Origin of the sequence: Collinsella sp. AF15-51 (genome assembly GCF_003462845.1) — a bacterium.
Classification (GTDB): Bacteria; Actinomycetota; Coriobacteriia; order Coriobacteriales; family Coriobacteriaceae; genus Collinsella.
The window spans coordinates 57,672-100,899 of sequence record NZ_QRYG01000007.1 but is presented as its reverse complement, the minus strand read 5'-3'; the positions used below and the strand labels follow the sequence as shown (position 1 = coordinate 100,899).

Here is a 43,228-nt window from a genome sequence, read left to right as displayed (position 1 = left end):
AGAGAGTCGGAATCGGACATCTCCTCCGACGAACCTGGCAATCGGGCGGTTGAAATATCTTTTTCACCCGCCCGATTGCCACAATAGATTTGAGCATCCGCCCACAAACGTCCGCGTTTTATACCCATCAAATCCTTTGCCTTTTGTCGTCTAGACTAGAAAAATCGCTCGAAATAACGCAACCGGCCTGTTCGCTTGAAGAAACCTAAGCCCGTAACGTAGATGTGCAAACTTCCGAAACGCCTTGCGCGGCATAGTGCGTATAAACTTCGTCAACCGCCTCAGAAATATCTGAGTATCGCGCCGGGTCAAAAGCATACGATGTCGCAGCTATACCCTGCACCCATTCGGAACGCGGATTAATTGAATAGCCACACAGCATCATCATACATGCATCTAGACCTGATTTCCCAAGTATCCGACGTATTGATGAGAGCATCGCGGGTCGCCCCTGCACCATCGTCGTCACCCCTATTAGCAGTATTTACCGTTTTTCTCTAAATGCGTATCGCCACCCTTAAGAATACGAAGTGTTTTATCCAGACCCGATTGTCCTCCATCTCAAACGAAGGGATAAGGAATCTCATCCGGAATCGGCAGTAACGGAGGATTCACAACGACAAGCGAAAAACATGAGTCATCTCTCAGAGGGGAGTAAAGGCTCCCCTCAAGCACCCTAGTTTCGTCATCCAAAGAGTTGATGGCAGTGTTTTTCTTACAAAGGTCGACAACAAAAGGGTTGATTTCTACAGATGTTACATCCATGCCACAGTTGGTAAGTATCAGGCCCTGTATTCTGGGGCCAGAACACAAATCGAGAGCCTTCCGTGCGCTCTGCGGTGTAAGGCGCCAATCTCAGCAAATCTGTCCCACAATACTGCGCTGAAGAACAAGACGGAACCCCTGAGCCAAACTCCCCTATACCTTATTAAGGCTAAGACAGGCAAGTTCACGCACCCGGCATATTCCAGAATAACATCCTATTGTTTTAGATGCTCTACAAGCATGAACAGCCGCGAATCGGAAAGATCTTCTAGTTTCGCCCCGACTGACCGCCAAGGGCCAAAATGGCCCCTCCATCCCCGGGCGACTGGCTCTGGCGCGCCGAGGAGTGTCCCCAAGTGCCGGCAGAAAAGAAACGTCCCTATCTGCCGGCTAGAGGGCACCGAAGAGGATGGCGTAGGTAGTGGATTCGCCGAGCTTGAGCTCGTCGCCGGGATTGAGTTGGGCGGAACGGCCGGGCTCGACCTGAATGCAGACGCGCGTGGCCCCGTTTACCACCACGGTTCCGTTGGTGGACGACAAGTCCTCGACGTGCCAGATATTTTGAGCATCGCACCAGATATGGGCATGGCGGGCCGAGACATCGTCGCCGACGTCGGTAATATCGCCCTCACCAGTGGCCAGCGCACCAATCTCAACACCCTGCTCACTCGGCTGAATCCAGCGCGGGGCGCTCACGACAAAACTGTTTTGTACGCGCAGCAAGCCCAAGGGGTGCGCCGGAGCGGGTTCGCGTTCGCCCGCGGTCATCGACATGCCAAGCGAACGCGGCGTGGAGGTGCCTCCGCCACAGGTCGCGTGCGCGTAGTCGATGGCATAGTTCACCGAGGACCGCACATCCGCCGAACAACCGACGGCGACAAACAGCACCAGCACGGCCTCGGCGCGCTCGGCGGGCATGAGTTCCGCCGCCTGGGACAGGCGATCGAGCGCGTTGCGATAGAGATTCGTGTCCTGATGGCACTCTTCGAGCGCGCGTACCATCGGTTCACCTGCAGGACCGCACACCATATTGATCACAGCCGTGGAATCCATGGGATTGCGCTGGCGCAGGGCCAGTTGCGACATAATACGCGCAGCCGAGGTACCGTATTCGGCAAAGTAGCGCTGCTGAAGCGTGCCGACCGGCGCGCGAACGATAAAGCGGGAAACCCAAGAGCGATCGGCGGCTCGGCTCTGCGGGCTGCGGCCGTCGGCGAGCGGACGGGACGAAAGCACCAAGCCGCACAGCTCGATATGGCTCAGATGCGCCGCGCGCTTAAAGATGTCAAACATGGCCCCGCATGGGGTGAGCTCAACTTGAGATGCCATGACCTAGGCCTCCTTGGTCGTAGAAATAGAATCGGACGATACTTCGACAGGTCCGCCAAAAGTACGGGCAGCTGCGGCTCCACCGGCAAGCGGAGTCGCCATCTGGGCTTTTGTGCGTCGCGGTGCCGAAACGGGAAGTTCAAAGGCAAAGCCCATCGCAAGCAAAAACCACGTAAGCGTATAGGTTGCAACCAAAGCGGCAACAAGGCCGCCCATCACGGCGCGTTGGGAAAATACGCTACATGCAGCCACAGCCAGTACCGGAACCTCGCAGGCAGAAAGCGCAAGCACACCCTGCAGGAACCCCGAGCGTCGATCGCGCGCAAGTGCCCCCGCGACAACGCCGGCCATGCCTGGCAGCGCCAGCGCCAGTGCGGCAATAACACCCGGTAGCGACCCAGGCCACACGAGCGATCCCAAAGTCGCCGTCACGCGAGCGCCCGACGCCAGCAGCGCGGCCGAAACCACGACCGCAGCCCAAACCACGCCACAGACGACCGCCGCGCCGACCATCAGCGCGCGACGAACCGCGCGGCCGGACGCATCCATGGGGCACGGCGTGAGCGGCTCGCCGCGGAGCGAACGACCGACATTTTGCGCATAGTGGTCACAAAACGCCGAGAGCGCCGCCTCGACCGCCGCCGGCTCGGGACGATCTTTTTGATGGCTGGACAGACAGGCCATCACCACGTTGAACAGCTGGGCATCGACAAACGCCAGCGCATCGCGTAGCTCCTCGGAATCCGGCTCAAGCCCCAGCTGCTGGGCCTGCTCGGCCGCGGCGAGCGCCACATCGGGCTCGCGATGAAGCAGCTGCGTCAAATCGCAACCGGGCGCATGGGCACCAATGGGATAGTCGGGCCGCGTGTCCATCTTGAGACGGTAGGGGCTCGCGATGTCGCGCGTCTTTTTGCGCGAACCCGAGGTGCCCGAAGTGCTCGGCGCGGCTTCGTATGGCGCGATGCCGGCAATGAGCTCGTAAACCGTGCTTGCCGCGGCATAGACGTCAATCGCCGGCGACATACGCAAAGCGCGCAGGTCGGGAATATCGTCGGTGAGCATCTCGGGCGGGGCATAGGCAACCGTCGCGCGACGCAGCGTGGCATAACGCTCCGTAAACGACGCCTTGCCGCCGGTACCGGCCACGGCCGACGCAGGCTCAAGCGCCAGCGACGAGCCAAAGTCGATCAGGCACAGGTCAAAGGTGCCCTCGGCAAGCTGCCGGTCAAGCGGTAGACGCGCCGTACGCACCATAATATTAGCGGGCGAGATATCGCGATGGACAAAGCCCTCGCCCACCAGGCTCATACGGCAGAGCAGATCGAACAGGTCGCGACCCAGACGCGCCGCCACAAGCGGCGACAGGCGTCCGGCATCGTCCACGGCAAGTCGCGAACGCAAGCGGGCAAGCGTCTCGCCCTCGACCCATTCCATGACAATTGCAGGCACACCGTCGACCTCGCCCCAGCCATAGAGGCGGGGAAAGCCCTTAAGGCCCGAAAGGGCGCGATGGCATTCGTATTCCTCGCGAAACGCCGCCTTGAACTTGGCGACCAGCGCCTCGTGAGCGGCATCGTCGTCAAACTCATCGCGCGTCGGCAAGATGAGCTGTTTGAGTGCCACGGCCTCGCCTTGGGCGTTGACGGCACGCGTCACGCGGCCGATACCGCCACGGCGCATGGTGGCATCGTCGGCAAACAGCATCGTAAAACGACGCAGATAGGCAGGCAGTTCGCCCTGACCGAGCGCAATGGCCGGCTCAAACCCGTCGACACGCGCCAGGCGCAGGCCGACCATGGGATCGCGACCGAGCGATTGTGGTGTGGTGGATGCAAGATCGGTCATCATAGGGCAAGCGCCGCCACGTTATTGTTGAAGTTACCGAGCGCGACGTCATCATCGCCGTAATGGCCGACCCATTGACATAGGTTGGTGTAACAGCCCCACAGATTGGCATACTGCTGATACCACTTTGACCGGGGCGAGAATGTCTGACGACCGAACTCGGCTCGAATGACAAACATCTCCCCGACCAGGCTGTCGCACGGCCTGGGATCTCCCGTAGAGTTATAGGTCGAGACCACGTCATTGGCACGAGAAACATAGCCGTCGAGCATGTTGTGCTTGGTCACAAGCCAGCTGTGAATGCTCTCTTCCTCAGCAGCGGAAAGGCCACCGGAGTTTGCATCGTTGTCAGTGTTGCCGCCCGTCGAGCCGCCGTTTCCAGACCCTCCGGCAGAGGAACCCGACCCAGAGCCACCGCCCGAACTCGACGAATCCGAGCCGGAGCCAGAAGTATCCGAGCTACCGGGCTTTCCGGACTGCTGGGCGTCCTGCTCCTTCTGCTGCTCGACCTTATTCACCGTTGCCGCCACGCTATTGTTGGACAACCGATCGATGATCTTGGTGTTGGTGAGCACGATGGTTTTGCCATTGGCAAGCGTGACTTCGTTGTCCGGGGCCTCGGCGCCGTCCGCGTCGCCGGTGCCAAACACAATATGCGCGACCACACTTGCCCAAGCATATCCAGTCGTGGTCCCCAGGTCACTTTTGACCTCATGCCCCACGCGCGGTTCGCGTGCGGCATGTGCCTGCATCATGGACGGCACGGTCATGCCATAGGCAGAAACGCCAGCTATGACCAGCACCAGCGAGCAAGACAGCAGTGCGTACGCCCGCGGCGCCAAGCCCAGTCGGCGTCGCATGCGCACCGCGGCGCCGCGCTTTGTCTGAGTGCCACCGGGCCGCATGCGTTCTCCTCCAACAAAAACACGCCGCTCGGGAGCGGCACATTCATTCGAATCCATATTTGAGTGTATCAGCGAACCCAAAAGGTTGCGCAACGAATGGGCAAATTAAGGATGCGAGTGGAAGCATCCATGCGATAAGCGGATACAAAGCATCTTTGTTGCACAACAAACTTACAGTCGCACGGGGAAATTATGGCTACCCCGTGCGTCGCGATGAAGACATACGGCAGGAGCAGGCTCGCCACCTAAATCGTGCGACGGGCCTCGATGGCGCGCCCAAGCGTAAGCTCGTCGGCATACTCCAGGTCGCCGCCCACGGGAAGGCCGCTCGCCAGACGCGATACCTCAACGCCCAGCGGCTTGATAGTGCGGGCCAGGTAGCTCGCCGTGGTCTCGCCCTCGATATTGGGGTTGGTGGCGATGATGACCTCGTGGATGTCCTCGTGGCCCAAGCGTGCCAGCAGCTCACGAATGTGCAACTGCTCGGGACCAATCTTGTCCATGGGACTGATCACGCCGCCCAATACGTGGTAGAGACCGTGGTAGCTGCCCGTGCGCTCAATCGCCTGGACATCGCGCGGCTCGCCCACCACGCAAATGCGAGTGGTATCGCGCATCGAATCCTGGCAGATGGAGCACTCGTCGGCCGTGGCGTAGTTAAAGCAGCGGCTGCAAAAGTGAACCTCCTGCTTAACCTCCAGGATAGCCTCGGCCAGGCGGCGCGCCTCCTCGGCATCGGCCTCGAGCAGGTAATAGGCGATGCGCTGGGCCGACTTGGGACCAATGCCCGGCAGACGGCCCAGCTCATCGAGCAATTTTTGCAGACTATGGTTGGCACTCATATATATGCGTGTCTTAGAACGGCATGCCCGGGATGTTGAGGCCGCCGGTGATGGCGCCCATCTGCTTGTTGGCGAGCTCGTTGACACCGCGGACGGCCTCGTTGACGGCAGCCATGATCATGTCCTGCAGCATATCGACGTCCTCGGGATCGAGGGCATCGGGGTCGATGGTGAGGTTGACGAGCTCCATCTCGCCGTTAACGGTCACCTTGACCATGCCGCCGCCGGCAGAGGCGTCGACGGTCTGGGACTTAAGGTTTTCCTGCGCGGCGGCAAGCTGCTCCTGCATCTTGCGAGCCTGCTTCATCATTTGCTGCATGTTCATACCGGCCATGATGGCTCCTTTACGTGCGGCCGCGCGACAAGCTGCAAGGGCAGCCGGAGCGCGACGGGACTTTCAAACTCAAAAATCGTACCACGGCGCGGGGCAAGCAAGCGGGGCGGACACGCTACCTCAGTCGATATACATGTCCTTGAGCGTGACGCACGCCCAAGATTATGCAAGGTCGAATTATGCAAGGTTGCATAATTATCTCAAGCTACATCTAGCAGAGCTGGAACCAGGCAGTTTATGCGTAGGGCTACAAGGCTACATGGCAAAATGCCGAGCCGCTGCTCGAGGCGGCACGCATGGCGGCTGGGTATAATTTGATTGTCATAGATGACGATTTGGAGGTGCCCTCGTGAATGTCCCAGCCGTACTCCAAAACATCCGCTCAAAACACCCCGTTGCATATGTGGTTCTCTATCTCTTTGTCGTCTGGGTATTACTGGTTATCATCACCCATGCCATAGCTTTTGGAGCAGAACTGCTGATAGCCAGCTCGGACCAGCCCGTCGTCAAATGGGAGACGACCGATGAATGCACCGACGGAACCCGAACCATTTACTACAACAGCCCGTCCCTCTACCAAGAGTTCAAGGTCAAGATAAAGGACTCCAAGATTGTCGATGCCGAACTGGGCTCTTTATTTACAATCGGAGCAACCGTCAACGCCGAGCAAGTCGAGTACACGGACAGCCATGCGACGTATCGTATCGACCTCAGCATCCTAGGCCGACCGTCACGCGCCTGTCTGCTCGAATGCGATATACGCGGCACCACGTTGCACATGTCCGAAATACAGATGCGCCCGGGCAAGGGGTTCTCTTCTTGAGCAGTATACCCGCCTGCGCAGCTACTCCACCGGCTTGAAGATGGTGGACTGGCCGAAGACGCTGCGGATGAGGGCTTTGGCCTCGTCCTCGGTCTGCGGGATGCTCGGGGCTGCACCCTGATGGCCGAAGGGGCCGCCCGCACCGGAGTTGGACTCCCAGGGAGCTGCAGGAGCGTCCTCCTCTTTGGGGGCAGTTGCAGCGGACTTGAGCGCGGACGCCGCACCCGGCACGTCGAACGGAGGCAGATCGTCCCCACCAGCATCGGCAACAAAACCGCCAACCATGGCATCGTCGTAGGGAACCTGCTCGGATTCCCATGGCGCAGACGGCGCGGCGGGCTGAGCCTTGGGAGCGGACGCGCGCTCGGGCGCTCGGGGCGCGGGCTCGGTCGGGAGCTTGCCCGTGGCAGGAGCGCCGGCGGGGTTGTCGGAGCGCAGCCAGGGGGCTTTGCCCAGGTCAGACGACTTGGGCGCGGGCGAGGCAGGCTTGGGCGCGGGTGTCGGAGCAGCCGGTTTGGCCATGACGGGCTTAGGCGCCGACGGGGTCGGCGCCGCTATCGGTGCTGCTTTTGGCTGCGTCGCGCTGGCGCTCGAGGATGCAGGGGCCGCCGAGGACACGGGTTGCGGGTCCGCAGATACCGCAGCCCGTGCAGATGGAGAATGCTCCTCATGTTGAGGAGCCGGCGTGCCACCCCCATCCAGGACATAGTCGACGGTACGACGACCGAAGACCGCACTGACTGTCGGCAGGACCACCGACTGCGTGTCGGCGCGTCCAAGCATCTTGATGGCAAAGGTCGAGCCCGCGGGGAACGAGACCGTGAGCCTGGAGCCGTCGTCAGCCGTGGCGCGGGCATTGAGCAAAAGCCCCGCGTAGGAAGCCTGACGCGCCTTGACACGCTCGACAACCTCGGCCCATTTGCGCTGCAGCTCTCCGGCATCCTCGACCGCGGGCGTCTCGGCAGTACCGGCGGCGGCAACCTGGGCGGCATTGTTGGACTGGGGCTTAGGTGCCGGAGCGGTGGCAGGCGCGGGAGCCGCAACGGGCTGAGGCGTCGGAGTCGGCGCAGGCTGAGGTGCAGGCGCTGCAGGCTTGGAAGCTGACACGGACGCAGAACGGGACGCAGGCTGGGCAGCCGGAACAGCAGCACCACGGTCCCAAGGCATACCGCCCTGGCGCGCGGACGTAGCAGCGGGGGCAGCGGATGCCGCCGGAGCGGCAGCACGAGCGCCCGAAATTAGCGTCGGCTGTTGGGCAGCAGCGGGTACGGATGCTGCAGGCGCGGCGGCCTGAGCAGCAGCCACGCTCGCCGGCACGGCGCCGTTGGCAACCATGGCCTCCAAGCGGGCCACGCGCTCGGCCAATGCCTCAATCGTTAAATCGGCCTCGGGACGTGCCAGGCGCGTGCAGGCGATCTCGAGCACCAGGCGCACGTCGCTCGCGCCCCTCATCTCCAGTGCGGCATCGTCGAGCACCGTCAGCACACGGGCCAGGCGGTCGGCAGGATGCTCGCCAAAGGCAGCGGCCTCGGCAGCAAGCGCCTCGGCCTGCTCGGAGCCGCCCTCAAACAGCTCGGCACGGGCACCGGCAACGCAGGCAACGTACACGTCACGCACATGCGCCACCAGGTCGCGCGTCAGCTCCAGCAGGTCGTTTCCTTCCTCGACCTGCGCACGGATCAGTCCATAGAGCTCGGCAACATCGCGATCGGCAATGGCGCGGGAAAACTCGCCCAGAATCTGGTCCGAAACCTCGCCTAAAAGCGAGCGGGCGTCGTCCGCATGCACAGAACCGTTGCCAAAGACGCTCAGCTGCTCCAGCGTGGACAGCGCGTCGCGCATACCGCCCTTGGCATGGCGCGCCACGATAGCCAGCGCCTCATCGTCGTAATCGAAGCCCTCCTGCTCGCACACGTATGCCAGGCGACGCTCGATATCCTCGTTGCCGATGCGATGGAAATCGAAACGCTGGCAGCGCGAGAGGATGGTCTCCAGAATCTTTTGCGGGTCGGTGGTGCACAGCACAAAGATCACGTGTGCCGGCGGCTCCTCGAGCGTCTTGAGCAGCGCGTTGAACGCCGCCGTCGTGAGCATGTGGACCTCGTCGATGATATAGATCTTGTACTTGCCGCGCACCGGGGCAAAGTTGACGGAGTTGATGATTTCCTCGCGCACATTGTCCACGCCCGTGCGGGAGGCGGCATCGAGCTCGTAGACATCGGGGTGGTTACCCTCGGCAATGAGCTCGCACTCCTCGCAAGTACCGTCGGGCATGCAGCCGCTTGCACCCTCGGCGCGCGCCGCCTCGGCATTGCGGCACAGCAGCGCCTTGGCCAGAATGCGCGCCATGGTGGTCTTGCCCGTGCCGCGCGGTCCGCAGAACAGGTAGGCGTGGGACAGGCGCCCCTCGGTGATGGCGTGCTCGAGCGTCGAGACGATATGCTGCTGGCCCACCACGGAGTCAAAGGTGAGCGGGCGATACTTTCGGTACAACGATTCCATGGGTGCTCCCCCGGGTATACTGAGTCTTGTTGCCGCGGCGGCCATGCGGTCGCACGGCATACTGCATTCCATAATAACCCGTACGGCGAGCCCGCCGCGATAGGAGTCCAAAGAGCATGGCAGACGCAGAGAGCAACCTCGTTCCCTCCGAAGCAGCCGACCAGGTCGAGGTCGCGCTCGAGGAGCAGGCCGCAGCCGACGACGGCATCCTGTACCTCAACGAGTACCAATACGAAAACGACCTCGTCACCGACTTCGCCCGCCTGGTCGCCTCGCCCAGGCGTCGCGGCTCGCTGTATGTCGCCGCGGCAATTGCCGCGCTCATCGGCATCGGCATGCTGGTGGCCGGCGGCAACTGGATCAAGTTTGGCGTCGTCTTGATCGTATTCGGCGCCTTTTTGGCCTGGTGGAGCAAAAACCTGCACCACACCCTCGCCCGCGACTTTATCGACGCCGTTGAGGCCGACGAGTCCATGGGTGGCCGCTATCGCCGCGTCGCCGCCAACGAGGACGGCCTGATGGTTTGGGGCACGAGCGGCAAGTCGCAGTTCTTCCCGTTTGAAAAGCTCGACCACGTGCTCGACGGCGAGCGCATCTTTGTGGCCATGTTCGCCGACCAGGGCGTGACGATCCCTAAGGACACCTTTGTCCGCGGCGATGCCGAGCAGTTCGGTCCCTTCCTTAAGGCGCGCATCAACAAAAAGCTCCGCATCGAGACCAAACGCAAGAAGATGAAGGCAGAAAAGGCCGCTGCCGAAGCAAAACAGGGCGACAAGCCCCAGGAGACCAAGGGCAAGCAGCGCAAGCAGAAGAAGAGCAAGAAGAAGCGGTAGGCCGGCCGACACCGAAGGCGCCTCGTCCCGCGCCCGATTCCGGGCCGGGGCGCCTGGAATCGGGCGCGCGTACCGCCAATGGACCCGTTTTGCCTTGCTCTCGAGCTATTTCACTTCAAACCTTAAGAGCCTCCGCTCCGGCAGATCGGTCATCTTCATCGTGTAAGTCCCGGGAAATGCTTTCTCAAAACGGACGGTCTCGTAACCTTCGAAATAGTCGTTGGTGTTCTGCATCATAAATGGGACGAGCAACTCGTTTTCTGCCCCAACCTCCACGGCAAACGCAGCAGAGCCGCCAAGGACCGGCATGGCTTGCGTTATCAGATCGGTATTGACTACAAAATCATAGTTTGGCGCAGACTCCGGAACCAGATGCCAAACATACGCTTTGATTCCACCGTCGATATTATCCCTATTTCTGACACGCATCTTTACGGCGATAACGCACGTGATGTCGGCATCCTTCAGTCTCGTTTTCGTATCCACGGTGCCATATTTTGAATAATCGTCATGTGCTCGTTTGAGATACTCGCGCGGCGTGAGCAACTCTGCCCCGTCTATGCAAAACGAATACCCATCAGTCACCACATCCTTCGACCCCAGAAACGCTCCATCCATCGAGAGCCATTCGCCCTCCGCGTAATATTTCTCAGGAATGACCGTCCGGTTCCCGTTAACGACGCTCACCCTCATGCCCGCAAGGCCGGTAGCAGCACAGCAAAAAAGCGCGAGCGCCGATCTTCTCGTCCACAGGGTCTTCTTCATCGCGCTCACGACCTTTCCCGAACTTTCACAACGGCACCGTCGCGCATGCAGTAAACCCGATCGGCCAGTTCCTCGAGCACCTCTCCGTCATGGCTGGACAGAAGGACCTCACGACCCGTTGATGCCGCCATCGCCACAACGCGCTTGAGCATTTCAACGCCCGCTTCGTCGAGGGCATTCGTTGGCTCATCGAGAACAAGCAGCTTCGGCTTCTCCATAATTGCCGCAGCTATCCCCAGACGCTGCTTCATCCCAAGCGAGTATGCTCGGAACTTCTTTTTTTCGTCTGCATCGAGCCCCACGAGCCGCAGGGCAGAGCGAATGTCCTCGGGGGTGGCAACGCCCTTGATCTGAGCGATGAGCTTCAGATTGTCGTAGCCAGACAGATATCCCAAAAAGGAAGGCGCCTCGATCAACATCCCCAGACTCGGCGGGAACGAGATGTCCGCCCCAAGCCTTTGGCCATCGATAGAGATTTCGCCTTCGGTAGGCTTGATCAACCCGCAAACCGCTCGCATGAGCATGGTCTTACCCGAACCGTTTATCCCCTGAAGCCCGACCACAGTCCCAGGGTCAACCTCGATGGACACGTTGCGCAGGACATCGTTTTTACCCATGCGCTTCGATACGCCCCTTACGATCACACTCATATCTTGTCCCCCTTTTCTATAAGGTCGGCCCTTCGAAACCACAGTCCACCCAACGATAGGCATAACGACATAAGCCCAATTGATGACAAGACACTCGAGCCCGCCGCGATTCCCTCTTTGACAATTCCACCCCAGCGCAACAGCATCAAGGCGTTACCCAATAGCGCCCAATGTCGTGCATATGCCGAGCAGATCAGGTAGCTCATTAAAACCACAAACGAGACTGACGACCCAAGCACAAACCCAACCGCTGCCTGCGCAAACGCAAGCGCCTCAAAAGCAAATAAGAGACTTATGAAAAACGGCAGCGCATCTGCCTCGGCAGCTTTGAGAAACCACGGCGCCAAATTAGCCAGTTGAAGCGACTCACCATGAATGACCGCGCTGAACGAGGAGCTCACCACCAAGCTCCAAATCACAACAGAGCAAACCACCACGAGCAGTGAAAATGCCGTTACTGCCGCCACCAAGATAAAACGCGAGACCCACCAAAGGGTTCTTGCCCGGCATCGAACAAGCGCTTGCAAACCCAACCCGTGCAACGATTCGGTCGGATAGTCGAGTGTTGTATAGAGAATAAGCAGAATGAGAAATAGCCATCCTAGCGGAGGCACAAACATGACCCCGGGCCTAGGCTCAAACGGAGCAGATCCGGCAAACACGAGCGCAAGATTATCCGCAAACCCCAAGGTATCCGTTCTAACCCCATACACAGAAGACAATCCGTAGGCGTACACCAAGTTCGCAACGGTCACTGCCGCAATTGCAATAAAAGTGATGATGTTCTTCTTCAAAACGGTCCTCAGGTCCGCGGCGACCAGCCTAAACAGCATCAGACCACCTCGCGTCTTTTCCACGCCCCAGAAAAAGCCAACGAAGCAAGGGTCAATAATATGATTTCCGCAAAACCGGCTCGAATGTCTGGCCAGTTATTCAGCGATTCCGACCTGATGCTGTTGAGGATATTGCAGTTAAACCCCACACAAGCCATTACGCCGAAGATCCAGCCATTTGCAAAATGCCACGCAACCATTAGCAGATACGGGACAATTATCGCTTTGATTCTGCTACGAAACAAAATTGAGAAGCCAGTTACAGCCATGGATAAAGTCCCGAGCGTGACAGCATCGAACAGCGTGTATGCGAGCACATATGACAAAGGATGCGAATAAAATAGACCGGAGAAGTAGCTATGCAGGTAAAGTCCTACGTAAGTCGACTCATCGACCCGAGGAAGATACGCAGGAAAAAGCATCGAGACGATCAGGAAATTGACGAGCAGAGGAATGGCAGTCACTGTAAACGCGGAGAGGAAAGCAGACAGCATCTTTACGTTCACGTACGCCTTTCTGGAAACGCGCGTGCATATCTGCATGTCATAACCACTCAAACGCTCAAAGAGACACGACCAAGATCCAGCCAACATTGCAAGCAGGGGCAGTGCATAGAAAAACACCGACGCAGACAGTGGCGCGTTCGCGCTCACAACAATCCAGTTACCGAAGCTGCTTTCACGTGTTTGACCGAGATAATTTTCGGCTTGCACGCCAACGCCGTAACCAAAAGAAAGAAGGTTGTGACGCTCTTTTTCCAAATTTGCCCACGGCTCCAGCGCGGCAGCTATTGCAACTGCGACCGCAATCAAGAGAGCAAGGATAAAAGCTGGACGTCTAATCGTTTTCGACAGTTCGTATCTTGCGAGCTTTTGGTTCATACGTCCTCCTCCCCCTTCCGACCCAGAAAGCCGGAAGGGAGCCATTTCAAACAACTATGCGGGAAGCTTGTGGAAATGCCCGACGCAGTCGGGGCTCCATACACCAATAACAGTGCCGTAGCCAGACTCCGCCCATGCAGTCAGTCGCGCCGCAGATCGCCCGTTCTCACGGACGAGGTTATACATTTCCCACTGTCCCTTGTGATTCGAACGATACGTTCCCTGAGTACAATTCATGCTGCCGCTACCGCTTGTGTTATACGCACCGTCTGTATATAACCGAAGCGGATTTCCCGTATGGCCCTGGATATCCAGATAGAGCGATGAGGAATCATCCTTTTGACGGTAGCCAGTTGCACTCGTCCCGGCACATTGAAAACTAAATGCCTTATCGGCATTGTTCGTACAGGTCGTAATTCCCGTATCGGCGTTTTGAGTAATGCTGGAAACCTGAGAGGTGTCAAACTCCTCTTGTGCAAACGATGCAGCGGGAACCCCTAGGGACAGACCAGCTGCAATCACCAAGCCGACTCCGATTCGAGCAATAGCGCTCCTTGGCTTAATCATGGCCTTCTCCAATCAAAAGCGGTTAACAATGCGTCGACGCACGGCAACCTTCGCATGAATAGAGAAAGATGTCTGTAAACACCCGCTATTGAGTTGATTGCTCAGGCGTTTACACGTTATTTACCTGCGATAACAATAAAATTAGCTCCGCCTTATTCTTGATCTTCAACTGGCGGTAAGATGCAGACCGCAGCGCTTGCACCGTAGATGCAGCGTAACCGACATCCTCCGCAATGGCCTTTGTCGTTGCCCCCTCTGCCGTCATCAGCAAAATTTGCGACTGAACATCAGAAAGGGAGCGCGACGTAAGCAGGGCCAGCTGGCGCACGCGGGCCGTTTCGGTGGACCCGTTCGCCCGGTACTCCAAGACGGCCTTCTCGTCCTCAACCGAGCGGGCGAGCGCGATGTGCGTAACGAACATGGGCACAGACCAGCAAACAATCACCGTTGCCACGACGACATTGACAGCCGAACTTTGCCCCAACAACGACGCGAGGAACAACGGCTCGAAAACCGTCAGATCCTGCACCATATTGAGCAAGACAGCCCAAACAGGAGCCGTCGCCCCAAAGCAGAGCATCCATATCCCAAGCATTTTGCGCTGCGGACAGCTTCGCATCACTATATATGTGAGCAGCACCCCCGTCAGCACCGCAAGTCCATGGATTCGCCCCCTAGCGACCGCATAGATTAAGGCAACCATGCCCATTGACACCAACGGCACGATAGCCCGAGCATGGGCATGCACCTTAAACGGACGCAGCCCAACAGCGAGCGAAGCCGTAGACGCCACGCCGCAAAACAGGACCGGCACAGCCATCAACGAAACGCGTATGCACATCAATGCTGCGATATAGATAAAAGACCATTCCACAGCAGATAGCACCGCCCATACGTACGGGCTTCCGAGCCAAATCGCTTCACCCGCTCTATCCAGCGCAGCGCCACGATTCGCTTTTCCACCCGCGTAGCGTAGCGACAGAAGCAGTCCGAGACCCAATGCGTAGCTTAAGAGGGAAAAGGCGACAGCCCGCGAAACACCGGACCCCCAATCGCTATCCGCCATTACCAAGGGCCCCGCCGCAAGGAGGATAAAGAATAATGTGAGCAGGTATCGAAACAGCCGGCGCGTTCGAGCTGATGCCACTATATCGTCAGCATGCCGCTGCGGTAGCTCATGCCCTACAGTATCGCCCTCACCCGCAGACAGCGCCACGAGCTCGCGTGAGCCCGCAACCGACGCCTTCCCGTATGCTCGGTGAAGCGTTGTTCTCACCGTCGATGGCTTCGTATCCGTCTCCTTGGCAATTTCCGCCGGCGTTTTCCCTTTGAGCAGCAGTCGAACAAACTGCTCTTCTCTAGGCGACAGGGCAGGGGAAAACACCCCCGCATCGAATGTGTCGGACGCACAGGCGATATCCGAATTGTTGTCCCGTTTCCCCCTTAGCAACATGCATACGAAGGCAGCAGCGATAACGGACCCCATCGCCAGCAATGCAATGACCACGGCATCGCTTGCGAAGTATGCCGCCTCAACAGCCGGAATAAGACCAATAGGAACTGCTACGAGCACAGAACAGGCAAACACGTCGCGCCGCCCATGGCCAAAGGCACGAGGGCGGCAAAACGGCGGGGCCACAGTCAATGCGAGATAGACCAACGGAATTAAAAGCGCAAGGCCAATTGACGCGGCCGTTACAGGGGGCATCCCCCATGGCTCGGGAACGACTCTCCATGAAACTCGACAGCAAAACAGCAGGCAAGACATGACGGCTATTGTTTCTGTAAAAATCGCGTCCTGCGGGTGACGAGTTTCCCTTTCGTCAGTCCGTGTCGACCTCTGCGTCAAAGGAGAGTCCGCCGTGCCCCAAATAACATATGAGAGAAGCAGCGATCCAACAAAGCACGAGACACACGAAACGCCATGTAACAACCAAATCGGTGCAAACACGATTGGAATAGAGTCTCCGCGAGCATAGAAAGCCAGGTCGGCCCATTCGGGAACCGTTGCAATAACACCAAGGAAAACACCGATGGCACCGAGATGCCTCGGCCTTCTCATTCCCCCCTTGCATAGCGCAGCACCATGAACAAACGCCGCGAGGCATGCGCCCAGGATAACGAGCCAGGTCATTGCACCTGACGCTAGGCCGATTGAAGATGAAAACCGGTGATAAGGGGTGACCGCCATTACGACAAGCGCAATGGCGCAGGCAAATGTAGCAGAACGGCGGGAAAAGAGCATACGGCCTCCATAGCGTGTCATTATATCGCTCGAGCCGCTCGTTTATCTCTGTTCTCACACCAGCCAGCATCAATGATTCAGGCGAACTCCAATCCGCGCCAGATCACGGTCCGGCTTTTGTTCGCAGTTCCCACATCAAAGCGGGATGCGGTTTCCTTTTGGACGCCGGTTCGGAAAGCGCATCCCGTTCCAGGGCAATATTCTGGGATGCAGTTTCCGCAGCCCACCCCATTTGGAAAGCGCATCCCATAATTTGGCTGAAAACTGAGATGCGCTTTCCAAACGAGCCGAAACGGGCCGAATCGATCGGGTCACCTCGCATCCCGCTATCCTCGCCATCTGCCCGAGCGTGCTACACTAGCAGCATCTACGCCACCGCGAACGGCTCGGCCCCGCGCCCGCCGCTCGCAAACGAACTTTAAACGCACGAGGGTTGGCCATGCCGCTTTTCTCGCAACATACCGCCCGGTTCTCGCCGGACGTTCCTTTGGAGGGCACCAGCTCTCGCGAGCTGCTCAAGCGGTACCAGCCGCTCGAGACACTTGCGACCGGCGGTTTTGGCTCCATCGAGATTTGCCGCGACACGCACCTGCGCCGCCGCGTCGCCATTAAGCGCATCCCCCTTATCAACGGTGCCGGCATGCCCGCCAGCGACATCATGGATGTCCTGCGCGAGGCGCACACTGCCGCCATGCTTCAACATCCCAATATCGTGCAGGTCATCGACTTTACGCATGACACAGCCTATGCCTACCTGGTTATGGAATATGTCGATGGCATGTCGCTGGCCGAGTTTTTGCATCGCGTGGACGGCCACTCACTTACCTTTGACGAGGCCGCGGCCATTGCCGATGCCCTGGGCCAGGCGCTCACCTTCGCCCACAGTAATGGCGTACTCCACCTGGACATTAAGCCCGCCAACGTGCTCATCGACCACTCGGGCAATGTAAAGCTCACCGACTTTGGCATGGCGCGACTGTCGTCCGCCGGTGGCTTTGGCGGCTCGCGCGGCGGCACCATCGGCTACATGCCGCCCGAGCAGCTCGATATCGAGACCGGCACGGTCGACGAACGCGCCGATGTCTTTGCCCTTGCCTGCGTTATCTATGAGGGCTTGTGCGGCAGCGCTCCCTTTATGGCGGCCACGCCCGCCGACTCGCTCGACCGCATCATCGGCGGCGCCACCTATCCCAGCGAGCTGATACCACACTTTCCCCCGGGAGCCGAGGCCGCGCTCATGAGCGCGCTCTCCCCCATGCCGCAGGACCGCCCCAACAGCATCGAGGCATTTTGCGACCAACTCCTTGCCGGTCTGGGCAGCGTGCGCGAGGGCCGTCGCAGTCTGGAGCAAATGGTTGGCGAGCTTTCGGATGACGAGCAAGAGCTCGACGATATCGAGCCGTCGTACTACGAGGACGACGCCATCGAGGTCGACCCCGCGCTCGGCTGGGCGGGCACGCGCTGGAGCCATGCGCGCGACTACACCATGCACGCTATCTCGGCGCTAACGTGCGGCACCTTTAGCTTTTTGCTGATGCAAACGGCCGGGGTCGCGGCGCTTCCCGGCCTGGTCATTGCGGCAATCGCGATCGGAGCGGCGGCTGGCCTGGCCCCCCAGATTGGCTCGGCCATCTCGGCTGTGGGCTTTTTGGTGCTCATGGCCAACGCCACCATGCAGGCGCAGGGCATCCTGTCGATGTTGCCCGTCGCGGTGATCTTTGCCGCTGCCATGTCCGGTTGGTGGATCGCCTGGGGTCGCACCGAGGCTGCCGCGAGCGCCGCACTCACCTGCGCGCTTGCGCTTGGCTGTCTGACCGGCAATACCTTCCTGGCAGCTGGGGTCGCCGCCGGCGTCGCGTCATTTTGGCTCGGCCCGGCAAGCGCTGCCGCGGCAACGGGCATGGGCGCGCTTTTTGCCCGTCTGGCCACGGTCGCGCTTTCAGCCGGAGGCGTGCTGGGGCTCGGCAACGTTGCCGCAGCGCTGGGAGACCCGCTCCTTTGGGCTGCCTTTGCGCTGGTCGCGACAACTGCCGCGGCGTCATCTGCGCTGCTCAATGCCCATGCCAAGCGTGCCGATCAGGGCTCAAACCTTGCCGCAATCGCCGCCATCGCTGTCACCGGCATCGGCTGCGCAGCGGCATCCTGTCTTGCACACCATATGGAAATTGCCAGCCTTGCAGCCGCGGTCGTCGCCAAGGCGGCGGTTGCGGGAACCCTATCCTCTATAATCGTTGGGATATGCCTATATTTGCTCGGATACCAAAGAACCTATACGGAGAGTGATCTTTCGTGAACTTCCTGAACATCTTCGAGGACCACGTGGCCGGCATCTTCGGTGCCACCCGTGCCCCGTTCTCCTTTAAGAAGCTTGCCAAGCAGGCCGCTCGCGACATGGAGGATCAGACTCTGGTGATCAATGGCGTCAACACGGCGCCGGCACTCTATACCATCCTGATCGCCGCCGACGACGATCCTATGCTCGCCCCGTTCTACCCCGAGCTTTCGCGCGAGGTCCGCGAGTTTGTGAAGGCGCAGGCCGAAAAGCGCCGTTATGTCTTTGTCGGCGAGCCCCTCGTGCGCTTTATGATCGATCCGCAGCTGCGCGCCGGCAAGTTCTCGGTCTTTGCCGAGAACGTCGATGCCCCCACGCTCGGCCGCCTGTACGAAGAAGAGCGCGCCTATCAAAACGGTCTGGGCCAAAACAACTCCGCGGCAAGCCGTGCCGCCAGCGCCCCGCGCGCCGGCCAGCAGCAGTTTGCTGCCCCGCAGCAGCAGCGCCCCGCCGCCATGCCCCAGCAGCAACCGACGCCTCGCGCCGCCGCTCCCGACCCGCTTGCCATGGCAGACCCCTTCGCGCCTAGCGTCCCCGACCCCGCCGCCGCACCCATCCCGGTGCCGCAGACCGTCTCGCGCGACGCGCTTGCCGGCATGGGCGGAGCCGCCGCGACCGGCGCCGCCGTGGGCCTAGGCGCCGCAGCCGGCATCGCCTCCAACATGGCGAGCACTCGCGCCCCGCAGCGCCCGCTCGCCCAGCTCGTCGACGTCGTGAGCGGCGAGAGCCATAGCATCACCTCCGCACAGGTGACCATCGGTCGCGAGCGCTCAGTTTCCGACATTGCCCTGCGCGACCCCAACGTGTCGCGCCGCCACGCCCAGCTCACCTTTACGGGCTCGGATTGGTCGATCGAGGATCTCAATTCCACCAACGGCACGCTCGTCAACAACCGCCGCATTACGCGCTGCCCGCTGCGCAACGGCGATCTGCTGACGTTTGGCCTGAGCACCTTTGAATTTAGGGGATAGTCTCTTATGAACATCGATATCGTCCTTTTTGCAGGCCGCATCGTCCTGGTCGCCCTGCTCTATATCTTCCTGTTCGCCGTCATGAAGACCGGCGTGGGACTTGTTCGCGGACAGCGCCGCGACTCGGCTATCTGGACGATCGATGTGGACAAGGGCCCGCGCGGCATCCGTGGCATCCACGTAGACATGCTCGGCCCCGTCATCGTCGGTCGCTCGCCATCTTCGGACATCTGCATCAACGAACCGTTCGTCTCGGCCTCGCATGCGCGCTTTTCGCTGCAGGGCCCGGCGCTCATCATCGAGGACCTCAACTCGCTTAACGGCACACTCGTCAACGGCCGCCAGCTCGTGGAGCCCGCGACGCTGCGTGAGGGCGACGAAGTCCAGATTGGCGACGTGGTCATGAAGGTGAACCGTCGATGATCGACGAGGAGAACAAGTCCGCAACTATGACCGAGGCACCGGCTGCCGCCACAGCTGCGCCGGCCCACGCCGCTCCGGCGGGCTCCGCACCCGTGGAACCCGAGGACACCGTGTTCTCCCTGCCTCTTTCGCATGTAACGCATGATATTTCGGATCTCGCCGATAACGAGGACGAAGAGGATGCCGTAGCGGCGCCCATCGGCGCACATGCTGCGGAACAGCCCACAGCGCCCGAAGCAACCCCGGCGCCGGCTCACTTTGCAGAGCCCGTCGCCGCGGCAATCAACGAGAGCGCTGCGGTGTTTGCGGCACCCGAGCCCGCCGCGCCGGCGTTTCCCATAGCCCCGGCATCCGAGGTTGCGCCCGCGTCTACGCCGGCGCCCGAGCCTATAGACGTCAGCCCGCAAGACGACGAGTCGACCGCCCGCGCGCCCGAGGAGCCCGGCTCCCCGGACACCGGCGATTCCGAATCAAACGCCGAGACCGACACCGTCTCTCCCGGTGACACAGCCGAGATCGACGTTGCCGCCGTTGAGACCAAGCTCAAAGACCCCGGCTCGACCATGAGCTTTGAGCCCCTGACCGAGGAGCGCATCGAGACCGACTCGACCTATGATGCCGGCACCACCACGCAACTCATGTGGGGCGCCCGCTCTGACGTTGGCTGCGTACGCCCGCACAATGAGGATTCCTACCTGGTGCAGTCGCCGCTCTTTTGCGTATGCGACGGCATGGGCGGTCACGCCGCCGGCGAGGTAGCCTCTTCCATTGCCGTCGAGACTATTGCCAAGACGGCCCCGCAGTCCGCCGACGCAGCACGCCTGGCCGCAGCCGTCGAGGCAGCCAACGCCGCCGTAATCGAGGCGGCCCTGAACGGCCTGGGCAAGCCCGGCATGGGCTGCACAGCCACTTGCGCCTATATCGAAAACGACACGCTCGCCATCGCCCACGTGGGTGACTCTCGCGCCTACCTGCTCCACGAGGGCACGCTCATCCGCGTGACCCGCGACCACTCCTACGTGGAGGAGCTCGTGGACGCCGGTGAGATTACGGCAGACGAGGCTCGCGTCCACCCAAACCGCTCGGTCATCACCCGTGCGCTGGGCTCGGACCCCGCCATGTATGCCGACCACTTCACTCTGCATATCGAGGAAGGCGACCGCCTGATCCTGTGCTCCGACGGCCTTTCGAGCATGATTCCCGATAGCGATATCGAGAACATCGCCACGCAGTCCTCAACCGCGCAAATCTGCGTCGACAACCTAGTGGACGCGGCGCTTGCCGCCGGCGGCCACGACAACGTGACCGTAGTAGTCGTTGACCTGGTTGACGATGGCGTTATGCGCGAGGCGCAACGCGTGCGTCGCCGCAACGTCACCATCGGCGTCGTCTTAGGTCTCGTCTTGGTGCTGGCGGCTGCCATCTGGGCCTACACGGGTGTCACCGGCTCGTACTACCTGGGTACCTACCAGGGCAATGTCGCCGTCTGGCGCGGCCTGCCCGGCAAGCCGCTCGGACTCAAGCTCCACTGGCTCGAAAGCGAAACCAGTATCAAGCTGTCCGACCTGCCCGAAGACACGCAAAACCGCCTCAAGGCGGGCATTCCGCAAACAAGTGTCGACGATGCGCAGGACACGATATCCAAGTACCGCCACCAGATCGACGAGGAGCAGACCCGCCAGGTGATCGACGCGCAAACGATTCGCGACAACACCGACCAGGGATCGACCTCCGAATCAGATTCCGAGAAAACCGCCGAACAGTCCGCCGAGGCCGAAGCCTCCGAAAAGAACTAGAAAGGGAGTGCCGCTTATGAGTCGCCGCAACACCGAGCTGCTCTTGCTCATCGCCTCGGCGTTCCCCGTCATCCTGCTGTATGCGATGTACGTCCTCACCGCGGGCGCTGCCATCTCCTTTGAGACGCTCGCCGTACCGATCGGCCTCTTTGCCGCCTTTGCCGCGGCCCACATTGCCGTGCGCATCTTGGCGCCCGGTGCCGACCCCGCCATCCTGCCCATTGTCTTTGTGCTTTCGGGCATCGGCATCACGTTCGTGACGCGTCTCGCCCCCGCTCTCGCCATCTCACAGCTCATCATCCTGTTTGTCTCGGTGGCCCTGATGGTGGGAACGCTCGCGTTGGTTAAGAACCTCGACGTAGTCATGCGCTACAAGTACACCTTTGGCATTATCGGCATCATTCTGTTGATGCTGCCTATCTTTATCGGCACCACGATCTCGGGCTCCAAGCTGTGGATTCGCATCGCGGGCTTTACCATCCAGCCCGGCGAGTTCGCCAAGGTCTTTATCGTGCTGTTCCTGGCCGGGTACCTGGCCGAGAACCGCGAGCTGCTCTCCATCTCCAACCGCAAGATCCTGGGCTTTAAGATCCCTCGCCTGCGACTGCTGCTGCCGCTGTTTGCCGTGTGGGGTGTGTGCCTGCTCGTCGTCGTCTTCGAACGCGATCTGGGTTCGGCCGTGCTGTTCTACACCATCTTCTTGCTGATGCTCTACGTTGCCACGGGACGATTCTCGTATGTCGTTATCGGCCTTGCGCTCTTAGCCGTTGGAGCCGTGGGCGCCTACAAGTTCCTGTCTCACGTTCAGGTGCGTTTCCAGGTTTGGGTCGATCCGTTTAAGGACGCCCAGGGCCAGGGCTACCAGATCGTCCAGTCGCTCTTCTCGCTTGCCGATGGCGGTCTGGTCGGTGTTGGTATCGGCAACGGCATGGCCAACAACATCCCTGTCGTCGAGTCCGACTTTATCTTCTCGGCCATCGGCGAGGAGATGGGCCTTTTGGGCGGCGGCGCCGTGCTCATCCTGTTTATGCTCTTTGCCGTGCGTGGCCTCACCACGGCTGCCCGCGCTAAATCCGACCTCGCCGCCTTTAGCGCCACGGGCCTTACGGCCGCCATCAGCTTCCAGGCCTTTTTAATCGTGGGCGGCGTTACCCGCCTGATCCCGCTGACCGGCGTCACCCTACCCTTTATGAGCCAGGGCGGTTCCTCGCTGCTGGCAAGCTTTATCATCGTCGCGCTCCTGCTGCGCGCCGGTGACGAAGCGACCGGACGCGAGGCCGAGCTTACCGGCACCGGCACTATGGCCGCCATCACCGATGATCAGGTCGCATCTGCCGCCGCCCCGACGGGCACGCGCTTTGCCACCTCGTCTTCCTACGGCAGCGGCAGCCATTCCGTCGGCTCGCGCATGCGCCGTCGCCTGCTCGACACGCCTGAATCCGGTGTGCTCGGCCGCGTTGCGCTCGCCAACCGTCTAACCCGTGCGGTGCTCGCCTTTACGGCGCTATTCGCCATCCTTATCGGCAACCTCACCTATGTCCAGGTCATCAAGGCCAAGGACTATCAGGACATGCCGACCAACAACCACACCATCGCCCGCTCCAAGTACATCCAGCGCGGTTCCATCATCACGTCCGACGGCGTGACGCTGGCCGAGTCGCTGCAGCAGGAGGACGGCACCTACGTACGCTCCTACCCCAACGGTAACCTGGCAGCGCACGTGGTTGGCTACGTGAGCCAGCAGTATGGCACCACCGCCATCGAGAGCGTCATGAACGACACGCTCACCGGTTCTAAGGACTACTCCAGCTGGAACAACGCCATCGCGTCGCTCGCGGGCCAGACCCAGCCGGGCAACACCGCCAAGCTCACCATCGACTCGCGCATCCAGACGGCGGCCGAGCAGGCACTCAAGGGCTTTAAGGGCGCTGTAGTGGTCATCGACCCGCGTACCGGCGCGGTGCTCGCATGTGCCAGCTCGCCCACCTACGACAACACCAACATCGACGCCCTACTGCAGGCTGGCGGCGGCGAGGACGGCTCTATGTACAATCGCGCCATGGACGCGCTGTACACGCCGGGCTCCACGTTTAAGGTCGTTACGCTTTCCGCGGCACTCGAGACCGGCACCGCCAGCCTTACCAGCACCTACCAGGCGCCCGGCTCCATGGACATCGGCAACGCACCGGTCACCAACTATGCCAACGAGAGCTACGGCACCATCAGCCTGCAGCAGGCCTTTGCCGTGTCCTCCAACGTCGTCTTTGGCCAGGTGGCAAACGAAGTTGGCGCAAACACGCTCGTGCAGTTTGCCAACGCCTTTGGCTACGGCCAAAAGCTCGGCCAGGACCTGACCTCCGCGGCCTCCATCATGGCAGACCCGTCGCTCATGACTGAGTGGGAGACCGCTTGGGCCGGCGCCGGCCAGCCTGTCGGCATGGACCACACGCCCGGCCCGCAGACCACCGTCATGCAAAACGCCGTGATTGCCGCCGCCATCGCTAACAGTGGCGTGGTCATGGACCCGTACTTTGTAGCCCAGGTACTCGCCCCGGACGGAACTGTGGTCAAGACCACGCAGTCCCGCTCGCTGGGTCAGGCCGTCAGCTCCGCCACGGCCGACCAGGTCAAGCAGGCCATGCTCGCCGTCGTCCAGTCCGGTACCGGCACCGATGCCCAGGTCCCCGGCGTCAAGGTCGCCGGCAAGACCGGCTCGGCCGAGACCGGCGGCACCAACGTCAACTCGATGTTCGTTGGCTTTGCACCTTACGATTCACCCACGGTCGCCATCTCGGTGGCCTTGGAGGATTACGACAAACACGACGTCAAGGCGGCCAAGATTGCCGGCATCGTCCTGACCGCGGCGCTCGCCGCACAGGGAGCGTGATGCCCATGATTGAATCGGACACCCGAGGCGCGCCGCGGCCGAAGAGTTAGCGGCAACGCGCCACACGGCCCCAGCGGCCACATCGTAGGTACTACACACATCGTTGAGCGAATAGTTATGTTAGGAGCAGGAATGGAACAGAGGGTCCTCGGGGGAAGATACCTCCTCAAGGATAAGGTGGGGACAGGCGGCATGGCGACCGTCTTCCGTGCGCAGGACCAGGTCCTCGACCGCACGGTAGCCGTCAAGATCATGCTGCCGCAGTATGCTGGCGACGCAACCTTCGCCGCACGCTTTAAGCAGGAGGCCCAGGCAGCAGCCGGTCTCTCCTCCCCCTATATCGTGGGCGTCTACGATTGGGGCAAGGACGGCGACACCTATTACATCGTCATGGAGTACCTGCGCGGCACCGACCTTAAGAGCGGCATCAAGAGCCACGGCGCCCTCGACCCCAAGAAGGTCGCCCAGATCGGCTCGCAGATCAGCTCCGCGCTTTCGGTCGCCCACAAGCACGAGATCATCCACCGCGACATCAAGCCGCAGAACATCATGGTGCTGCCCGACGGCAACATCAAGGTGATGGACTTTGGCATCGCGCGCGCCAAGAACAGCCACCTCACGCAAGACAACAACGTGCTGGGAACCGCCCACTACGTCAGCCCCGAGCAGACCCGCGGTCAGGACCTCGGCCCCACCTCGGATATCTACTCGCTGGGCGTCGTGATGTACGAGTGCGCCACCGGCCGCGTGCCCTTTGACGGTGATGACGCCATCTCGGTCGCACTCAAGCAGGTCAACGAGCTGCCTATTCCGCCGAGCCAGATCAACTCCGGTGTCGACGCCGACCTTGAGCGCATCATCCTCAAGTGCATGGAGAAGGACCCGGCAAACCGCTTCCAGACCGCTGACGAGCTGCGTCAGGTGCTCAACAGCTACCTGTCCGGTCGTGCCGTCAACATCTCGGAGCCCACGCGCATCATCGGTGCCCCCGGCGAGCTTGGCGCCACCAAGACTCGCGAGCTTTCCGATCAGACGCGCGCCATGGTGCGTCCCGTCTCGGGCGTGAGCGGCCAGAATACCGCCCGTAGCTCGGTTTCGGGTTCCACCGGCTCCTACGAGGTCGAAAAGCCCAAATCCAACAAGAACAAGATCATCGCCGCCGTGGTGGCAGCCGTTGCCGTCATCGGCATCGTGGTGGCCTTTGCCACAGGACTCTTTGGCGGCGAGCAGGTCACCGTTCCCGATGTACTGGGCAAGGACCAGCAGACTGCCGTCGAACTGATCAAGGAAGCCGGCCTCGAGGTCGGCACCATCGACCAAAGCTACAACGACGATGTCGACGAGGGCAAGGTCGCCGAGCAGACGCCCAACGGCAACACCAAGAAGGCCAAGGGCACTAAGGTGAACCTGGTAATCTCCAAGGGCCCCAAGCCCTCCGAGAAGGTTGAGGTTCCCCGGCTTGTCGGCCTGACCAAGGACCAGGCAGAAGCCGCGCTGGCAAGCGTTGGCCTGAAGGGCAACGCCTCCGAGGAGGCCAACGAGGCCGATGAGGGCCAGGTCTTTGAGCAGGGCACCGAAGCCGGTAAGGAAGTCGCGAAGGGCACGACCATCTCGTACAAGGTCTCCAGCGGCCCGGATACCACGTCCGTCCCCGACCTGACCGACATGACCGAGGCCCAGGCGCGCAACGCCCTCGATATGGCAGGCTTTGGCGTCGACGTGAGCTACCAGGAGAACGACTCAGTTACCGAGGGAACCGTGATCAGCTGGAACCCCAGCGGCAAGCAGAAGCCCGGCGCCACGATTACCGTCGTCATTGCCAAGAAGTCCGGCAAGGCCAGCGTTCCGGGTAACCTGTACGGCAAGAGCATCTCCGCCGCCGTCACCGCGCTCAACAACGCCGGGTTCTACAACATCGCGTTCTGCGACCAGAACGGCAACCCCGTGAGCGGCAACGAAAACGCCACCGTTACGGGCGTCTCCCCCACCGGCAAGCAGTCCACCGACAACACGATTACGCTGACGGTTTCGATTTCTGGCTCGGGTTCGGGCTCTGGCTCGGGCACGAGCACGGGCGACGATTCTGGTACGACCAACTAGTCGCCGCCCCACCGCCCATTACGGCTCCCGCCGCAAACATATTCGCTCACAGGCGCCCGCTTGCTCCCCCAGCAAGCGGGCGCTTCGTTTTTGACATGACATGAACCAGAAGAGCCCGGTACCGTGGCGGTGTACCGGGCTCGACAAATCTCTGGTGCCCCCGGGCGGATTCGAACCGTCGACACCCGCTTTAGGAGAGCGGTGCTCTATCCCCTGAGCTACGGAGGCATGCTGTACTAGTGTAGCAGATTTACGCCGCTGTAATGCAACGTATAGCCACTCTTCGAAGTTGCGGTGGAACAGCCCTCCGGAAAGTGCGTCCCACTATCCAGGCAAATTCTGGGTCAGACTTTCCCCATGAGACTTCGCTGGGAAACTGTGACCCAGAATTTCGGCTCGAAACGGGACACGGTTTCCCAAACGACCCCGTTCCGGAAACTACATCCCGGAATCGACGCTCGAACTGGGATGCACTTTCCCGATCGAGCCACATGGGAGACTGCGCCCCACTTTGAGGGGGCGCTCTTTAATGACTACTTGCCTTTGTGGAAAAGGTTTTTGATAACGGAGGGGATGCTCTTGGCGCCCTTGGCCGTCACATCGATAAAGTCGGGCGAACGCACGAGCTTATCCTCGTCGACGTACTTACGGACCGCGCGAAGCGTCTCTTTATCGTCGCGCGTCGAAAACGTAAAGTGGCCGTTGTCCTTGGTGAAGATAGCAAAACGCGTAATCTTCTTGGTGCCGCGCAAAACCTCGGCGGCAATATAGTCGACCTCGTCCCACGGGATTTGGATATAATCCTCGGGATTACGCTCGTTATAGTACTCAAACGCCTTATTGCCCACCATCACGTTACCGTGACTGGTAAGCCCCATCAGGCAGGTTGCCGGCGTTGCCAGATCGACCGTGCTGTTCTGAGATTGCGCCATACGCGCCTCGCCCTCCAAATAAAACAATCGGACCGCATCCAGTGTACCCACCGGGTGCGGTCCGTTTCAATGGCTCAAAAGCCCTTGCCTAGCAACTCTCGGTCTTAAGCCGAAGCGTGCTTACATGAAGCCGCAGACGCGACCGATGATGCCGACGGCGAAGAGAGCCAGGATGATGACGATCGGGCTGACCTTCTTCTTGAGGAGCTTGCAGACCAGAAGGGTCAGGCACACGGCGGCAAGGCCGGGGATGAGCTGATCGAGGTTGGCCTGAAGCGTGGTGACCTTCACCGGGTCGAGTGCGTTGGCACCGACAGAGCTGTACATCGTCAATGCCTGCTTGATGCCCTCAGAACCGGCGGGCAGGTTGGCCCAGTCGATATAGGCGCCAGCGGACTGCGTGACCTTGGAGACGACCGGGGTGAAGGAGATGGACACCCAGCGCTCGACCAGGGCGCCGATGATGAACATACCCAGGATGGAAGCACCCTCGGTGACCTTGCCCATCAGACCGCCGGAGAGGTCCTTGGCGATGGAGGAGCCGACCTTGTAGCCAAACTCCTGCGTGTACCACAGGAAGGCGTAACGGATGATGTTCCACGCGAAGAAGAACAGCAGCGGACCGGCGATGCTGCCGGACAGGGCCAGGGAAGCGCCCAGTGCACCCAGAATCGGGCGAAGGGTGAACCAGAAGGCGGGGTCGCCGACGCCGGCGAGCGGGCCCATCATACCGACCTTGACGCCCTGAATGGCGACGTCGTCAATCGGAGCACCGTTGGCGCGCTCCTCCTCGAGGGCGAGGGTAACGCCAATGACGGGGGCGGAAACATAGGGGTGGGTGTTATAGAACTCCAGGTGGCGCTTAAGAGCGGCAATCTGGTCATCCTTGCTGGTGTAGAGCTTCTTGATCGCAGGGATCATTGCGAAGCACCAGCCGCCGTTCTGCATACGCTCGTAGTTCCACGAGCCCTGAAGGAACTGATGACGGAAGCAAACCTTCTTACGGTCAGCCTTGGTGAGCTGAATCTTGTTCTCTGCCATATGTATCACTCCCCTCCTACTCGTAATCGTTCAGAATGTCGCCGAGCGGGTCACCGGAGCCACCGCCCATGCCGCCACCCTGCTTGGCCAGATCCTTAAGGCCAAGGTAGATGAGGGCAAGGGAGATGCCGATGAGGCCAAGGGCGATCAGCGTGAGCTGAGGGATGGCAGCAAGGACAAAGCCGAGGATGAAGAACGGCCAGGTCTCCTTGGTGGCCATCATGTTGATGACCATGGCGTAACCGACGGAAGCGACCATGCCGCCGCCGACAGCCATGCCGCCGGACAGCCAATCGGGCATAGCGTTAAGCGCGTTGGTAACGGCCTCGGCCGGGATGATGCACAGAAGTACTGCCGGGATGGCGATACGAACACCCTGCATGAGGATGCCGGCGTACTGCCAACGCTCGATGCCGGCGAAGTCGCCCTTCTCGGCGCAGGCGTCCATGGCGTGAACCATAGCGGTAGCCAGGGTACGGCAGATCATGGTCAGGAACAGACCAGCGACCGACAGCGGGACGGCGACGGCGATGGCGGCGGTAACGGCCTTGGCCGAATCGGTGGCGCCACCGTTGAGGGCGAGCACCATGATGATCGAAGAAGCGACCGAGGCCAGAGCGGCGTCAGGCGCGACGGCGGCGCCGACGTTAGCCCAGCCAAGGGCCATCATCTGGAGCGAACCGCCCAGGAGGATGCCCTCCTGAAGGTGACCGGTTACGAGACCGATAAGCGTGCATGCCACGAGCGGCTGATGGAACTGGAACTCATCCAGAATGCCTTCCATACCGGCAAGCAACGCGACAATCGCAACAAGCAGAATAGTGATTGCAGACATGTATCGGACCCTCCTTTACTATGCTTGAGCGGCCAGTTCGGCCTTAGCTTTCTTCAACATGGCGTCGAGATCCTCGGAGGAATCCGAAGGAACCTTGCGGACCTCGAACTTGACGCCCTTGGCCTTGAGAGCCTCGATGGTCTTGACATCGTCATCGCCCATGGCGACGGCGTTAGTGACGACGACCTTGCCCTTGGAGTGGGCCATGGAACCGATGTTGGCTTCCTTGATGTCGACGCCGGCCTCGATGGCCCTGAGCAGATCCTGCGGGTTCTCGAACAGCAGCATCGCCTTGGTGTCGCCAAAGCGCGTGTCCTTGACGACCTCGGCCATCTTCTTGATAGGCACGACGTTGGCGTGGACTCCCGGAGGGGCAGCCTGCTCGATCATGGTCTTGCGGAGCTCGTCGTGAGCAACGCCGTCGGAGACCACGATGATGCGGTTGGGGTTGATCTGCTTGGTCCACGTGGTGGCCACCTGACCATGCAGCAGGCGCGTGTCGATACGGACGTGGGCGATCTTGATGTGCCCGTCGCCGATCACCGTTCCCGGAGGAATGGCACCCGCAGGAGCAGCGGCGGCCGCAGCCGGCTTCTTCTCCTCGGGCTCCAGAGACTCGGGCTTGACGCGCACGCCGGCCTTAGCCTCAGTCACGAGATGTTTTGCGATCGCATGTGCAGTGTTCTTTGCGTCAAAGCGCTGCGAATATGCCTCGATGAGCATAGGCAGGTTGACACCGGTGACGATAGCCCAGGAATCGTGGCCCTCGATGAGCCCGCTGATCTGGTTGAACGGCGTGCCGCCCCACAGATCAACGAGGAAGAGCACCTGCTCCTGGTCCTCGAAGGAAGCGATTGCCTCCTCGACCTTGGCACGGAAGTCGTCGGGGCCCATGCTCGGCTCGAGCGAGACCACGGCAACAGACGGCTGATCGCCAAAGACCATCGAGCCCGTCTGCTTGATTCCAGCCGCCAAGTCACCATGGCTAGCAAGAACAATACTTACCATCACATAACCTCCTTTTTGTCTACGTAATTCCTACACGACAGTTATGGAGTATAGCTGCAAATACAGCAGAATTGTTTGAAAAACTGCAAAAGGTAGCATTATTTGTTTAAACGTCTTGTTTTGTTACAAGCTGATTACATTCCAGTATTTTGGCTGATTTGCTGCTGAGGATTGATAGCTGATCTATTTACATGACCGAATTGAGCACGCTGTTCATTATTGCCGGTTTTAAACAGACACAAATGTGCTCGCGTTGAGGCTATTTCGTTTAAACAGATGGTGCTTGACTAATGGTAAGAAATATGATCTAGCAAAGTAGTCGTTAGGGACGTTCTTTAATGACTAGTCGTTTAAGAACGTCCCCAACGACTAAGTTAGGCGATGTGGAGGGGGTTGGCGGCGTCGACGGCATCGGGGGCATCGGATAGGCCGTCGGGGGCAGCGTCTGTCGGGTCCTCGTCGGGGGTCTCGATCTGCTTGATCATGACCTCCTGGCCCTGCAGCAGATAGGTCTCGCCGCTACCGCAATGGGGGCAGGTCTTGCCGTGCTCGACCGTCGCGTAGTCGCAGCCGCACGCCTCGCAATGCGTCACGGCCTCGACAGGCTCCACAATAAGCTCCGCGCCCTGCGTGATAGGCTTTTTATCTGCCGCCCAGCGCCAAGCATCAAGCAGCAGATCGGGAACGACGCCCGAGACCTCGCCCAGGAGCAGCGTCACGCTCGAAACGCGACTCACGCCATTGGCGCGCGCCACATTCTCGACATCGCGAATGATGTGATAGACGATTCCTAATTCATGCACTTTTTCTTCCGCCGTTCTAACGAACGGCGGTCGACTTGACGCTGCGCGAGCCCCAGACGGACGATCTGCCTTTCAATCGTCGGGCATGGGCAAAAGCCCTATGCCCTCCTCTTTCAAGGCACCTCGCCACGCCTGGGACTCGCTCGCTGTCCAACCGTTCTCTACGCCGTTCTCTTGTTTGTTGCGTTTTTTATTTCTTCCCAAATTTGATTTTGATCGCACGCTTCAAAGCGTACTTGCCGAGGCTGGGGAGCTTTTGCTCGTATTTGACCATCGTGGAGCACTCGGGGCGGTCGCGATCCAGATGGATGGCGTCAAACGCGCACTTGGTGGTGCACAGGCCGCAGCCGATGCACTTGTTGGGGTCGACGATCGAGGCACCGCAGCCCAAGCAGCGAGCGGTCTCGGCGCGCACCTGCTCCTCGGTAAAGGTCTCGACGTACTCGCTAAAGGGCGCAGCCTTCTCGCGCTCGCGGTCGACACGTGCCACCTCGCGGCTTGCGTTGTCATAGCTCTCAATCACAACATCGTCGCGGTCAAGCGCGGTGTAGCGGCGCTGGTTGCGGCCGATGGTGAGCGTGGAGCCCGGCTGCACAAAGCGATGGATGGACACGGCGGCCTCGTGACCGGCGGCGATGGCGTCGATAGCAAAGCTGGGACCGGTGTAGACGTCGCCGCCCACAAAGATGTCGGGCTCGGCGGTCTGGTACGTCTGCGGATCGGCAAGGGCACCCTGGCTGCGGCCGAGCTCCACCTTGGAGCCAGCCAGCAGGTCGCCCCACACAATGGACTGGCCAATCGACATGACGACACGGTCGGCATCGACACGGCGCAAGTCGTTCTCGTCATACTCGGGCGCAAAACGGCCCTCGTCGTCAAAGACACGCGTGCAGCGCTTAAAGGTGATACCGCACACACGACCGGCCTCGTCCAGGTGAATCTCCTTGGGGCCCCAGCCGCAGCTAATGTGCGCGCCGTCCTCAATGGCCTCGCGACGCTCCTCCTCGCTGGCAGGCATCTTGACCTCGCTCTCCGGGCAGAACATCTCAACGTGCTCGGAACCCAGACGGCAGGCGTTGCGCGCGACATCGATGGCCACGTTGCCGCCGCCCACCACGATGGTGCGCCCGGGCAGCGCGTCGATCTTGCCGCTGTTGACCTCGCGCAAAAAGTCGACGGCCACGGTCACGTCCTCGGCATCCTCGCCCGGAATACCGGCAAGGCGGCCACCCTGGCAGCCAATGGCCACGTAAAAGGCTTTAAAGCCCTGCGCGCGAAGCTCGTCGAGCGTCACATCGCGACCGACCTCCACGCCATAGCGGAACTCGGCGCCCATCAGGCGAATGACCTCGACCTCGGCCTCGATAACGTCCTTCTGCAGCTTAAAGCTGGGAATGCCGTAGGTGAGCATGCCGCCCGGGCGCTCGTTTTTCTCGAACACGACGGGCTTGTAGCCCTTCTCGGCCAGATAGAAGGCGCAGGACAGACCGGCCGGACCGGCGCCGATGATGGCGATCTTCTGGTCGAAGCCGCCGGCACGCGTCGGGGTCACCACAGGTGGGACATAGCGAGTCGCGGCATCCAGATCGCGCTGGGCGATAAACTTCTTGACCTCGTCGATGGCCACGGCCTCGTCCACGCGACCGCGGGTGCAGGCATCCTCACAGCGGCGGTTGCACACACGGCCGCAGATAGCGGGCAACGGGTTCTCGCGCTTGATGAGCGCCAACGCCTCGTCATAGCGGCCCTGCGCCGCGAGCTTCAAATAGCCCTGAACGGCAACGTGCGCGGGGCAGGCCGTCTTGCAGGGAGCGGTGCCGGACTCATGCGTCTCGATACGGTTGTCGTTGCGGTAGTTGGGCGACCACTTGGTGTGGTCCCACTTGGTGGCATCGGGCAGCTCCTGGCGCGGATACTCGGGCACCTGTCCGCCAGCCTTTTTGCTACAGAGCTTCTGGCCCAGTTTGGCGGCGCCGGCCGGACACACCTCAACGCAGCGACCGCAGGCCACGCACTTGTCCTTCTCGACCTTGGCGACGTAGGCCGAGCGCGACAGGTTGGGCGTGTTGAACAGCTGCGAAGTGCGCAGGGCGTAGCACACGTTGACGTTGCAGTTGCAGATGGCGAAGATTTTGTTCTCACCGTCGATGTTGGTGATCTGGTGCACAAAGCCGTTGTCCTCGGCCTGGCGCAGGATGTCGTAGACCTCCTCGCGCGTCACATAATGGCCGCGGTCGGTCTCGACCACGTAGTCGGCCATATCGCCCACGGCGATGCACCAATCGGCCGGGTCGTCGGCGCAGCCCTCTCCCATCACGCGACGGCTCGCGCGGCAGCTGCAGGTGCTAGCGGCATACTTACCTTCGTATTTGTCGAGCCAATGCTCGATATGCTCGATCGGCACCGAGGTGCTCGCAGCATCGATGGCCTTCTCGACCGGAATGACATGCATGCCGATGCCGGCACCGCCGGGCGGCACCATCGGCGTGGCCTTGGACAGCGGTCCCTTGGACGCCTGCTCAAAGAACTTGGCATAGACCGGATGCTCCTCGAGCTGGCTCACGCGCATGTTGAGGAACTCGGCGGAACCCGGCACCAGCATGGGCAGCACCCACTGCTTGGCGCGCTCGGGGTTTTCCCAGTTGTACTCGAGCAGACCCGTGTAGCTCATGTCGTCGAGCATTTTTTCGATATCGGCCTCGGGCATGCCGGTGAGCTTGACCATCTCGGGCAGCGTATAGGGACGGCGCATCTTCATCTTGCAGAGCACTTCGGCCTGCTCGTCGGTTGCGGCCTCGGCAAACGACCAGTACTCGTAGCCCAGCAGCTCGTCGCGGTGCAGCAGGCGGTTGGTGCAGTGCTCACACAGTTTGACGATGGCCTCGCGCGGATGCTCCGGTATCGGCGGCACGAACTCCGCGCCGATATCGGGCTCGGTATAGCTAATCCCCGGTCCGCTGAGAATCATAGTCGTCCCTTCTCTTGCCACAGCCCGGCGAGACCGCGGCGCCCCTCTTTGTACGGGTTCGACATGCCCCCATGCCGTTCACCCGCTATTGTTGACATTGTGTCAAAAACAGTATTGACGAACCGTCAACAATATTCAAGACTGTTAGGCGAACGGTCAGGCAAAAGAGGATGAAAGGCGGCAAAACATGGGCAACAACGCAGCAGATATCTCTGTGGTCGATGCCGTCCCCGCATCCGATAGCGCGGCAAAACGTCTGACGGGCGACGAGCGCCGTCGCGAGATCCTCGCCGCTGTGCGCGCCGTGAGCGCCGAGCTTGGTGTGTCCCATCTTTCGGTATCGGCCGTGACCAAGCGGGCTGGCTGCGCGCGTTCGCTGTTCTACCACTACTTTGCCGATATGGATGCCGCCGTCACCGCCGTTATGGACGAGGCAATCGACGGCTTTATCGCCGAGCTCGAGCAGTGGAACGCCAGCCGCACGGTTGGCGACATCGAAGGCGCACTCGACACCGTTGCTCCGCTCTTTAAGCGCCTGGTCGTGAGCGGCCACGAGTTGCCGAGCACGCTCACCTCGAGCAGCGGCGCGCTCTACGGCGGCTTTTTGCACAACGTGGTCCAGCGCGTGGCGCAGTATATCTGCGATACCACCGTGGTGGATTTTGTCGCCCATCACGAGCTACGCATCGACCATGTCTACGAGACGTTCTACACCCTCATCATGGGGCTGCTGATGTATATCCGCACGCACCCCGATGTGCCCGACGAGACAGTCAAGGAAATCATCGCCTCGACGCTCCATATCGAGGGCTATACCGCCAAGTATCAGGAGCGCAAGCCCCAGAACTGACGACATTTGGCCAAACTGCCCGCGATCAGAAGAGGGGCCGCGGGCTTGTGAAAGGAGAGCAGCATGCTGTTCGATGTTTAGGGTAGCAATACCCTTATCCACTGGGCCGGCTGGGCCATGGTCTTTATTGGCCTGATCGTGCTCAACGAGGTCGGCCGCCGCACCAAGCTGGGCGCGGCCATCATCTTTGGCGTGGCTCCGCTGGCCATGACCATCTACTGCGTCGCTATCGCCATCGGCGTCTCACAGGGTGCCGAGTGGGCGCTCACCAACCCCACCCATGTGTACCAGAACAGCTGGTTCCACTACGCCAAGGTATACGCGGCGCTGGCCGGTTGCTGGGGCTTCATTGCCATTAAGTACCAGTGGGGCAAGATCGGCAAGGCGCATTGGTTCCGCGCGTGGCCGTTTGTGATCGTCGCCATCAACATCATGATCGCCGTCGTGTCCGACTTTGAGAGCGCCTATCACTTCTTTGTCCTGGGCGAGTCCACCTGGGTCACCTCCGAGGGCGCCACGCAGCTCGCCGGCTGGAACAACGTGTTCAACGGCATCGCCGGTATCATCAACATCTTCTGCATGACCGGTTGGTGGAGTGTCTACGCCTCTGAGGACAAGACCGACATGCTGTGGCCCGACATGACCTGGGTCTACATCATCGCCTACGATATCTGGAACTTCTGCTACACCTACAACTGCTTGCCCACCCACTCCTGGTTCTGCGGCTTTGCACTGCTGCTGGCGCCCACCGTCGCCGCCTTTATCTGGAACAAGGGCGGCTGGATCCAGAACCGTGCCTTTACGCTGGCTATTTGGTGCATGTTTGCCCAGGTATTCCCGTACTTCCAGGAGGAGTCCATCTTTGTGACCCACTCCACGCTCGACCCCGGCGCCGCTACCGCGGTCTCGATCGCCGCGCTGGTCGCCAACGTCGCCGCGATCATCTACATCGTCTACCGTGCCAAGAAGCTCGGCCGCAATCCCTACAAGCAGGACGTCTTTGAGGGCACCAGCGATTGGGAGAAGGCTACCGCTCGCCGCGCCAAGGTTGATTACGCGCACGCCGAGTAACGCGCTCGCTGCCGTCCGCATTTGGATGTAGGCGCGTCTCTTTGGCTCCGTAATCTCGCGTTATGCGCAGCCCCCGGAAAGCAATTCGTTTGCTTTCCGGGGGCTTTTTGCTGTCGCGCGTGCATTCATGCACATATTCACAATGTATCGCGCAGATAAAATCGAATTTCCGACTGCACGCCAGCTCTATGTGACCTTAATTTTGGGTACATTGTTGTCCCGATATTGAGCTTGGGGGATATATGGAAAATGAGACGAGGGGCCAAGAGGACGCGGCCCAAGATGCAGCGGCGTGCGCCGAGGCCTTGGAGAGCCTAGACCGGTTTTCGCTGGACGAAGTTGCGTTTGACGAGACAATCGTCGACATGCAGGACGCGGCGGGCGATGGCATACCGGATACGGGCGACGACGTCGAGGATGCTCGCGATGAAGCCGATGTCGAAAAAGGCGATGACGAGGGCAATGGCCAACCGGAACCCAACGCGGGAGATGAGACCTCCCTGCTTGGCGACTTGCCCGTCGACGAATCGCTCACCCGCGAGCTCCCCGGCTTGGGCTCTGCGCCAGTCGTCGACGAGACCATCGCCATGGGAGATATTCCCCTGCCGTCCGCTCCCTCGGCACACGAAGCCGAGGTTCGTCATCGTAAGATGTCGCCCAAGCGCCGCAATCTGATGGTCGCCGGTGTCGTGGCCGTCGCGCTCGTCGCCGGCGGCGCGGGCTATGCGGCTTGGAACGGATACCAGCAAGAGCAGGCCGCCGTAGTTGCCGCAAACGCCCATACCATGATGTCGGTGCAAATTGGCGTACATGCCGCGGGACTCGACTGCTCCACCGGCTCAAAGATCCCCGTGCAGGTGAGTGGCCAGGACTCCGACGGCTCTTCTGTGAGCGAAACGCTCTACGTTGACGAGCACGGCCGCGGCATCAAACTGCTGCCCGGCGATTACACGCTCTCCATCGCTGCCTCCCCCATCGCGGCCGACGGCACCATCTATACCGTCCCGACCACCAAGACGCAGGTCACCGTTAAGAGCGATGGACAGGATTTAAGTGCCCAGGCTGCCTTTAAACTCAAGGTGCCTTCGGCCGACACGGTAACCGACGACCAGATCGATGCCGCCGCCAAATATGCCGAGGAGGGAGGCGCGAGCTCCGCCGCCACCGCCAAGGTGCTCCAGCAGGCGGCAACCGCGCGGCGCGGCGCCGCCGTCAATGCCGTGAGCGCGCAAAAGGCACAGGCGGCCCGTGATGCCGACGCCCGCCACAAGGCAACCGACCTCTACCAGCTCGATATCCCCGTCGAGTGGTACGGCAAGGTCGAGACTTGGCAAAATGGCAGCACGCTATGCATCTATCTTGCCGGCGACAGCGATACACCGATTGTGACGCTCGTCGCAGTGCGCGAGGGCGAGAGCTTTACGCCCGATGAGGGCGATACGGTTTTGGGTGCGGCCAACCTAGGCAACGGTTATACCGTCTACGCCAGCGGTCCCGTCTATCCGTACGTGGTGCCCCAGACCATCAACGGACGGACGCAGAATCCCGTGTCGACCTACCCTATGGACTCGGCCATTGAGCTTGTCGAGCTCACGACCGGCAACCGCTACACCTATAGCCAGATCAAGAACGTACTGGTCGGCAAAGACGGCAAGGCCGACGCTGCGACCAAACTCGAGACCGACTACCTCGCCCAGATTCTCCTGCCGAGCATCAAGGCCCAGGACTAGCGGACCATGACACCTGAGTCCTGGCCTCGCAAATCCATAGACGATTAGGAAAGGAGCCACTTCCATGCGGGCACAGCATGTACCACGCCGTGTTTGCATGGAATATCGGCCTGCTCATCCATGGTAACGATTACCGACTCGCCAAGATCAAACTGGGCCATCGCGGCATCGAGCGCGGCAATTTCGCGCTCGCGCGTTTTCTCGCTTGTCATATCCACACTTACCTGAATCAGGCCGTAAGCCTGCATGAGCAGTGCATCCCCAGCCACAAAGTCCACCTCATGGCTTTTATTCTTATCTTTAATCAGCAGGCGGCAAACCGAACCGGGCCGCACGGCGGGGGTCCTTCTTCTGAGCGCATTGAACACCGCGGTCTCGAGCCTCTGACCATGATCCAATGCCGATGCGGGGGAGAACGCTCCGAACATCGCAGGATCGACGGCGTAGACCTTAGACGCAGACCGCGTATTATTTGCAAGCGAACGCGTGAACTCCGGCACCGAAAACAGCAGGTAGGCGTCCTCGTAATACTCAAGTAAGTCGCTGAGCGTATTTCGACTGACGGATATCTGTCTGCTCTTGAACTCGTTGTACACTTTGTTCACTGACAGCTCTCGTCCCGAAGATGCCATGCACCGCGCCAGAAACAGCGAGGCCAAACGGGGGTTCTTGACGTCGTAACGTTCAACGACGTCCATGGCGACCGTTCGCGACGCATATTCCTGTAGCAGCTGAATCGCGTCTGCGGGCGTCTGCTCAAGTGTCGCGATGAATCCCCCTCGCTCGAGATATCCGATCAGATGATGTCGAAGCAGTGCTGCATCGCTCGATGAAAAGGGTGCATCCGGCTCAGGAACGCTCCCCGTCTTATATCGGACGTATTCCGAAAAACTCAACGGAAAAAGCTCTCGCACAAGAGAACGGCCCCTGAACTCGCTCTTAAGTTCTGAGGACAGCATCTTAGAAGAAGATCCCGTCACGTAAACGGTCGCCTTCTCCGTATCGACCACGCGTCGCAGAAACGCACCCCATTCGGGTATTTCCTGGATCTCGTCAAAGAAAAGGTAGGCGCCCTCGCCTCGAGCAGCAGGATATAGTGCATAGAATGTATCGAGCACGTCCGCTAGTAGCGATGGCTCATACGGACGCAAGCGCTCATCCTCAAAATTGAAATATAGCATCCGGTCAAGCTCGACGCCTTGGCCCTGAAGCCGCCGTATCTCCTGATACAGGCGATACGTCTTTCCACAACGACGGGCGCCCACAATCACATATACGATGTTGTCGCGCTTTGGCTCCTGCGGGTTGCCCAGATCAAGGTCGCGCTCAAAGACCTGCGGAATCCCCTGTTGCTCAAAGTCCTTTATTTTTTGAGCCACCAAGTCGTTGAATGCCATAATTCTCCAATCTTGCTCTCCTGCTAATCAAGATTATAACGATTCTTGATTAGCAGGAGAGCAAGATTATGCGTATCTTGATTAATGGATAAGCAAGTTTTCTATTAGTGGCCCCTCCCGGAGGATATCGAGCGGCCGAGGGGGGCAGGCATGAACGCCTCTAGCCGAAAACAAAGTAGCTAAAAAAGCCCCGTCCCAAATGAGCTACTTAACGCCAGGGGTCGGCTTCGAAGAGGGGCTCGCGCTCGGGGCGGCGATCGCTGTAGGGATCGTAGCCGTCGTCGTCCTCGTTCTCGGCACGGATGTAGGGGTCGCGCGGCTTGGGTGCCGGTTTGGACGTGGGCTTGGGCGCCGGCGCGCTTGTCTTGATCTCGCCTTTCATCTGCATAGCTCCTTGCATCGCATCCGTTCAACATCATCGATTGTCGCACGAAAAAGGGCGGCGAACCCAATTGGATCCGCCGCCCTTGGCGTTTAGAGACGACTAGCAGATTTTAAGGCATGGCCCAACAATCTACTCGGCGTCGGGGACCTCGTAGGTGGCCGCCGGCGTGTTGTCGCACACGACGGTAAAGCCGCCGTCCTTGTCGACATCGACCGTCACCTGATCGCCCTCGCGCACCGTGCCGTCGATGATAGCGGCGGCGATGGCATCCACGACCTCGCGCTGAACCAGACGCTTGAGCGGACGGGCGCCAAAGACCGGGTCCAGGCCGCCCACGGCGAGCATCTGCTTGGCCGCCGGGGTAATGGCAAGCGTCATGCGCTCCTTGGCCAGACGCGCGCGGACGTCGGCGAGCTGGATGTCGACGATCTTCTCGATCTGCGCCATGCCGAGCGGATGGAACACCACGATGTCATCGATACGGTTGAGGAACTCGGGACGGAAGGTCTGAGCCATGGCGGCATCGACCTGATGGCGCATCTCCTCCTCGTCCTTGCCGGACAGATCGGCGATAGCCTTGGAGCCCACGTTGCTCGTCATGATGATGATCGTGTTCTTGAAGGACACCTGGCGACCCTGGCCGTCGGTCAGGCGGCCGTCGTCAAGCACCTGCAACAGCACGTTAAAGACATCCGGATGAGCCTTCTCCATCTCGTCGAGCAAGATCACGGAGTACGGACGACGGCGCACGGCCTCAGTGAGCTGGCCGCCCTCGTCGTAACCCACGTATCCCGGGGGCGCACCGATCAGACGCTGGACGCTGAACTTCTCCATGTACTCGGACATGTCGATACGCACGAGTGCGCGCTCGTCATCGAACAGGCACTCGGCCAGCGCCTTGGCGAGCTCGGTCTTGCCCACGCCGGTGGGGCCCAGGAAGAAGAAGCTGCCGATGGGCTTGTCCGGATCGGAGAGGCCCGCACGGCTACGGCGCACGGCCGCGGCCACAGCGGACACGGCCTCGTCCTGACCGATGACGCGCTTATGCAGCTCGCCCTCCAGGCCCTTGAGCTTGTCGAGCTCGCCCTGCATCATCTTGGACACGGGCACGCCGGTCCAGGCACTCACGACCTCGGCAATCTCGTCGGAGGTCACCTGCTCGTTCAGGCCCTCGCCATCCTGCTGCTTTTGTGCCTCGAGCGCAGCCTCGGACTCCTGAATCTGCTGCTGCAGGCCCGGAATCACGGAGAAGCGCAGCTCGGACGCACGACCCAGGTCGCCGTTGCGCGTCGCGCGCTCCTCTTCGCTCTTGGCCTCGTCAAGCTGGCCCTTAAGCTCCTGCACGTGGTCGATGGCGTTCTTTTGGTTGAGCCAGCCGGCCTTTTGCACGTTGAGCTTTTCCTGGACCTCGGCAATCTCCTGGCGCAGGGCTTCCAGACGCTCCTTGGAGGCGTCATCGGTCTCCTTCATGAGCGCCTGCTCCTCGATCTGCAGCTGGGTGAGCTGACGCGTGGTGGCGTCGATCTCGACCGGCATGCTGTCGAGCTCCATGCGCAGGCGGCTTGCGGCCTCATCGACCAGGTCGATGGCCTTGTCGGGCAGGAAGCGGTCGGCGATGTAGCGATCGGAGAGGTCGGCGGCGGCCACGAGCGCGCTATCGGTGATATGCACGCCGTGGAAGATCTCGTACTTCTCCTTGAGGCCACGCAGAATCGAGATGGTGTCCTCGACGGTAGGCTCGCTCACCATTACGGTCTGGAAACGACGGGCGAGCGCCGCATCCTTCTCGATGTACTTGCGGTATTCGTCAAGCGTAGTCGCGCCGATTGCGTGTAAGTCGCCACGGGCAAGCGCCGGCTTGAGGATGTTGCCGGCGTCCATGGAGCCCTCGGTGGCACCCGCGCCCACGATGGTGTGGAGCTCATCGATGAACAGGATGACCTTACCTTCCGATTTTTGCACTTCCTTGAGCACGGCCTTCAAGCGGTCCTCGAACTCGCCGCGATACTTGGCGCCGGCGACCAGCGCGCTCATGTCGAGCTCGATAAGGTCGCGGTCGCGCAGGGTGCTCGGCACGTCGCCGGCCACGATACGCTGGGCGATGCCCTCGACGATAGCAGTTTTACCGACGCCCGGCTCGCCGATGAGCACGGGGTTGTTCTTGGTACGACGGGACAGGACCTGAATAGTACGGCGAATCTCGTCGGTACGGCCGATGACCGGGTCGAGCTTGCCGGCGCGGGCGAGGTCGCAGATGTTGCGACCGTACTGCTCCAGCGCCTCAAACTGCGTCTTGTCCTCGGCAGACGTCACGCGGTCATCGCCGCGCAGTTCCTCGTAGACTTGCTCGATGCGCTCCTTGGTGACGCCGGCGTCGCGCAGCACGCGACCCGCCTCGCCCTTGTCCTCGGCAAGTGCCATCAGCAGATGCTCGGTCACCACAAAGCTGTCGCCCATCTTGGTGGCCTTCTTCTCGGCCTTTTCGATGACGCGGACGAGCTCGTTGGACAGGCCCATCTGCTGACCCTCGCCCGACACCTTGGGCGCATGGTCGATGGCATCTTGTGTGGAGCGTGCAAGCTGGGCCGGGTCGGCGCCGATGCGCTCGATGATCACGGAGATATTGCGCTCGCCGGCACCGAGCAGGGCAGACAGCAGGTGAATCGGCTCCACCGCGCCGGCCTGCGCGTCGGCGGCCGTGCTCATGGCGGTCTGCAACGCCTCGCGCGACGTCATTGCTAGCTTATCGATTCTCATGGAATCACCTCTCTTGGGGCGGCCGCCCTACGGGGCGGCTTCACGTTGTTCGAGAAGTATTGTTGCCAGCTTTGCGCGATCTTATACATAAATCTAAGTCTCTATATATAAGATTTTCTGAGTGATTAAGTGATAGGGAGCAGGCACGCTCGCCCGCTGCGGCCTCGTCCCCTTACTATCTCAATCTGTAACATCTATCGACCGTTTCCGGCTCCAGATGTTACAGATCGAGACGAATTGTTCAGCGGCGCCCGTTTGTCTCAATCTGTAACATCTAGTCGGCAAATAGGGCTCTATCTGTTACAAATCGAGACGAACGAAGACACCTGAGTCGAAAATCTAAATCTGTAACACCAGGCCCACTTTTAGCGGCCAAGATGTTACAGATCGAGACAAACCGAGAACTACTACAAAGGGGACGGGTACCTTTGTGGTAGTCGCGGTCTCTACTCCTTCGCCGAACCCGTACTTCCCGATTCGACGGTCCAGGGCATCTCATCCTCGAACAGCCATGTACGGGCAGACCCACTATCGCGTGCAGTCTGCGGGTCAGGCAAGCAGGTCTGTTTATAGGCATCTTGGATACACTGACCCATAAAATCGTTGAGCTCGGTCTGGTCGCCCTCCATGACATAGGCGACATCGCCGTCCATGATGTAGATGCCCGGACCCTCATTGCCCTCGTAGCCCGGATCGTACGAGACATCACATAACTTTGCGCCGTTTGCAGTGTCCAGCTCGATGGAAGAGTGGCATCCGCCAACCATGTCGTTCGCTTTTGCCCGATAGGACGCATATCCATACCAGCGCTTAAAGGTTTTGC

33 protein-coding genes, 1 tRNA gene and 1 pseudogene (1 of these 35 running past the window's edge) are annotated in these 43,228 nt (G+C 60.4%); 11 read left to right on the top strand and 24 right to left on the bottom strand.

Translation table 11 applies throughout. The features are described 5' to 3' along the window. Positions 1–561: 561 nt before the first annotated feature. The 6 genes and pseudogenes from DWW51_RS10485 to DWW51_RS05150 all read right to left on the bottom strand — a co-directional run. Positions 562–828: pseudogene (locus DWW51_RS10485) on the bottom strand (methyltransferase); the annotation flags it as partial. 327 nt (positions 829–1,155) lie between these two features. After that, positions 1,156–2,094: an FHA domain-containing protein gene (locus tag DWW51_RS05170; RefSeq protein ID WP_022094220.1), complete on the bottom strand. Its 939-nt coding sequence runs from the start codon at positions 2,092–2,094 to the stop codon at positions 1,156–1,158. A gap of 3 nt (positions 2,095–2,097) precedes the next feature. After that, the gene (locus DWW51_RS05165) at positions 2,098–3,942 is read right to left on the bottom strand and encodes a hypothetical protein (RefSeq protein ID WP_117773744.1); all 1,845 of its coding nucleotides are present in this window, start codon (positions 3,940–3,942) and stop codon (positions 2,098–2,100) included. Next, positions 3,939–4,844 carry a hypothetical protein gene (locus tag DWW51_RS05160; protein ID WP_117773743.1) on the bottom strand — a complete coding sequence of 302 codons (906 nt, stop codon included), beginning with the start codon at positions 4,842–4,844 and terminating at the stop codon, positions 3,939–3,941. Before DWW51_RS05160 ends, DWW51_RS05165 begins: the two co-directional genes overlap by 4 nt. Positions 4,845–5,089: 245 nt before the next feature. Then, positions 5,090–5,686: a recombination mediator RecR gene (gene recR / locus DWW51_RS05155; RefSeq protein WP_089573257.1), complete on the bottom strand. Its 597-nt coding sequence runs from the start codon at positions 5,684–5,686 to the stop codon at positions 5,090–5,092. 13 nt (positions 5,687–5,699) lie between these two features. Beyond that, positions 5,700–6,020: a YbaB/EbfC family nucleoid-associated protein gene (locus tag DWW51_RS05150; protein ID WP_006235174.1), complete on the bottom strand. Its 321-nt coding sequence runs from the start codon at positions 6,018–6,020 to the stop codon at positions 5,700–5,702. Positions 6,021–6,369: 349 nt separating this feature from the next. Between DWW51_RS05150 and DWW51_RS05145 the strand changes: the two genes are divergently transcribed. Next, complete coding sequence (locus tag DWW51_RS05145) at positions 6,370–6,843, top strand: hypothetical protein (protein WP_117648547.1); 474 nt, start codon at positions 6,370–6,372, stop codon at positions 6,841–6,843. Positions 6,844–6,864: 21 nt separating this feature from the next. Here the strand turns inward: DWW51_RS05145 and dnaX are convergent, their stop codons facing one another. Continuing rightward, on the bottom strand, positions 6,865–9,345 hold the full coding sequence (dnaX, locus tag DWW51_RS05140) for a DNA polymerase III subunit gamma/tau (protein WP_197032180.1): 2,481 nt from the start codon (positions 9,343–9,345) through the stop codon (positions 6,865–6,867). A gap of 116 nt (positions 9,346–9,461) precedes the next feature. Between dnaX and DWW51_RS05135 the strand changes: the two genes are divergently transcribed. Next, a complete protein-coding gene (locus DWW51_RS05135; RefSeq protein ID WP_089573261.1) occupies positions 9,462–10,178 on the top strand; it encodes a hypothetical protein in 717 nt (238 codons plus the stop codon). A 105-nt stretch (positions 10,179–10,283) separates the two neighbouring features. Here the strand turns inward: DWW51_RS05135 and DWW51_RS05130 are convergent, their stop codons facing one another. The 6 genes from DWW51_RS05130 to DWW51_RS05110 all read right to left on the bottom strand — a co-directional run bounded on the left by DWW51_RS05130 (position 10,284) and on the right by DWW51_RS05110 (position 16,119). Further along, on the bottom strand, positions 10,284–10,943 hold the full coding sequence (locus DWW51_RS05130; RefSeq protein WP_117773741.1) for a DUF5028 domain-containing protein: 660 nt from the start codon (positions 10,941–10,943) through the stop codon (positions 10,284–10,286). A 5-nt stretch (positions 10,944–10,948) separates the two neighbouring features. Further along, a complete protein-coding gene (locus tag DWW51_RS05125; RefSeq protein ID WP_089573263.1) occupies positions 10,949–11,593 on the bottom strand; it encodes an ATP-binding cassette domain-containing protein in 645 nt (214 codons plus the stop codon). Beyond that, positions 11,590–12,387, bottom strand: a complete 798-nt coding sequence (locus DWW51_RS05120) for a hypothetical protein (RefSeq protein WP_147344031.1) — start codon at positions 12,385–12,387, stop codon at positions 11,590–11,592. Before DWW51_RS05120 ends, DWW51_RS05125 begins: the two co-directional genes overlap by 4 nt. 38 nt (positions 12,388–12,425) lie before the next feature. Then, positions 12,426–13,307, bottom strand: a complete 882-nt coding sequence (locus DWW51_RS05115) for a hypothetical protein (RefSeq protein ID WP_089573265.1) — start codon at positions 13,305–13,307, stop codon at positions 12,426–12,428. Positions 13,308–13,361: 54 nt separating this feature from the next. Next, positions 13,362–13,874, bottom strand: a complete 513-nt coding sequence (locus DWW51_RS10175) for a hypothetical protein (RefSeq protein WP_124785772.1) — start codon at positions 13,872–13,874, stop codon at positions 13,362–13,364. Between the two features lie 109 nt (positions 13,875–13,983). Next, positions 13,984–16,119, bottom strand: a complete 2,136-nt coding sequence (locus DWW51_RS05110; RefSeq protein ID WP_197032179.1) for a helix-turn-helix transcriptional regulator — start codon at positions 16,117–16,119, stop codon at positions 13,984–13,986. 439 nt (positions 16,120–16,558) lie between these two features. Between DWW51_RS05110 and DWW51_RS05100 the strand changes: the two genes are divergently transcribed. The 6 genes from DWW51_RS05100 (at position 16,559) to pknB (ending at position 26,628) form a co-directional block, all read left to right on the top strand. Continuing rightward, the gene (locus DWW51_RS05100; RefSeq protein ID WP_117773737.1) at positions 16,559–18,412 is read left to right on the top strand and encodes a serine/threonine-protein kinase; all 1,854 of its coding nucleotides are present in this window, start codon (positions 16,559–16,561) and stop codon (positions 18,410–18,412) included. Then, a complete protein-coding gene (locus DWW51_RS05095) occupies positions 18,409–19,422 on the top strand; it encodes an FhaA domain-containing protein (RefSeq protein WP_117773736.1) in 1,014 nt (337 codons plus the stop codon). Before DWW51_RS05100 ends, DWW51_RS05095 begins: the two co-directional genes overlap by 4 nt. Positions 19,423–19,428: 6 nt before the next feature. After that, positions 19,429–19,845 carry an FHA domain-containing protein gene (locus DWW51_RS05090; RefSeq protein ID WP_006235180.1) on the top strand — a complete coding sequence of 139 codons (417 nt, stop codon included), beginning with the start codon at positions 19,429–19,431 and terminating at the stop codon, positions 19,843–19,845. Beyond that, positions 19,842–21,641, top strand: a complete 1,800-nt coding sequence (locus tag DWW51_RS05085) for a Stp1/IreP family PP2C-type Ser/Thr phosphatase (protein ID WP_117584198.1) — start codon at positions 19,842–19,844, stop codon at positions 21,639–21,641. Before DWW51_RS05090 ends, DWW51_RS05085 begins: the two co-directional genes overlap by 4 nt. Positions 21,642–21,657: 16 nt before the next feature. Next, positions 21,658–24,528 (top strand): FtsW/RodA/SpoVE family cell cycle protein, encoded by a 2,871-nt coding sequence (locus DWW51_RS05080; RefSeq protein ID WP_117773735.1) that lies wholly within the window; start codon positions 21,658–21,660, stop codon positions 24,526–24,528. Between the two features lie 132 nt (positions 24,529–24,660). Next, positions 24,661–26,628, top strand: a complete 1,968-nt coding sequence (gene pknB / locus DWW51_RS05075; RefSeq protein ID WP_117773734.1) for a Stk1 family PASTA domain-containing Ser/Thr kinase — start codon at positions 24,661–24,663, stop codon at positions 26,626–26,628. A gap of 152 nt (positions 26,629–26,780) precedes the next feature. Here the strand turns inward: pknB and DWW51_RS05070 are convergent. From DWW51_RS05070 to DWW51_RS05040, 7 genes are all read right to left on the bottom strand, one after another. Then, positions 26,781–26,856: transfer RNA gene (locus DWW51_RS05070), tRNA-Arg, on the bottom strand. Between the two features lie 305 nt (positions 26,857–27,161). Beyond that, positions 27,162–27,560 carry a DUF956 family protein gene (locus tag DWW51_RS05065; protein WP_117759121.1) on the bottom strand — a complete coding sequence of 133 codons (399 nt, stop codon included), beginning with the start codon at positions 27,558–27,560 and terminating at the stop codon, positions 27,162–27,164. A gap of 120 nt (positions 27,561–27,680) precedes the next feature. Continuing rightward, positions 27,681–28,601, bottom strand: a complete 921-nt coding sequence (locus DWW51_RS05060) for a PTS system mannose/fructose/sorbose family transporter subunit IID (RefSeq protein WP_117564942.1) — start codon at positions 28,599–28,601, stop codon at positions 27,681–27,683. A 16-nt stretch (positions 28,602–28,617) separates the two neighbouring features. Continuing rightward, positions 28,618–29,436: a PTS mannose/fructose/sorbose transporter subunit IIC gene (locus DWW51_RS05055; RefSeq protein ID WP_117564943.1), complete on the bottom strand. Its 819-nt coding sequence runs from the start codon at positions 29,434–29,436 to the stop codon at positions 28,618–28,620. Between the two features lie 18 nt (positions 29,437–29,454). Continuing rightward, complete coding sequence (locus tag DWW51_RS05050) at positions 29,455–30,444, bottom strand: PTS sugar transporter subunit IIB (RefSeq protein WP_089573275.1); 990 nt, start codon at positions 30,442–30,444, stop codon at positions 29,455–29,457. A 374-nt stretch (positions 30,445–30,818) separates the two neighbouring features. Further along, positions 30,819–31,247: a hydrogenase maturation nickel metallochaperone HypA gene (locus DWW51_RS05045; RefSeq protein ID WP_117583629.1), complete on the bottom strand. Its 429-nt coding sequence runs from the start codon at positions 31,245–31,247 to the stop codon at positions 30,819–30,821. Positions 31,248–31,437: 190 nt separating this feature from the next. After that, a complete protein-coding gene (locus tag DWW51_RS05040) occupies positions 31,438–34,215 on the bottom strand; it encodes an FAD-dependent oxidoreductase (protein ID WP_197032178.1) in 2,778 nt (925 codons plus the stop codon). 187 nt (positions 34,216–34,402) lie between these two features. Here DWW51_RS05040 and DWW51_RS05035 point away from each other — a divergent pair, with 187 nt between their 5' ends. The 3 genes from DWW51_RS05035 (at position 34,403) to DWW51_RS05025 (ending at position 37,866) form a co-directional block, all read left to right on the top strand. Beyond that, a complete protein-coding gene (locus DWW51_RS05035; protein ID WP_117773733.1) occupies positions 34,403–35,065 on the top strand; it encodes a TetR/AcrR family transcriptional regulator in 663 nt (220 codons plus the stop codon). A gap of 96 nt (positions 35,066–35,161) precedes the next feature. Further along, positions 35,162–36,136, top strand: coding sequence for a DUF5692 family protein (locus DWW51_RS05030; protein WP_255413080.1), 975 nt, complete (start codon positions 35,162–35,164; stop codon positions 36,134–36,136). Between the two features lie 242 nt (positions 36,137–36,378). Next, a complete protein-coding gene (locus DWW51_RS05025) occupies positions 36,379–37,866 on the top strand; it encodes a hypothetical protein (protein WP_117773732.1) in 1,488 nt (495 codons plus the stop codon). Positions 37,867–37,910: 44 nt separating this feature from the next. On the opposite strand, the gene DWW51_RS05020 is transcribed toward DWW51_RS05025, so the two are convergent. The 4 genes from DWW51_RS05020 to DWW51_RS05005 form a co-directional block, all read right to left on the bottom strand. Then, a complete protein-coding gene (locus DWW51_RS05020) occupies positions 37,911–39,263 on the bottom strand; it encodes an ATP-binding protein (RefSeq protein WP_117773731.1) in 1,353 nt (450 codons plus the stop codon). Between the two features lie 208 nt (positions 39,264–39,471). Next, a complete protein-coding gene (locus DWW51_RS05015) occupies positions 39,472–39,645 on the bottom strand; it encodes a hypothetical protein (RefSeq protein ID WP_231501577.1) in 174 nt (57 codons plus the stop codon). A gap of 132 nt (positions 39,646–39,777) precedes the next feature. Next, a complete protein-coding gene (clpB, locus tag DWW51_RS05010) occupies positions 39,778–42,405 on the bottom strand; it encodes an ATP-dependent chaperone ClpB (RefSeq protein ID WP_117773730.1) in 2,628 nt (875 codons plus the stop codon). Positions 42,406–42,851: 446 nt separating this feature from the next. After that, positions 42,852–43,228: the 3' portion of a hypothetical protein gene (locus tag DWW51_RS05005; RefSeq protein WP_147344029.1), read on the bottom strand. Its footprint extends 295 nt past the window's final position; the window shows 377 of its 672 coding nt (coding positions 296–672); its start codon lies off the right edge, out of view; it ends in the stop codon at positions 42,852–42,854.

What these genes read in the sequence shown, in the direction of transcription:
- DWW51_RS05170 (WP_022094220.1), bottom strand. Translation starts at nt 2,094, where the DNA reads ATGGCATCTCAAGTTGAGCTCACCCCATGCGGGGCCATGTTTGACATC.
- DWW51_RS05165 (WP_117773744.1), bottom strand. Translation starts at nt 3,942, where the DNA reads ATGATGACCGATCTTGCATCCACCACACCACAATCGCTCGGTCGCGAT.
- DWW51_RS05160 (WP_117773743.1), bottom strand. Translation starts at nt 4,844, where the DNA reads ATGCGGCCCGGTGGCACTCAGACAAAGCGCGGCGCCGCGGTGCGCATG.
- recR (WP_089573257.1), bottom strand. Translation starts at nt 5,686, where the DNA reads ATGAGTGCCAACCATAGTCTGCAAAAATTGCTCGATGAGCTGGGCCGT.
- DWW51_RS05150 (WP_006235174.1), bottom strand. Translation starts at nt 6,020, where the DNA reads ATGGCCGGTATGAACATGCAGCAAATGATGAAGCAGGCTCGCAAGATG.
- dnaX (WP_197032180.1), bottom strand. Translation starts at nt 9,345, where the DNA reads ATGGAATCGTTGTACCGAAAGTATCGCCCGCTCACCTTTGACTCCGTG.
- DWW51_RS05135 (WP_089573261.1), top strand. Translation starts at nt 9,462, where the DNA reads ATGGCAGACGCAGAGAGCAACCTCGTTCCCTCCGAAGCAGCCGACCAG.
- DWW51_RS05130 (WP_117773741.1), bottom strand. Translation starts at nt 10,943, where the DNA reads ATGAAGAAGACCCTGTGGACGAGAAGATCGGCGCTCGCGCTTTTTTGC.
- DWW51_RS05125 (WP_089573263.1), bottom strand. Translation starts at nt 11,593, where the DNA reads ATGAGTGTGATCGTAAGGGGCGTATCGAAGCGCATGGGTAAAAACGAT.
- DWW51_RS05115 (WP_089573265.1), bottom strand. Translation starts at nt 13,307, where the DNA reads ATGAACCAAAAGCTCGCAAGATACGAACTGTCGAAAACGATTAGACGT.
- DWW51_RS10175 (WP_124785772.1), bottom strand. Translation starts at nt 13,874, where the DNA reads ATGATTAAGCCAAGGAGCGCTATTGCTCGAATCGGAGTCGGCTTGGTG.
- DWW51_RS05110 (WP_197032179.1), bottom strand. Translation starts at nt 16,119, where the DNA reads ATGCTCTTTTCCCGCCGTTCTGCTACATTTGCCTGCGCCATTGCGCTT.
- DWW51_RS05100 (WP_117773737.1), top strand. Translation starts at nt 16,559, where the DNA reads ATGCCGCTTTTCTCGCAACATACCGCCCGGTTCTCGCCGGACGTTCCT.
- DWW51_RS05090 (WP_006235180.1), top strand. Translation starts at nt 19,429, where the DNA reads ATGAACATCGATATCGTCCTTTTTGCAGGCCGCATCGTCCTGGTCGCC.
- DWW51_RS05085 (WP_117584198.1), top strand. Translation starts at nt 19,842, where the DNA reads ATGATCGACGAGGAGAACAAGTCCGCAACTATGACCGAGGCACCGGCT.
- DWW51_RS05080 (WP_117773735.1), top strand. Translation starts at nt 21,658, where the DNA reads ATGAGTCGCCGCAACACCGAGCTGCTCTTGCTCATCGCCTCGGCGTTC.
- pknB (WP_117773734.1), top strand. Translation starts at nt 24,661, where the DNA reads ATGGAACAGAGGGTCCTCGGGGGAAGATACCTCCTCAAGGATAAGGTG.
- DWW51_RS05065 (WP_117759121.1), bottom strand. Translation starts at nt 27,560, where the DNA reads ATGGCGCAATCTCAGAACAGCACGGTCGATCTGGCAACGCCGGCAACC.
- DWW51_RS05060 (WP_117564942.1), bottom strand. Translation starts at nt 28,601, where the DNA reads ATGGCAGAGAACAAGATTCAGCTCACCAAGGCTGACCGTAAGAAGGTT.
- DWW51_RS05055 (WP_117564943.1), bottom strand. Translation starts at nt 29,436, where the DNA reads ATGTCTGCAATCACTATTCTGCTTGTTGCGATTGTCGCGTTGCTTGCC.
- DWW51_RS05050 (WP_089573275.1), bottom strand. Translation starts at nt 30,444, where the DNA reads ATGGTAAGTATTGTTCTTGCTAGCCATGGTGACTTGGCGGCTGGAATC.
- DWW51_RS05040 (WP_197032178.1), bottom strand. Translation starts at nt 34,215, where the DNA reads ATGATTCTCAGCGGACCGGGGATTAGCTATACCGAGCCCGATATCGGC.
- DWW51_RS05035 (WP_117773733.1), top strand. Translation starts at nt 34,403, where the DNA reads ATGGGCAACAACGCAGCAGATATCTCTGTGGTCGATGCCGTCCCCGCA.
- DWW51_RS05025 (WP_117773732.1), top strand. Translation starts at nt 36,379, where the DNA reads ATGGAAAATGAGACGAGGGGCCAAGAGGACGCGGCCCAAGATGCAGCG.
- DWW51_RS05020 (WP_117773731.1), bottom strand. Translation starts at nt 39,263, where the DNA reads ATGGCATTCAACGACTTGGTGGCTCAAAAAATAAAGGACTTTGAGCAA.
- DWW51_RS05015 (WP_231501577.1), bottom strand. Translation starts at nt 39,645, where the DNA reads ATGAAAGGCGAGATCAAGACAAGCGCGCCGGCGCCCAAGCCCACGTCC.
- clpB (WP_117773730.1), bottom strand. Translation starts at nt 42,405, where the DNA reads ATGAGAATCGATAAGCTAGCAATGACGTCGCGCGAGGCGTTGCAGACC.